Origin of the sequence: Streptomyces sp. T12 (genome assembly GCF_028736035.1) — a bacterium.
In the GTDB taxonomy this organism is placed as follows: domain Bacteria; phylum Actinomycetota; class Actinomycetes; order Streptomycetales; family Streptomycetaceae; genus Streptomyces.
This window is the reverse complement of sequence record NZ_CP117866.1, coordinates 6,049,663-6,104,648: the sequence shown is the minus strand read 5'-3', so window position 1 is coordinate 6,104,648 and position 54,986 is coordinate 6,049,663. Positions and strand designations below refer to the sequence as shown.

55 protein-coding genes and 1 pseudogene (1 of these 56 running past the window's edge) are annotated in these 54,986 nt (G+C 71.1%); 24 read left to right on the top strand and 32 right to left on the bottom strand.

All coding sequences use genetic code 11. The annotated features are described in order from the left end of the window. Positions 1-41: 41 nt before the first annotated feature. The 5 genes from PBV52_RS27540 to PBV52_RS27520 are packed head-to-tail and all read right to left on the bottom strand — an operon-like array spanning position 42 to position 5,449. Positions 42-839, bottom strand: a complete 798-nt coding sequence (locus PBV52_RS27540; RefSeq protein WP_274241773.1) for a type III pantothenate kinase — start codon at positions 837-839, stop codon at positions 42-44. Between the two features lie 8 nt (positions 840-847). After that, complete coding sequence (gene nadC / locus PBV52_RS27535) at positions 848-1,819, bottom strand: carboxylating nicotinate-nucleotide diphosphorylase (protein ID WP_274241771.1); 972 nt, start codon at positions 1,817-1,819, stop codon at positions 848-850. A gap of 5 nt (positions 1,820-1,824) precedes the next feature. After that, positions 1,825-3,534 (bottom strand): L-aspartate oxidase, encoded by a 1,710-nt coding sequence (locus PBV52_RS27530; RefSeq protein ID WP_274241770.1) that lies wholly within the window; start codon positions 3,532-3,534, stop codon positions 1,825-1,827. After that, positions 3,531-4,523 (bottom strand): pantoate--beta-alanine ligase, encoded by a 993-nt coding sequence (panC, locus tag PBV52_RS27525; protein WP_274241768.1) that lies wholly within the window; start codon positions 4,521-4,523, stop codon positions 3,531-3,533. Before panC ends, PBV52_RS27530 begins: the two co-directional genes overlap by 4 nt. Continuing rightward, on the bottom strand, positions 4,520-5,449 hold the full coding sequence (locus PBV52_RS27520) for a Rossmann-like and DUF2520 domain-containing protein (protein WP_274241767.1): 930 nt from the start codon (positions 5,447-5,449) through the stop codon (positions 4,520-4,522). Before PBV52_RS27520 ends, panC begins: the two co-directional genes overlap by 4 nt. A gap of 235 nt (positions 5,450-5,684) precedes the next feature. Between PBV52_RS27520 and PBV52_RS27515 the strand changes: the two genes are divergently transcribed. Continuing rightward, positions 5,685-6,905, top strand: a complete 1,221-nt coding sequence (locus PBV52_RS27515) for a low specificity L-threonine aldolase (RefSeq protein WP_274241766.1) — start codon at positions 5,685-5,687, stop codon at positions 6,903-6,905. Here PBV52_RS27515 and PBV52_RS27510 read toward each other — a convergent pair. Next, on the bottom strand, positions 6,895-7,110 hold the full coding sequence (locus PBV52_RS27510) for a hypothetical protein (protein ID WP_274241764.1): 216 nt from the start codon (positions 7,108-7,110) through the stop codon (positions 6,895-6,897). The two genes, PBV52_RS27515 and PBV52_RS27510, sit on opposite strands and share 11 nt — an antisense overlap. Positions 7,111-7,309: 199 nt before the next feature. On the opposite strand from PBV52_RS27510, the gene PBV52_RS27505 reads away from it, so the two are divergent. Further along, positions 7,310-8,413, top strand: coding sequence for a DUF5937 family protein (locus PBV52_RS27505; protein ID WP_274241763.1), 1,104 nt, complete (start codon positions 7,310-7,312; stop codon positions 8,411-8,413). A gap of 47 nt (positions 8,414-8,460) precedes the next feature. Here PBV52_RS27505 and PBV52_RS27500 read toward each other — a convergent pair whose 3' ends face one another. The 3 genes from PBV52_RS27500 to PBV52_RS27490 form a co-directional block, all read right to left on the bottom strand. Further along, on the bottom strand, positions 8,461-9,093 hold the full coding sequence (locus PBV52_RS27500) for an AAA family ATPase (protein WP_274241762.1): 633 nt from the start codon (positions 9,091-9,093) through the stop codon (positions 8,461-8,463). A 70-nt stretch (positions 9,094-9,163) separates the two neighbouring features. Continuing rightward, positions 9,164-9,835 (bottom strand): response regulator transcription factor, encoded by a 672-nt coding sequence (locus PBV52_RS27495; RefSeq protein ID WP_274241761.1) that lies wholly within the window; start codon positions 9,833-9,835, stop codon positions 9,164-9,166. Positions 9,836-9,944: 109 nt separating this feature from the next. Further along, the gene (locus PBV52_RS27490; RefSeq protein WP_274241760.1) at positions 9,945-11,156 is read right to left on the bottom strand and encodes a sensor histidine kinase; all 1,212 of its coding nucleotides are present in this window, start codon (positions 11,154-11,156) and stop codon (positions 9,945-9,947) included. 118 nt (positions 11,157-11,274) lie between these two features. Here PBV52_RS27490 and PBV52_RS27485 point away from each other — a divergent pair, with 118 nt between their 5' ends. Beyond that, on the top strand, positions 11,275-12,333 hold the full coding sequence (locus tag PBV52_RS27485) for an SAM-dependent methyltransferase (RefSeq protein WP_274241759.1): 1,059 nt from the start codon (positions 11,275-11,277) through the stop codon (positions 12,331-12,333). Positions 12,334-12,443: 110 nt separating this feature from the next. On the opposite strand, the gene PBV52_RS27480 is transcribed toward PBV52_RS27485, so the two are convergent. Beyond that, positions 12,444-13,595, bottom strand: a complete 1,152-nt coding sequence (locus PBV52_RS27480) for an NADH-quinone oxidoreductase subunit D (protein ID WP_274241758.1) — start codon at positions 13,593-13,595, stop codon at positions 12,444-12,446. Between the two features lie 31 nt (positions 13,596-13,626). Here PBV52_RS27480 and PBV52_RS27475 point away from each other — a divergent pair, with 31 nt between their 5' ends. Then, positions 13,627-14,175 (top strand): PH domain-containing protein, encoded by a 549-nt coding sequence (locus tag PBV52_RS27475; protein ID WP_274241757.1) that lies wholly within the window; start codon positions 13,627-13,629, stop codon positions 14,173-14,175. Further along, entirely contained in the window at positions 14,172-15,506 is a 1,335-nt protein-coding gene (locus tag PBV52_RS27470) for a PH domain-containing protein (RefSeq protein WP_274241755.1), read from the top strand. The genes PBV52_RS27475 and PBV52_RS27470 overlap by 4 nt, the downstream gene beginning before the upstream one ends. Before the next feature lie 34 nt (positions 15,507-15,540). On the opposite strand, the gene PBV52_RS27465 is transcribed toward PBV52_RS27470, so the two are convergent. Further along, complete coding sequence (locus PBV52_RS27465; protein ID WP_373921911.1) at positions 15,541-16,932, bottom strand: hypothetical protein; 1,392 nt, start codon at positions 16,930-16,932, stop codon at positions 15,541-15,543. 145 nt (positions 16,933-17,077) lie between these two features. After that, positions 17,078-18,196, bottom strand: coding sequence for an esterase family protein (locus PBV52_RS27460; protein ID WP_274241753.1), 1,119 nt, complete (start codon positions 18,194-18,196; stop codon positions 17,078-17,080). Positions 18,197-18,441: 245 nt separating this feature from the next. On the opposite strand from PBV52_RS27460, the gene PBV52_RS27455 reads away from it, so the two are divergent. The 6 genes from PBV52_RS27455 (at position 18,442) to PBV52_RS27430 (ending at position 23,665) form a co-directional block, all read left to right on the top strand. Next, complete coding sequence (locus tag PBV52_RS27455) at positions 18,442-20,274, top strand: phosphatidylglycerol lysyltransferase domain-containing protein (RefSeq protein WP_274249616.1); 1,833 nt, start codon at positions 18,442-18,444, stop codon at positions 20,272-20,274. Between the two features lie 108 nt (positions 20,275-20,382). Then, positions 20,383-21,288, top strand: coding sequence for a dihydropteroate synthase (gene folP, locus PBV52_RS27450; RefSeq protein ID WP_274241751.1), 906 nt, complete (start codon positions 20,383-20,385; stop codon positions 21,286-21,288). Next, positions 21,285-21,788 carry a nuclear transport factor 2 family protein gene (locus tag PBV52_RS27445; RefSeq protein ID WP_274241750.1) on the top strand — a complete coding sequence of 168 codons (504 nt, stop codon included), beginning with the start codon at positions 21,285-21,287 and terminating at the stop codon, positions 21,786-21,788. Before folP ends, PBV52_RS27445 begins: the two co-directional genes overlap by 4 nt. A 359-nt stretch (positions 21,789-22,147) precedes the next feature. Beyond that, complete coding sequence (gene folB, locus PBV52_RS27440; RefSeq protein ID WP_274241749.1) at positions 22,148-22,507, top strand: dihydroneopterin aldolase; 360 nt, start codon at positions 22,148-22,150, stop codon at positions 22,505-22,507. After that, the gene (gene folK, locus PBV52_RS27435; protein ID WP_274241747.1) at positions 22,504-23,115 is read left to right on the top strand and encodes a 2-amino-4-hydroxy-6-hydroxymethyldihydropteridine diphosphokinase; all 612 of its coding nucleotides are present in this window, start codon (positions 22,504-22,506) and stop codon (positions 23,113-23,115) included. The genes folB and folK overlap by 4 nt, the downstream gene beginning before the upstream one ends. A gap of 61 nt (positions 23,116-23,176) precedes the next feature. After that, positions 23,177-23,665, top strand: a complete 489-nt coding sequence (locus PBV52_RS27430) for a DUF3180 domain-containing protein (protein ID WP_274241746.1) — start codon at positions 23,177-23,179, stop codon at positions 23,663-23,665. 37 nt (positions 23,666-23,702) lie between these two features. Here PBV52_RS27430 and folE read toward each other — a convergent pair whose 3' ends face one another. From folE to dacB, 6 genes are all read right to left on the bottom strand, one after another. Beyond that, entirely contained in the window at positions 23,703-24,308 is a 606-nt protein-coding gene (gene folE / locus PBV52_RS27425) for a GTP cyclohydrolase I FolE (protein ID WP_274241745.1), read from the bottom strand. 143 nt (positions 24,309-24,451) lie between these two features. Further along, positions 24,452-26,491 (bottom strand): ATP-dependent zinc metalloprotease FtsH, encoded by a 2,040-nt coding sequence (ftsH, locus tag PBV52_RS27420; protein ID WP_274241744.1) that lies wholly within the window; start codon positions 26,489-26,491, stop codon positions 24,452-24,454. A 207-nt stretch (positions 26,492-26,698) separates the two neighbouring features. Beyond that, the gene (gene hpt, locus PBV52_RS27415; protein ID WP_274249614.1) at positions 26,699-27,259 is read right to left on the bottom strand and encodes a hypoxanthine phosphoribosyltransferase; all 561 of its coding nucleotides are present in this window, start codon (positions 27,257-27,259) and stop codon (positions 26,699-26,701) included. Between the two features lie 74 nt (positions 27,260-27,333). Further along, entirely contained in the window at positions 27,334-28,524 is a 1,191-nt protein-coding gene (gene tilS / locus PBV52_RS27410; protein ID WP_274241743.1) for a tRNA lysidine(34) synthetase TilS, read from the bottom strand. 212 nt (positions 28,525-28,736) lie between these two features. Next, the gene (locus tag PBV52_RS27405) at positions 28,737-29,876 is read right to left on the bottom strand and encodes a zinc-dependent metalloprotease (protein WP_274241742.1); all 1,140 of its coding nucleotides are present in this window, start codon (positions 29,874-29,876) and stop codon (positions 28,737-28,739) included. A 413-nt stretch (positions 29,877-30,289) separates the two neighbouring features. Further along, the gene (gene dacB, locus PBV52_RS27400) at positions 30,290-31,921 is read right to left on the bottom strand and encodes a D-alanyl-D-alanine carboxypeptidase/D-alanyl-D-alanine-endopeptidase (protein ID WP_274241741.1); all 1,632 of its coding nucleotides are present in this window, start codon (positions 31,919-31,921) and stop codon (positions 30,290-30,292) included. A 79-nt stretch (positions 31,922-32,000) separates the two neighbouring features. On the opposite strand from dacB, the gene PBV52_RS27395 reads away from it, so the two are divergent. Together PBV52_RS27395 and PBV52_RS27390 are read left to right on the top strand one after the other, a co-directional pair. Next, positions 32,001-32,492 (top strand): inorganic diphosphatase, encoded by a 492-nt coding sequence (locus PBV52_RS27395; RefSeq protein WP_015658794.1) that lies wholly within the window; start codon positions 32,001-32,003, stop codon positions 32,490-32,492. 118 nt (positions 32,493-32,610) lie between these two features. Continuing rightward, positions 32,611-34,242, top strand: coding sequence for a threonine/serine exporter ThrE family protein (locus PBV52_RS27390; RefSeq protein WP_274241740.1), 1,632 nt, complete (start codon positions 32,611-32,613; stop codon positions 34,240-34,242). Between the two features lie 121 nt (positions 34,243-34,363). Here the strand turns inward: PBV52_RS27390 and PBV52_RS27385 are convergent, their stop codons facing one another. Continuing rightward, the gene (locus PBV52_RS27385) at positions 34,364-35,380 is read right to left on the bottom strand and encodes a DedA family protein (protein ID WP_274241738.1); all 1,017 of its coding nucleotides are present in this window, start codon (positions 35,378-35,380) and stop codon (positions 34,364-34,366) included. Between the two features lie 146 nt (positions 35,381-35,526). On the opposite strand from PBV52_RS27385, the gene PBV52_RS27380 reads away from it, so the two are divergent. Beyond that, positions 35,527-35,892, top strand: coding sequence for a YbjQ family protein (locus PBV52_RS27380; protein ID WP_274241737.1), 366 nt, complete (start codon positions 35,527-35,529; stop codon positions 35,890-35,892). Between the two features lie 32 nt (positions 35,893-35,924). Here the strand turns inward: PBV52_RS27380 and PBV52_RS27375 are convergent, their stop codons facing one another. Next, entirely contained in the window at positions 35,925-36,686 is a 762-nt protein-coding gene (locus PBV52_RS27375; protein WP_274241736.1) for a MerR family transcriptional regulator, read from the bottom strand. A gap of 110 nt (positions 36,687-36,796) precedes the next feature. Here PBV52_RS27375 and PBV52_RS27370 point away from each other — a divergent pair. Both PBV52_RS27370 and PBV52_RS27365 read left to right on the top strand, forming a co-directional pair. Next, a pseudogene (locus PBV52_RS27370) lies at positions 36,797-37,906 on the top strand (ion channel protein); the annotation flags it as partial. Positions 37,907-37,967: 61 nt separating this feature from the next. Then, positions 37,968-39,380 (top strand): glutamate decarboxylase, encoded by a 1,413-nt coding sequence (locus PBV52_RS27365; protein WP_274241735.1) that lies wholly within the window; start codon positions 37,968-37,970, stop codon positions 39,378-39,380. Positions 39,381-39,405: 25 nt separating this feature from the next. Here PBV52_RS27365 and PBV52_RS27360 read toward each other — a convergent pair whose 3' ends face one another. From PBV52_RS27360 to PBV52_RS27340, 5 genes are all read right to left on the bottom strand, one after another. Further along, positions 39,406-40,161, bottom strand: a complete 756-nt coding sequence (locus tag PBV52_RS27360; RefSeq protein WP_274249612.1) for an ABC transporter permease — start codon at positions 40,159-40,161, stop codon at positions 39,406-39,408. Positions 40,162-40,163: 2 nt separating this feature from the next. Continuing rightward, positions 40,164-41,129, bottom strand: a complete 966-nt coding sequence (locus PBV52_RS27355; RefSeq protein WP_274241733.1) for an ATP-binding cassette domain-containing protein — start codon at positions 41,127-41,129, stop codon at positions 40,164-40,166. A 73-nt stretch (positions 41,130-41,202) separates the two neighbouring features. Next, entirely contained in the window at positions 41,203-41,844 is a 642-nt protein-coding gene (locus PBV52_RS27350) for a PadR family transcriptional regulator (protein WP_167517978.1), read from the bottom strand. 138 nt (positions 41,845-41,982) lie between these two features. Next, positions 41,983-43,443: an aldehyde dehydrogenase family protein gene (locus PBV52_RS27345; RefSeq protein WP_274241732.1), complete on the bottom strand. Its 1,461-nt coding sequence runs from the start codon at positions 43,441-43,443 to the stop codon at positions 41,983-41,985. 101 nt (positions 43,444-43,544) lie between these two features. After that, positions 43,545-44,369 carry a helix-turn-helix transcriptional regulator gene (locus PBV52_RS27340; protein ID WP_274249610.1) on the bottom strand — a complete coding sequence of 275 codons (825 nt, stop codon included), beginning with the start codon at positions 44,367-44,369 and terminating at the stop codon, positions 43,545-43,547. Between the two features lie 333 nt (positions 44,370-44,702). Here PBV52_RS27340 and PBV52_RS27335 point away from each other — a divergent pair, with 333 nt between their 5' ends. Beyond that, entirely contained in the window at positions 44,703-45,248 is a 546-nt protein-coding gene (locus tag PBV52_RS27335; protein WP_373921910.1) for an ATP-binding protein, read from the top strand. 127 nt (positions 45,249-45,375) lie between these two features. Here PBV52_RS27335 and PBV52_RS27330 read toward each other — a convergent pair whose 3' ends face one another. From PBV52_RS27330 to rpmG, 5 genes are all read right to left on the bottom strand, one after another. Then, complete coding sequence (locus PBV52_RS27330) at positions 45,376-45,654, bottom strand: DUF397 domain-containing protein (protein ID WP_274241730.1); 279 nt, start codon at positions 45,652-45,654, stop codon at positions 45,376-45,378. A gap of 713 nt (positions 45,655-46,367) precedes the next feature. After that, the gene (rpsR, locus tag PBV52_RS27325) at positions 46,368-46,601 is read right to left on the bottom strand and encodes a 30S ribosomal protein S18 (protein ID WP_274241729.1); all 234 of its coding nucleotides are present in this window, start codon (positions 46,599-46,601) and stop codon (positions 46,368-46,370) included. A gap of 6 nt (positions 46,602-46,607) precedes the next feature. Continuing rightward, positions 46,608-47,822 (bottom strand): GTP-binding protein, encoded by a 1,215-nt coding sequence (locus PBV52_RS27320; RefSeq protein WP_274249608.1) that lies wholly within the window; start codon positions 47,820-47,822, stop codon positions 46,608-46,610. 13 nt (positions 47,823-47,835) lie between these two features. Next, on the bottom strand, positions 47,836-48,093 hold the full coding sequence (locus tag PBV52_RS27315) for a type B 50S ribosomal protein L31 (RefSeq protein WP_274241727.1): 258 nt from the start codon (positions 48,091-48,093) through the stop codon (positions 47,836-47,838). An 8-nt stretch (positions 48,094-48,101) separates the two neighbouring features. Then, positions 48,102-48,266, bottom strand: a complete 165-nt coding sequence (gene rpmG, locus PBV52_RS27310; protein ID WP_030573688.1) for a 50S ribosomal protein L33 — start codon at positions 48,264-48,266, stop codon at positions 48,102-48,104. 62 nt (positions 48,267-48,328) lie between these two features. Between rpmG and rpmB the strand changes: the two genes are divergently transcribed. The 4 genes from rpmB to PBV52_RS27290 all read left to right on the top strand — a co-directional run bounded on the left by rpmB (position 48,329) and on the right by PBV52_RS27290 (position 50,110). Then, entirely contained in the window at positions 48,329-48,565 is a 237-nt protein-coding gene (rpmB, locus tag PBV52_RS27305; RefSeq protein ID WP_031482567.1) for a 50S ribosomal protein L28, read from the top strand. After that, positions 48,565-48,870: a 30S ribosomal protein S14 gene (gene rpsN, locus PBV52_RS27300; protein ID WP_062700616.1), complete on the top strand. Its 306-nt coding sequence runs from the start codon at positions 48,565-48,567 to the stop codon at positions 48,868-48,870. Before rpmB ends, rpsN begins: the two co-directional genes overlap by 1 nt. A 148-nt stretch (positions 48,871-49,018) precedes the next feature. Beyond that, positions 49,019-49,495, top strand: a complete 477-nt coding sequence (locus PBV52_RS27295; RefSeq protein WP_274249606.1) for a hypothetical protein — start codon at positions 49,019-49,021, stop codon at positions 49,493-49,495. A gap of 75 nt (positions 49,496-49,570) precedes the next feature. Continuing rightward, positions 49,571-50,110 carry a DUF4232 domain-containing protein gene (locus PBV52_RS27290; RefSeq protein ID WP_274241720.1) on the top strand — a complete coding sequence of 180 codons (540 nt, stop codon included), beginning with the start codon at positions 49,571-49,573 and terminating at the stop codon, positions 50,108-50,110. Between the two features lie 31 nt (positions 50,111-50,141). On the opposite strand, the gene PBV52_RS27285 is transcribed toward PBV52_RS27290, so the two are convergent. Next, positions 50,142-51,275, bottom strand: coding sequence for a DUF2786 domain-containing protein (locus PBV52_RS27285; protein ID WP_274241719.1), 1,134 nt, complete (start codon positions 51,273-51,275; stop codon positions 50,142-50,144). Positions 51,276-51,368: 93 nt separating this feature from the next. On the opposite strand from PBV52_RS27285, the gene PBV52_RS27280 reads away from it, so the two are divergent. The 3 genes from PBV52_RS27280 to PBV52_RS27270 are packed head-to-tail and all read left to right on the top strand — an operon-like array spanning position 51,369 to position 54,414. Next, positions 51,369-51,842: a GNAT family N-acetyltransferase gene (locus PBV52_RS27280; protein ID WP_274241718.1), complete on the top strand. Its 474-nt coding sequence runs from the start codon at positions 51,369-51,371 to the stop codon at positions 51,840-51,842. A gap of 57 nt (positions 51,843-51,899) precedes the next feature. Beyond that, positions 51,900-52,667: a Clp protease N-terminal domain-containing protein gene (locus PBV52_RS27275; protein WP_274241717.1), complete on the top strand. Its 768-nt coding sequence runs from the start codon at positions 51,900-51,902 to the stop codon at positions 52,665-52,667. 34 nt (positions 52,668-52,701) lie between these two features. After that, positions 52,702-54,414, top strand: coding sequence for a bifunctional 3'-5' exonuclease/DNA polymerase (locus PBV52_RS27270; RefSeq protein WP_274241716.1), 1,713 nt, complete (start codon positions 52,702-52,704; stop codon positions 54,412-54,414). Here PBV52_RS27270 and PBV52_RS27265 read toward each other — a convergent pair whose 3' ends face one another. Then, positions 54,415-54,986 carry the final stretch of a BTAD domain-containing putative transcriptional regulator gene (locus PBV52_RS27265; RefSeq protein WP_274249604.1) on the bottom strand. 3,688 nt of this gene lie beyond the right edge of the window, so 572 of the gene's 4,260 nt are visible here — the last part of the coding sequence; its start codon lies off the right edge, out of view — the gene reads right to left on this strand; its stop codon occupies positions 54,415-54,417.

Below are 54,986 nucleotides of genomic sequence, written 5' to 3'. Positions count from 1 at the left end.
GCGCCGGGCCGCGCGACCCACGCCCGGCCCGGCCGACGGAGTCACATGCGGGAGACGTTGCGTTCGTACACCAGGCGTAGGCCGATCAGGGTCAGCCACGGCTCGTGTTCGTCGATGACTGAGGACTCGCCCAGGACCATCGGCGCCAGGCCGCCCGTGGCGATGACCGTGACGTCTTCGGGGTCGTCCGCCAGTTCGCGGGCCATGCGGCTGACCACGCCGTCCACCTGGCCGGCGAAGCCGTAGATGATGCCGGCCTGCATCGCCTCGACCGTGTTCTTGCCGATCACGCTGCGCGGGCGGGCCACCTCGATCTTGCGGAGTTGGGCGCCCTTGACGCCGAGTGCCTCGACCGAGATCTCGATGCCGGGGGCGATGACACCGCCGACGTACTCGCCGCGCGCGCTCACCGCGTCGAACGTCGTCGCCGTACCGAAGTCGACGACGATCGCGGGGCCGCCGTAGAGCTCCACGGCCGCGACCGCGTTGATGATGCGGTCCGCGCCGACCTCCTTCGGGTTGTCCGTCAGGATCGGTACGCCCGTCTTGACGCCCGGTTCGACCAGCACCGCCGGGACGTCGCCGTAGTAGCGGCGAGTCACTTCGCGCAGCTCGTGGAGGACTGAGGGGACCGTGGCGCAGATGGCGATTCCGTCGATGCCGTCGCCCAGTTCCTCGCCGAGGAGCGGGTGCATGCCCATCAGGCCCTGGAGGAGGACCGCCAGTTCGTCGGCCGTGCGGCGGGAGTCCGTCGAGATGCGCCAGTGTTCGACGATGTCCTCGCCGTCGAAGAGGCCGAGGACGGTGTGGGTGTTGCCTACGTCGATGGTGAGGAGCATGCCCGTTCCTACTCCGCCGCTCGCAGGTCCAGGCCGATGTCCAGGATCGGCGAGGAGTGGGTGAGGGCCCCTACGGCCAGGTAGTCGACGCCGGTCTCGGCGTACGCCTTGGCGTTGGCGAGGGTCAGGCGGCCCGATGCCTCGAGTGCTGCCCGGCCGTTCACGATCGCCACCGCCTCCTCGCACTCGCCCGGCGTGAAGTTGTCCAGGAGGATCAGGTCCGCGCCTGCGTCGACCACCTCGCGGAGCTGGTGGAGGGTGTCCACCTCGACCTCGATCGGGACCTCCGGGAAGGTCTCGCGGACCGCCTTGAAGGCCTGTGCCACGCCGCCTGCGGCCACTACGTGGTTGTCCTTCACCAGGGCCGCGTCCGACAGGGACATGCGGTGGTTCACTCCGCCGCCGCAGCGCACCGCGTACTTCTCCAGCGCGCGCAGGCCCGGTGTCGTCTTGCGGGTGTCGCGGACCCGCGCCTTCGTGCCTTCCAGTACGTCCGCCCACGCGCGCGTGGCCGTCGCGATGCCGGACAGGCGGCAGAGGATGTTCAGGGCGCTGCGCTCGGCGGTCAGGAGGTCCCGGGTGCGGGTGGTGATCGACAGGAGCTTCTGGCCTGCCGCCACCTTGTCGCCGTCCTCCACGTGGCGCTCCACCTCGAACTCGTCCTCGCAGACGATCGAGACGACCGCTTCGGCGACCCTGAGGCCGGCCACCACGCCCGCCTCGCGGGCGACGAAGTCGGCGGTGGCGGTCGCCTCTTCGGGGATCGTGGCGACCGTCGTCACGTCCACGCCGTGTGCCAGGTCCTCCTGGATGGCGACGTTGGCGATGTCCTCGATCTCGACCGGGTCGAGGCCCGCGTCGGCCAGCAGCTGGGCGAGCGCGGGGTCGAGGCCGCACTCCAGGTACTCCTCGTCGGCACCGCAGGCGCAGTCGTCGCCGCAGCCGCCGTTCGAGGCGAGGGGAAGGTCGGGGGTGGTCACTTCTGTCACTGCTCCTGGGGCCGGGTCGGGGGGAAGTCTGCGGTGTCGGTGGTGTGCACGGCCAGTGTGCGGTCGGGGTTCAGGCGTACGACGATGTGGCGGCGCCAGGTCGTGTCGTCGCGGTCGGGCTCGTCCTCACGCCAGTGGCAGCCTCGCGTCTCCTCGCGCAGGCGTGCGGCGGCGACCAGGACTCGGGCCACGCACATGAGGTTGGTGGCCTCCCAGGTGTCGACGCCGGGCTCGGCGGTCTTGCCGTTCTCCGCGAGGGCGTCCCGGGCGTCGGTGTGCAGTTGCTGGATCTGCTCGGCGGCCTTGACGAGGGACTCGGCGGAGCGCAGGACGCCCGCGCCGTCCGACATGATCCGCTGGATCGCGAAGCGGGCCTCGGGTGCGAGCAGGGGGTGCTCGGGGGTTTCGGGGTACGGCACGGGGTGCGGCACGCGTGCGTGGAGGCCGTTGGCCGCCCGGGCCGCCGCGATGTCCGCCGCGATGCGTTCGGCGTACACCAGGCCTTCGAGGAGCGAGTTGGAGGCCAGGCGGTTGGCGCCGTGCACGCCCGTGCAGGCCACCTCGCCGCACGCGTACAGGCCGGCGACGGTCGTACGGCCCTGGGAGTCGGTGCGGACGCCGCCGGAGGCGTAGTGGGCGGCCGGGGCGATCGGGATGGGGTCGTGCACCGGGTCGATGCCGTGGGCGCGGCAGGCGGCGAGGATCGTCGGGAAGCGGTGCTCCCACATGTCGGCGCCGAAGTGGCGGGCGTCGAGGAACATGTGCTCCGCGTCCTGCTCCTGCATGCGGCGCATGATGCCCTTGGCGACGATGTCCCGGGGGGCGAGCTCGGCCAGTTCGTGCCGGCCCAGCATGAAGCGCACGCCGCCTGCGTCGACCAGGTGGGCGCCTTCGCCGCGTACGGCCTCGGAGACCAGGGGCTGCTGGCCCTCCGCGTCCGGGCCGAGGAAGAGGACGGTGGGGTGGAACTGGACGAATTCCAGGTCGCTCACCTCGGCGCCCGCGCGCAGGGCGAGAGCGACTCCGTCGCCCGTCGAGACGGACGGGTTCGTCGTCGCCGAGAAGACCTGGCCCATGCCGCCGGTCGCCAGGACCACCGCGGGCGCGTGGACCGCTCCTACGCCGTCGTGCTGGCCCTCGCCCATGACGTGCAGGGTGACGCCCGCCGTACGGCCCTCGGCGTCCGTCAGCAGGTCGAGGACGAGCGCGTTCTCGATGGTGCGCAGTCCACGCGCACGCACCGCCTCGACGAGGGCGCGGGAGATCTCCGCGCCGGTCGCGTCGCCGCCGGCGTGGGCGATACGGCGGCGGTGGTGGCCGCCCTCACGGGTGAGTTCCAGGCCGCCTTCCTCGGACTCGTCGAAGTGGGCGCCGGTCTCGATGAGGCGGCGTACGGCGTCGGGGCCCTCGGTGACGAGGATGCGGACCGCGTCCTCGTCGCACAGGCCCGCGCCCGCGACGAGGGTGTCGTCGAGGTGCTGTTCGGGGGTGTCGCCCTCGCCGAGGGCCGCGGCGATGCCGCCCTGGGCCCAGCGGGTGGAGCCGTCGTCGAGGCGGGCCTTGGTGACGACGACGGTCGTCAGGCCGGCGGCCTCGCAGCGCAGGGCCGCGGTGAGGCCTGCGACGCCGGAGCCGACGACCACGACGTCAGCGGAGATCGACCACCCGGGCGCGGGCGCGTGCAGTCGTATGCCTGTGCTGGTCACGAGGCGGCTCCGAAGGTGAGGGGGATGTTGTCGATCAGCCGGGTCGTCCCGACCCGGGCGGCGACGGCGAGGACGGCCTCGCCGGTGAAGTCGTCCTCGATCTCCGTGAAGTCGGACGGGTCCACGAGCGCGAGGTAGTCCAGTTCGAGCGGCGGGTCGAGGCGGGCGGCCTCGTCGAGCACCAGGCGTGCGGCGGCGCGGACGGCCGCCGCGGCGCCGGGGACGGCCTTGGCGACGGCGTGCGCGTCGGCCGCCGCGCGGGACTCCCCTATGGCGCTGAGCGCCTCGGCACGCGCACGCGTGGCGGGCACTTCACGTGCACGCGCGCGCAGCGCCTCCTGGGCCGCGTGCCGGTCGCGGCCGGCGAACAGCGCCTGGGACAGCGCGAGTGCCGTGTGCCGTTCCTTGGGCGAGAGGTAGCGGTTGCGGCTGGAGAGCGCGAGGCCGTCCTCCTCGCGCACGGTCGGGACGCCCACGATCTCGACGCCGAAGTTCAGGTCGCGCACCATGCGGCGGATCAGGGCGAGCTGCTGGGCGTCCTTCTGGCCGTACAGGGCGACGTCGGGGCGGGTGAGGTGGAGCAGCTTGGCGACGACGGTGAGCATGCCGTCGAAGTGGCCGGGGCGCGAGGCGCCCTCCAGGCTCTCCCCCATGGGTCCGGCGCCGATGCGGACCTGGGGCTCGCCGCCCGGGTAGACCTCGTCGACCGAGGGGGCGAACACGGCGTCCGCGCCCGACTGTTCGGCGATCTTGAGGTCGGCCTCCAGGGTGCGCGGGTAGCGGTCGAGGTCCTCGCCCTTGCCGAACTGCAGGGGATTCACGAAGACGGTGACGACGACCTCGCCGTCCGGCCCGGCGATCCCGCGCGCGGTGCGGATCAGGGTGGCGTGGCCCTCGTGCAGGGCGCCCATGGTCATCACGACGGCGCGGCGGCCGCTGCGCACGCGCGCGTGCAGTTCGCCGGCGGTGCGCAGCAGGGTGGTGGTCATCGGGCCTCTCCCTCGGCGCCGTTGGTCCCGGTGGCGAGTACCCCGAGGAGGTCCTCTGCGAGCTCCGGCTTGAGCAGTCCGTGGGCGAGCGCCCGGTCGGCGGTCGCGCGCGCCATCGCGAGATAGCCGGCGACGGTCTGCGGGGCGTAGCGCCGCAGCTCCGTCACGTGCGCGGCGACGGTGCCCGCGTCCCCGCGCGCGACGGGGCCGGTCAGGGCCGCGTCGCCAGAACGCAGCGCGTTGTCGAGGGCGGCGCCGAGCAGCGGGCCGAGCATGCGGTCGGGGGCGGCCACGCCCGCCTCGCGCAGCAGCTCCATGGACTGGGCGACCAGCGTCACCAGGTGGTTGGCGCCCAGCGCGAGCGCCGCGTGGTAGAGCGGGCGCATGTCCTCGGCGATCCACTCGGGTTCGCCGCCCATCTCGATGACGAGGGCCTCGGCGGCCAGCCGCAGCTCCTCGGGCGCGGTGACGCCGAAGGAGCAGCCGGCCAGGCGCTGGACGTCCACGGGAGTGCCGGTGAAGGTCATCGCCGGGTGCAGGGCCAGCGGGAGCGCGCCCGCGCGCAGGGCGGGGTCCAGGACCTTCGCGCCGTACCGCCCGGAGGTGTGCACCAGCAGCTGGCCCGGCCGTACGGCCCCGGTCTCGGCGAGGCCCTCGACCAGCCCGGGCAGCGCGTCGTCCGGGACGGTGAGCAGCACCAGTTCCGCACGGGCGAGGACTTCGGCGGGCGGCACGAGCGGCACGTCGGGGAGCAGCTGCGAGGCCCGTCGCCGGGAGGCGTCGGAGACCCCGGAGACGGCCACCGGGCGGTGTCCGGCGAGTTGGAGGGACGCGGCGAGCGCGGGGCCCACGCGGCCGGCGCCGACGACACCGACGGTGAGCCGCGCGGGGCGGTCCTTGGGATCTGGCTGTTGGCTTGTACTCACGCGACGGAGGCCTTCCCGTTCCAGTCCGCTCTGGGTACCGGACGATTTCTCGTCATGTTAACGCGATCGGTTCCACGGGGGTCCGGTTGTCCACAGGCTGTGGGTTATCGCACGCCGCGCACACGGGGGCGGGCGCGGTCTCCCCAGTGCGTGCGGACGGACGTGCGGCGGCGGGACGTGCGGCGGACGGAAATGCAGGTGCTCGCGCGCGTGGGCGCACGGCATGATCCCGCGCATGAGCGATACGGCGGAACAGAGCGGGCGGCACGTCGAGCGGTCCGAGGAGTCCGAGCCCTTGTCGGACGCCGAGCAGCGCAAGCGACGCCGGGATCGGCGCATCGCTGCCTATCGCGGCGCGCGACGGGTTCTCGCGCGCCCCGGGTTCCTGGGCACCCTCCGCGAGCGCCTGGCGCTGCTGGGCGAGGCGCGTGCGCTGGATCTGCACGACCTGGACGAGTCGGCGGACCTCTACGGCGACGGCATCGTCGGCGCCCTGGAGGAGAAGGTCGCGGGGCTGCTCGGCAAGGAGGCGGCCGCGTTCTTCCCGACGGGCACCATGGCCCAGCAGGTCGCCCTGCGCTGCTGGGCGGGCCGCACCGGCAATCCGACCGTCGCCCTGCACGCCCTGGCCCACCCCGAGGTGCACGAACGCGACGCCTTCAGCCAGGTCAGCGGTCTGCGTCCGGTCCAGGTGACGAGCGAGCCCCGGCTGCCGACCGCCGACGAGGTGCGCGGCTTCGACGAGCCGTTCGGGGCGCTGATGCTCGAACTGCCCCTCAGGGACGCCGGTTTCGTGCTGCCCTCCTGGGAGGAGCTCACCGAGGTCGTGGAAGCGGCACGGGAGCGCGACGCGGTGGTGCACTTCGACGGCGCGCGCCTGTGGGAGTCCACCGTCCACTTCGGCCGCCCGCTGGAGGAGATCGCGGGTCTGGCAGACAGTGTGTACGTGTCGTTCTACAAGTCCCTCGACGGCTTCGGCGGCGCGGTACTCGCCGGACCGCAGACGCTGGTGGACGAGGCGAGGGCCTGGCGGCACCGCTACGGCGGCATGATCTTCCAGCAGTTCCCCACCGTGCTGTCGGCGCTGGCCGGTCTGGAGCGGGAGCTGCCCCGGCTGCCCGAGTACGTGGCCCACGCGCGCGTGGTGGCCGCCGCGCTGCGGGAGGGCTTCGCGGCGGCCGGGGTGCCGTGGACGCGGGTGCACCCCGAACCGCCGCACACGAACGAGTTCCAGGTCTGGCTGCCGTACGACGCCGACGTCGTCACGGAGGCCGCGCTCCGCCAGGCCGAGGAGACGAAGACCGTCCTGTTCGGCCATCCCTGGGACGCCAAGGGTCCGGGCCTGGCCTGCACCGAGGTCTACGTGCGCGCCGCCGGCCTGGAGTGGACGGCCGACGATGTGAAGACGGCGGTCGCGGAGTTCGTGGCCCGGCTGACCGAGGAGGTCAGCAAGTAGATCGCGACCGCGGATGCAGCCACCGGCCCAGGGCCCGCCGTATCCGCCCATGGGCCGGACGGTCCGCCAGGGCGGCGCGGAACTCCCGGTGGTCGCGCCACTCGCGCACGACCTGCCAGTCGTTGACGCCGGGCGCGGGCGGGGCGGGCTCCCCGAGCCGATGGGCGCGGTAGGTGTCGAGGAGGTGGTGCTGCGTGATGCTCATGGCGGGTCGCCTTCTCGTACGTGGGAGACATCGCAGACCTCGGGCACAGGAGAGATCAGAGACGTCGAAGATCTGGGTTCGGGCTCCGCGGCTGCCCCGGTGATCCCAGGTTGCGCCGAACCGGCCGCCACGTCGCGTCGATTGACGGCGGCCGTCAATCGAGGGGGGTGTTGTCAGTGGCGGGGTGCACCATGAGGGCATGAGCGTGAGCATCGACATCGCGGGGCTGCGGCCGGAGAGGGTCGTCGTCGTGCCCTCGCCCCTGGCCGAGCTCGGCATGGCGCTGCACGCGCTGTCGGAGTCGGGGCATCATCCGGGCCTGCAGGGCTGGGCGACGAGCGTGACCGCCCGGCTCGATCCGCACCTGGCCGACCGGATGTGCGAGGCCGACTTCCTGTGGCGGACGACGTTCTCGGATCTGTTCCTGCCCTGCGCGGGCGTGCCGGGCGGAGCGCTGCCCGGCGCGACGCTCGCCGAGGAGCTGGACCTGCTGGACAAGCTGACGGACGAGCAGTTCGTGGACGCGGCCCTGGAGTTCACCTGCGCTCTCCCTTACGCCACGCCGAGCCAGGACGTGCTGGCCGACGAGGAGCTGCGCCGCCGCGCCCTGGACCTGGCGGCGGCGCGCGGGCCGCAGCAGCTGCGGTTCAGCCAGCGGCTGCTCGACGATCCACCGCGGATCCGGGCCTGGCTGCGGCAGTTCCTGGAGGACTGCGACGAGGCGTTCTTCGCCGACACCTGGTCCCGGCTGCGCCACCAGCTCGCGGCGGACGCCCGCCACAGGACCGACCTCCTCCGGCACAAGGGGCTGGCCGAGGCGCTGACCTCGATCTCCGCGGCGGTGGTGCTCGACGAGGCCGCCGGGCGGATCACCATCGACAAGCTCCGCCAGGGCCACAGCCTGATCAGGAACGGCAGTCTGCTGCTCGTGCCGACGAGCCTGGGCTGGCCGCATCTGATGGTGCTCCACCGACACGGCTGGCAGCCGGTGCTGCACTACCCCGTCGGCTCCCCCGAGCTCGCGTCACCGCCCTCGGTCGAGCAGCTGACCCTACGGATGACCGCGCTGTCCCACCCGGTGCGGATGCAGCTCTGCCGCAACCTGGCCCGCAGCACGTACACCACGAGCGAGCTCGTGCAGATCCACGGCATGACGGCCCCGCAGATATCCCGGCATCTGGGCGTCCTCAAGAAGGCGGGCCTGATCACCACCCGCCGCCGCGGACGTTATGTCCTGCATCAGCTGGACGTCACGGCGGTGGCCCGGCTCGGCAGCGACTTCCTGGAGGCGTTGCTCCGCTAGGGCCTGTCCGGCCGCATCATGCCGGCGTCGCGGGGTCCGGAGGGCCGTCAGTCGAACCGGATGTGCCGGATGCCCACCCCCACCTGCCGCAGCCGCGTCCGCAACGCCCCCTCGTTGTTCGGCCGGAGCTTCACCCCGGCCAGGACGGCGATGCGGTCCGCCGTCTTCGGCACGGTCGAGTGGTCCGTCCACAGGTGCTCGGCGAACTCCGGCTCGCGCAGCCGCTCCAGACAGTGGTCGAGCTGCTGGACGGCCCACGTCTCGCGACGCAGTCCCGCGTTCTTGCCGCCGACGTATCCAAGGAGGTGCCCGAAACCGCGCTCACGCAGCCGCTTCATGACCGTTTCACGCTCGGCGAGGAGCGTGAAGTGCCGGACGTCGTGGCCGAGTTCGCGCAGCCGGCCGACCGTCTCGGCGAAGTAGGCGGGATTGGTGACCGTCATGGGGGCGATCACCACGCCGTCGTGCTTGGTGAGGGCGAGGTCGAGGACCTCGACGACGCCCTGCCGCCAGGACGTCAAGTCCTGGAAATCGCCGCGCAGTTCCGGCGGAAGCATGCGGCGCAGGCCGAACCCGGGGTGTTCGGGGTCGCAGATGACGCTGCCGGGCAGGCGGCGCTGGATCTCGTGTGCGGTCTGTGTCTTGCCACCCCCGAAGGGGCCGTTGATCCACAGGAGCATGCGCAGACCCTAGTGGGCGCCGGTCACGCCCGCATGAAGCCCCGGTCTCGGCCACACCTGCGGGCCGTACTCAGCCGTGCCCGCCCGCTCGGACCAGACCCGTCTCGTAGGCCAGGACCACCACCTGCACGCGGTCGCGCAGCCCCAGCTTGGTCAGGATGCGGCCGACATGGGTCTTCACCGTCGCCTCGGACAGGACCAGCCGGGCCGCGATCTCGCCGTTGGACAGGCCCTGCGCGACCAGCACCATGACCTCGCGCTCACGGTCGGTGAGCCGCTCCAGCTCCTTGTGCTGGGGCTCCTTGCCAGTGGACGGCAGCATGGGGGCGAACCGGTCCAGGAGCCGTCGGGTCGTCGACGGGGCCACCACCGCGTCGCCGCTGTGCACGGAGCGGATGGCCCCGAGGAGTTCGCCGGGCGGCACGTCCTTGAGCATGAAGCCGGAGGCGCCCGCCTTCAGCCCGGAGAAGGCGTACTCGTCGAGGTCGAAGGTGGTCAGGATCAGCACCTTGGGCGGTTCGGGCTCCGAGCAGATGCGGCGGGTGGTCTCCACACCGTCCAGCTTCGGCATGCGCACGTCCATCAGCACGACGTCGACGGGGGTCGAGCGCAGCACCTGGAGGGCCTCGACGCCGTCGCCCGCCTCCGCGACGACCTCCATGTCCGGCTGGGCGGCGAGCACCATCCGGAACCCGGTGCGCAGCAGCACCTGGTCGTCGACGAGCATCACGCGGATCGTCATCGGGGTCCTCTTCCGTGTCTTCCGTATCCGTCTACAGGGGGGTTCTACAGGCGCGTTACAGGGGTTCTACAGGCGCGTTACAGGTGTCAACAAAGGACATGCCCAGGCGTCAGTGTGCTGGTTTGAGCGGCAGCAGCGCACTGATCCGGAATCCTCCGCCCGGTCGCGGCCCCGCGTCCAGAGTGCCGCCGACCATGCCGACCCGCTCGCGCATACCGATCAGGCCGTGCCCCTGGCCGTCGGCGCCGCCCTCCTCGTACAGCTCGTGCGGGGCACCCTTGCCGTCGTCCTCGACGAGCAGGCCGAGACCGTCGTCGAAGTAGACCAGGCGCACGCTCGCGCCGGCGTTCGGCCCGCCGTGCTTGCGGGTGTTGGTGAGCGCCTCCTGCACGATGCGGTACGCCGTCAGCTCGACGCCGCTGGGCAGCGGGCGCGGGGTGCCCTCGACCTTGAAGTCGACCGGCAGGCCGGACGTGCGGCAGTGCTGGATGAGCTCGTCGATCTGCTCGACGTCGGGCTGCGGGACGTACTCGCCGCCCTCCTGGTGCTCGCCGGTGCGCAGCACGCCGAGCAGGCGGCGCATCTCGGCGAGGGCCTGGCGGCCGGTGGAGGAGATGGTCTCCAGGGCCTTCTTGGCCTGGTCCGGGGCGGCGTCGAGGACGTAGGCGGCGCCGTCGGCCTGCACCACCATCACGGAGACGTTGTGCGCGACGACGTCGTGCAGCTCGCGCGCGATCCGGGCGCGTTCGGCGGCGACCGCGACCTTGGCCTGCGCCTCGCGCTCCTTTTCGAGCCGGGTCGCGCGCTCCTCGAGCTGCTCGTAGTAGGCGCGGCGGGTGCGGATCGAGTCTCCGAGCACCCAGGCGAGCACGAACGGCACCGTCATGAAGATCATCAGGGCCACCGTGCCCAGGATGCTCGAGTCCCTCTCCGGCCAGCGCACCTGCGCCAGGGGCGCCGCGAACAGGGACACGGCCAGCGAGAGCCGGGAGGCCCAGCGGGCGCCGGTCACGGCCACGGTGTAGGTGATCACCAGGAAGGCGAAGTTGGCGGGCGTCGTCGCCACGTCCAGCGCCAGCTGCGCCAGTCCCACGCCGATGGCCAGCAGCAGCATCTTCTCCGGCATGCGCCGACGCAACGCGACCACCAGGCACAGCAGGATCACGACCGGGGCGATGACCCCCGGGGAGTCGGTGCCCGGAGCCTCCTGTGGCTCCATCCGGACGGCCTCGACCATCCCGGAGATCCCGAGGAGGAGGACGGCCCAGAAGCTGTCGACCCATGTCGGGTGCCTGCGGAGGAAGTCATAGAGGCGCTGCACGTAACCCAGCGTAGGGAAGCGAGATGCGTGCAGGGGTCAACCGGAGGGCCGATCCGCATCACGCGCGCGTACTCCGCAAGGTGGAGGCTGCGTTCCCCTGTGCGCTTAGCCTGGGCCGGTGACAGCAGAGGCGACGGACGAATGGCTCGGGTGGCGCGCGGCAGCGGAAGCCGCCCTCTACGGTCCGGACGGCTTCTATCGCCGCCCCGAGGGACCGGCCGGCCACTTCCGTACGTCCGTCCACGCGTCGCCGCTCTTCGCCGGTGCCGTGGCCCGGCTGCTGTGCCGGGTCGACGAGGCCCTGGGCCGGCCCGCCTCGCTCGGCTTCGTCGACATGGGTGCGGGGCGGGGCGAGCTGGTCACCCGTGTGCTGGCCGCGCTCCCCGCCGAGGTGGCGGCACGCACGCGTGCGTACGCCGTCGAGGTAGCCGACCGCCCGGAAACCCTGGATCACCGGATCGAGTGGCTGCCCCGGCCGCCCCAGCGGATCTCGGGCCTGCTGTTCGCCAACGAGTGGCTGGACAACGTCCCCGTGGACGTCGCGGAGGTGGACCCCACGGGCGTACCGCGCCTGGTTCTCGTACGACGGGACGGGACCGAGCGCCTGGGGGAACGGGTCACCGGAGCGGACGCGGAATGGCTCGCGCGGTGGTGGCCGCTGGGGCGCGCGGAGGGGGCGCGGACCGTGGAGGCCGCGCGGGATGCACAGGGAGCGCGGGCCACGGAAGGGCTGCGGGCCGAGATCGGGCTGCCGCGGGACGAGGCCTGGGCTGCCGCCGTGGCGACACTGAACCAGGGGCTCGCCGTCGCCGTGGACTACGCGCACACGGCGCACGCCCGGCCGCCCTTCGGGACGCTCACCGGCTTCCGCGAGGGGCGGGAGACGGCTCCCGTGCCGGACGGCTCGTGCGACATCACGGCGCATGTCGCACTGGACGCCTGCGCGACGGCGTGTGCGCGGCCCGGCGCGCGCCTGTTGTCCCAGCGCGAGGCGTTGCACACCTTGGGCATCACGGGCGCACGCCCCCCGCTTGAGCTGGCCTCCACGCGGCCGGCCGACTACGTGCGAGCCCTCGCGAGCGCGGGCGAAGCCGCCGAGCTCACCGCGACGGGCGGACTCGGGGACTTCGGGTGGCTGGTGCAGCCGGTTGGAATTCCGGACGTACTGGCGGGCTGAGCGATCGAGTCGGTTGGAATTCCGGACGAACTCCTACGCCGGGCCCCTGCGACGGACCCCTCACACCGAAACCCCACGACTGACCCCAGAGCTGACCCCAGAGCTAACCCCTACTTGTCGATGTCCCCCACCACGAAGAACATCGACCCCAAAATCGCCACCATGTCCGCGACCAGCGTCCCCGGCAGCAGCTCCACCAGCGTCTGGATGTTGTTGTACGACGCCGAGCGCAGCTTGAGCCGGTACGGGGTCTTCTCGCCCTTGCTGACGAGGTAGTAGCCGTTGATGCCGAGCGGGTTCTCGGTCCACGCGTACGTGTGGCCCTCGGGTGCCTTGAGGACCTTGGGGAGCCGCTGGTTGATCGGCCCGGGCGGCAGCTCGGCGAGCCGGTCGAGGCAGGCGTCGGCGAGGTCGAGGGCGTTGTGGGTCTGCTCCAGCAGGCACTCGAACCGGGCGAGGCAGTCGCCCTCCTCGCGGGTCACCACCTTCAGGACGTCCTGCAGCTCGCCGTAGGCGAGATAGGGCTCGTCGCGGCGCAGGTCGAAGTCGACGCCCGAGGCGCGTGCGATCGGCCCGCTCGCGCCGTACGCGTGCACGGCCTCCGGCGCGAGAACGCCCACGCCCCGCGTGCGCCCGCGGAAGATCTCGTTGCCGAGGACCAGGTCGTCGAACCGGTCCATGCGCGAGCGCACGTCGGCGACGGCGCCGCGCGCACGCGTGGTCCAGCCGGCCGGCAGGTCCTCCTTCAGGCCGCCCACCCGGTTGAACATGTAGTGCATACGCCCGCCGGAGACCTCCTCCATGACGTGCTGGAGTTCCTCGCGCTCCGTGAAGGCGTAGAAGATCGGCGTGATCCCGCCCAGCTCCAGCGGGTACGACCCCAGGAACATCAGGTGGTTGAGCACCCGGTTCAGCTCCGCGAGCAGGGTCCGCGTCCACACCGCCCGCTCGGGCACCTCCATGCCGAGCATGCGCTCCACGGCGAGGACGACACCGAGCTCGTTGGAGAAGGCCGACAGCCAGTCGTGGCGGTTGGCGAGCATGATGATCTGGCGGTAGTCGCGAGCCTCGAACAGCTTCTCCGCGCCGCGGTGCATATAGCCGATCACCGGCTCCGCGCGCGTGATGCGCTCGCCGTCCAGAACGAGCTTGAGGCGCAGCACGCCGTGCGTGGACGGGTGCTGTGGCCCGATGTTGAGCACCATGTCGGTGCTCTCCGCGGCGCCGCCGATACCGACCATGGTCTCCGTCGTAGGAGTCATGGACACAGTCTCCCCTACGTACGCTGGCCCCATGGAGACGGGGAGCCCGGAGCACACGGGGACGGCGGGGGACGAGCGGATGGGCGACGAACGAGTGGGGGACGAACGAGTGGAGGTCGAGCCGGGGTGGACCGGGCTGCCGCCGGGGCTGCTGAAGATGCGGCGGCTGTTGCTGGTGGTGTGGCTGGGGCTGCTGACGGTCGGCCTGGCCCTGCTTCTCGGGCTGCTCGCCGGGCCCGGCTGGGCCGCCTTCGCGCTGCTGCCGCTGGCCCTGATGGCGTGGGGCTGGGTGATGCTCGGCCGCAACTGGCGTTCGTGGCGATACGCCGAGCGCGCGGACGACCTGCTGATCAGCCGGGGCGTGCTGTGGCGTGAGGAGACAGTCGTGCCGTACGGGCGGATGCAGCTGGTCGAGGTCACCTCCGGCCCCGTGGAGCGGCACTTCGGCCTGGCCAGCGTGCAGCTGCACACGGCCGCCGCGGCCACCGATGCGACCATCCCCGGCCTCGACCCGGCGGAGGCGGAACGGCTGCGCGACCGGCTCACCGAGCTGGGCGAGGCCCGTTCGGCGGGGCTGTGACGACGCCCGGCGTCGACGACGCCGTACGCGAGAGGCCACCCGTGACCGACCGGCGGCTGCACCCCGTGACGCCGCTCAGGCGCGCGTGGGCGCCGGTCGCCGTGCTCATCGGCTGGGCGGTGCACGACCCCGACCAGGCGCAGCGCCAGCTGACCAGGCTGACGACCACCACGATTCTGCTCGCGCTCGCCGTGCTCGTCCCCGCGGCCGCCCTGTACGGCTTCCTCACCTGGTGGTTCACGCACTTCGCGGTGACCGACACCGAACTGCGCATCCGCACCGGCCTGGTGTTCCGGCGCACCGCGCACATCCGGCTGGAACGCATCCAGGCCGTCGACATCACCCAGCCGCTGCTCGCGCGCGTAGCGGGCGTCGCGAAGCTCAAACTCGACGTCATAGGCACGGACAAGAAGGACGAACTCGCCTTCCTGGGCGCGGAGGAGGCGCGTGCGCTCCGCGCGGAACTCCTCGCGCGCGCCGCCGGTTTCGCGCCCGAGACGGCGCACGAGGTCGGCGAGGCGCCGTCCCAGGAGCTGCTGCGCGTGCCGCCGGGCGTCCTGGCCGTCTCGCTCGTGCTGACCGGCGCCACCTGGGCGACGCTGGCCGCCGCGATCGTCGTACCGACCATCCTCTGGCTGGCCACGGAAAGCGCATGGACGGTCCTCGCGACCGCGGTTCCGCTGTTCGGCGCGGCGGGGGCGAGCAGCGTGGGGCGGTTCGTCACCGAGTACGACTGGACGGTGGGCGAGTCACCGGACGGGCTGCGTCTCGACCACGGCCTGCTCGACCGGGCGCACGAGACGGTGCCGCCAGGCCGCGTGCAGACCGTACGGATCGTCGAACCGCTGCTGTGGCGGCGGCGCGGCTGGGTGCGGGTGGAGCTGGACGTGGCGGGCTCGTCCAACTCGGTCCTGCTTCCGGTCGCCCCGCGCGAGGTCGCCGAATCGGTCGTCGCGCGCGTGCTGCCCGGGGTGACCGTCCCGTCGCGCGCGTCGCTGTCACGTCCGCCGCGGCGGGCGGGCCGGTGCGTGCCGGTGTGGTGGCGCGGGTACGGCCTGGCCGTCACGGACGCGGTGTTCGCCGCCCGGACCGGCCTCTTGCGGCGGAGCCTGGCGCTCGTACCGCACGCGAAGGTCCAGAGCGTACGGCTGGCTCAGGGCCCGTGGGAGCGGCTGTGGGGCGTGGCCGACGTACGCGTGGACACCGGGGCGAACAAGACGGTGACCGCCCGGCTGCGGGACGCCGGGGAGGCCGCGGAGCTGCTGCGGGGGCAGGCGGAGCGGTCGCGCACGGGGCGGAGGGACGCGCGGCCGGATCGGTGGATGGCCTGAGCGTCCGTCCGCCGCGTGCGCGACCGGGCAATCGTCAGGAAACCGCGCTCCGCAAGCCCTGCACATCGATCTGTTCCGTCTCGTCATGAGCCGTCAGGTCGATGACCTGCCCGATACCCCGGGACTCCTCGTCGGCCGGCTTGAACTCGGCCTCGGACTCGGCCTTGTGGAGGGCGAGGGCCTCCTGGCCGACGACGTCGGCGAGGTCCTCGTTCTGGACGGACTCCAACGCGGAGGGCGCCGCCCCCTGCTTCGTACCGAAGAAGTCGAAGCCGCCTTCGATCGCCGCACGCCGGACGGGCGTCGCCGGTACGACGGCCACCGCGGTCGGTGCGATGAAGTGCCCCGAGGGCTGCTGGGCCGCAGGCAGGGCCGGCTGGGCCTCGGCGACGGCGCCTGCCGTGGGGATGGCGGCCGCGCGCTCGTGCCCGTCGACCGCCTCGGGCTTCCCCTGGGCCTCGTCCTCCAGTGCGGGTTCCGTCTCGGACCCGCCGGTGACCGCCGCCTCGACGGCACCCGAACCGGCCTCCGCCGACTCGTCGTCGGAGGAGTGACCGTCCCCCTTCGGGGGGTCGTTCTTCGGCGGCTCGTTCTTCGGAAACTCGTTCTTCGAGGCCCCGCTCTTCGAGGACTCGTCCTTCGAGGACTCGTTCTTCGAGGACTCGTTCTTCGAGGACTCGTTCTTCGAGGACTCGCCGTCGTTCACCGAGCCGTCCGCGGCCTTCCCCGGACCGTCCCCCTCCGGCGTCCCCTGCCCCTCGTCCCCGTCGAGCCGCGCCAACGCCGCGCTGGCCCGCAGGAACAGCCGGGAGCCCTCCGGCGAGAAGACGGCCGGAGTCTGCGGCGTCTCCTCGGCGGCCTCGGTGTCCACGTCCTCCGGCTCGGCCGGGGCAGCCACAGCCCCCTCCGCAGCGGCGGAAACCGCGCCGTCGACCGGCGCCGACGCCGGCGGCAACGCACGCACGGGCGTGGCCGCCTCTATCTCCAGAACCCGGCGTTCCTCCAGGACGCTCGCCCGCTCGGTCTCCGCCGTGGCGTACCGGCGCAGCAGCGCCGCGTGCTCGTTGCGCAGCCCCGCGAGCTCCGTGCGCTTGGCCCGCAGCCGCTGCTCCAGCTTGACGCGCAGCTCGCGCGACTCCTCGAGGTCGGTCTCCAGCTCGGCGACCCGTTCCTCGTACCGCCACTCGTCGCTCGCACGCGCGCGCGTGAGGTCGGCGACCCGTTTGCCCGCCTGCGTGTCCCAGCGGCGCATGACGACCGCGCCGATGACCGCCGTGGCCGCGGCGGCCGCGGCAAGGCCGCGCAGCACCATGGGCTCGGTGAACACCCAGGGGGCGAGCGCACAGACGACGGAGACGCCTGCGATCGCCGACGGGGGCAGCAGCCTGTGCAAGGGAGGGGAATGACGGTGACGTCCACGTGGCATGGCCAGAAACTTACCGCGCGTAGGCGAATCTTGTTGCCCCGCCCCGTAAAAACACAGCCATCCCGAGTCGTTCACGCGGCATCAGGAATCAGATCCCTCACCGAATTGGCCAAGAACCAAGATCAAAAAGCCCCGACAGCCACCGTCACCTGCCGCTCAGCCGCCCGCTCATCCACTCCAGCGTCCCCGGAATCTCCCGCCGCCAGGTGTTGAAGTTGTGCCCTCCGCTTTCCAGGATGATCGACGAGATCCGCGTCAGCTTCGTGGCCTTCACGCGCTCAATGAACTTCAGCGTGCCCTTGTAGTTGGATTCTCCAACTTTGCTGCTGCTGACGAGCAGTGAAGTGTCCGGCGCGGGCATGTGCTTGAGGTACCACCACAGGTTCGAGCGATTGCGCAGTTCCTCGTCGCCGTGGAAGAGATCGCCCGTCGTCGGGTCGATCGGCGCCTTGTAGTAGGCGGAAAGTCCCGCCCCGGCGGCGTACACCCGGGGATGGTGCATGGCGAGCTTCAACGCGCAGTAGCCGCCCGTGGAGTCACCGATGATGCCCCAGCTGCCCGGTTTCCTGCCCACTCTGTAGTGGCCGCTCACGGCGTCGATCAGATCTTTGGCGAAGAACGTCTCCGTCTGCGGGCCGCCCGGGATGTCCACGCATTCCGTGTCCCGCGGCGGCGCCACGGTCGGCCGCATCATCACCAGGATCATCGGCTGCATACGACCGTCCTCGGCAAGCCTCGCGGCCGTACGCGGATAGTCGAGCTTGTCCACCAGCGCCTGGGCCGTACCCGGATAACCGGTGAGGACGACGGCCGCGGGGAACGTGCGCGTGCGGTACTGCGGCTGAAAATACTCCGGCGGCAGATAGACGAACGCGGGCGTCGCGATGTGCGTCGTACGGCCCACGATGCCGATCTTCTGGATCTGCCCGCCCATGTACGGCCGGGAACTGGCCGCCCCGGGCACGCGCCGCGTGTCGACGACCTCCAGCGGCCCGCCGGTCGGCGTGTGGTCCACGACGACGCCCTGTTCGGTCTCCTGCCCGAACAGGTCGGCCCAGCTGGCGTAGAACCCGAATGCCTGGTTGGCGACGAGACCGACCGCCGCGAAGAGCATCACCTGTGTGGAGAGCAGCAGACCGACGCGTCCGCTCACGTTCCGCCAGCCGCGCCGCGCCAGCCGTGGCCACAGCCACACCGTGCCGACGAACAGCCCTACGGCGGCCGCAACCGCCAGCGCCAGCACCTTGTCGCTCGTGAGACCCATCGATGGTTACCTGCCCGCACTTTCCGCCCGGTTCGCGCTTCTTCCGCGCTGCCTCCCCCGCTCCTTCGCAAGGGCTTGCCCCGGACTTTCCTTGGCCTTTGAAACGGTTTTGGGGAGCTGAGTGAACCTCTCCCCTCAAGACACCGTCCTAGAGGGCGCAATGTCGCCGGATGCCCGAATCGGCACCGGATCCAAGGTCTCTCGCAGAACTATGGGATGCGATGTCTGTCAGGACAGATGTGGAAATGTCGGGCGAGGTTCCCCAACGATCGAGCCAGGTACGGCACCTGCCGAGCCGAGTACGGCATCTGCTCCGTGGCCCACGCCCGGAGGCGGTTCCCGTTTTCGTCGGCAGGGCCTGCGCCCTGGTGGGCCTGCTGGACGTCGCCGCGGGCGTGTTCCCGCGCTTCCGGCACAGCCGTATGCACGCCATCGCCGAAGTGCTGCCGGGCTCGACGGGCCCGTTCGCGGCCGCGCTGTCGCTCAGCGCGGGCGTGCTGCTGCTCCTGCTCGCCCACGGCCTCAAGCGCGGCAAGCGGCGGGCGTGGCGCGCCGCGGTCGTCCTGCTGCCGGCCGGAGCGGTCGCGCAGTTCACGTACCGCCACTCCCTGGTGGGCGTCCTCATCTCGGTTGCGCTGCTCGTAGCCCTGCTGCGCCACCGCGACCAGTTCGCGGCGCTGCCCGACCCGCGCAGCAGGTGGCGGGCGCTGGCCAACTTCGTCCTCATGAGTGCCGGTTCCCTCGCCCTCGGGCTGGTCATCGTCAGCGCTCATCCGGAGACCATGGTCGGCGACCCGAGCCTGGCCGACCGCATCACGCACGTCATCTACGGCCTGTTCGGCTTCGAGGGCCCGGTCGACTACCAGGGCAACACCTCGTGGACGGTCGCCTTCTCCCTGGGCGCCCTCGGCTGGATCACGGCGGTCACCACGATCTACCTGGCCTTCCGCCCCGAACACCCCGCCGCACGCCTCACCGAGGACGACGAGGCACGCCTGCGCGCCCTGCTGGTCAAGCACGGCCGCCGCGACTCCCTCGGCCACTTCGCGCTGCGCCGCGACAAGGCCGTCGTCTTCTCCCCCAGCGGCAAGGCGGCGGTGACCTACCGCGTCGTCTCCGGCGTGATGCTCGCCAGCGGCGACCCCATCGGCGACGTCGAGGCCTGGCCCGGCGCCATCGAGCGCTTCATGGACGAGGCCAAGGCCCACTCCTGGACCCCGGCCGTCATGGGCTGCTCCGAGACCGGCGCCGAGGTGTGGACCCGCGAGACCGGGCTCGACGCCCTCGAACTGGGCGACGAGGCGGTGGTGGACGTCCCGGATTTCTCGCTCGCCGGCCGCGCGATGCGCAACGTACGCCAGATGGTCAAGCGCATCGAGCGCGCCGGTTACGAAACCCGGGTACGGCGCGTCCGTGACCTCGGCGAGGCCGAGCTGGACCGTATCCGCCGCGCCGCCGAGGACTGGCGCGGCACCGACACCGAGCGCGGCTTCTCGATGGCGCTCGGCCGCGTCGGCGACCCGGCCGACGGCGACTGCCTCATCGCCACCGCCCACAAGGCCGACGAAGAGCCCGGCCCGTACGGCGACCTCAAGGCGATCCTGCACTTCGTGCCGTGGGGCACGGACGGGGCCTCCCTGGACCTGATGCGCCGCGACCGCGCGGCCGACCCCGGCATGAACGAACTGCTCATCGTGGCCGCACTCCAGGCCGCCCCGAAATTCGGCATCGCGCGCGTGTCCCTCAACTTCGCCATGTTCCGCTCGGCCCTGGCCCGCGGCGAGAAGATCGGCGCGGGACCGGTACTGCGCGCCTGGCGCGGGCTGCTGGTGTTCCTCTCCCGCTGGTTCCAGATCGAGTCGCTGTACAAGTTCAACGCCAAGTTCCAGCCCCGCTGGGAGCCCCGCTTCGTCGTCTACCGCGCCTCCGGCGACCTGCCCCGCCTCGGCTTCGCCGCCATGCAGGCCGAAGGCTTCGTCAACCTCGCCCTGCCGCTGCCGCGCTTCCTGCGCCGCCGCACGACCGCTCCGCGCCCGTGCGCACACGCGGTGGCGGAACGGGACGTCCGCGCGGCGTGACGCGGCCCTCCAGGACAGGCCCGAGCGGCAGCCCACCCCACCCCCACCCCAGGGCTCCCGCTCGGGCCACCGCACGTCCAGGCACTCCCTTGGGCCTACGCTGAACATATGAGCAAGCAGAGCGGACGCGGGCGCGTCACGGGCCTTCCGCAGTGGGACCGCTGCGCGGTCATGGGAGTCGTGAACGTCACTCCCGACTCCTTCTCCGACGGCGGCCGCTGGTTCGACACGACGGCCGCCGTCAAACACGGCCTCGCCCTGGTCGAGGAGGGCGCCGACCTGGTCGACGTCGGCGGCGAGTCCACCCGCCCCGGCGCCACCCGGGTCGACGAGGCCGAGGAGCTGCGCCGCGTCATCCCCGTGGTCCGCGACCTCGCCTCCGAGGGCGTCACGATCTCCGTCGACACGATGCGCGCCTCCGTCGCCGAACAGGCCCTCGCCGCCGGCGCCGCCCTCGTCAACGACGTCAGCGGCGGCCTCGCCGACCCCGCGATGATCCCGGTCGTCGCGGACGCCGGCGCCCCCTTCGTCGTCATGCACTGGCGGGGCTTCCTCGAGGGCGGAAACGTCAAGGGCGTGTACGACGACGTCGTCGCCGAAGTCGTCGACGAGCTCCACGCGCGCGTGGAGGCCGTTCTGGCCGGCGGCATCGCCCCCGACCGCATCGTCGTCGACCCCGGCCTCGGCTTCTCCAAGGACGCCGAGCACGACCTCGTCCTCCTCGCCCACCTCGACCGACTCCTCGCCCTCGGCCACCCCCTGCTCGTCGCCGCCTCCCGCAAGCGGTTCCTCGGCCGCGTCCTCGCAGGACCCGAGGGCGCGCCACCGCCCGCCCGTGAGCGCGACGCCGCCACGGCGGCCGTCTCGGCGCTCGCCGCGCAGGCCGGCGCGTGGGCGGTGCGCGTGCACGAGGTGCGCGCCACGGCGGACGCGGTACGCGTCGCGCGCGCGATCGAAGAGGCGCGTGACGCCCAGAACGCGCCCGGCGCGCACGGCACTGAAGGAGCCCGGTGAGCGCCCCCCATACCGACGTCGAGCAAGTGGAGGCCGCCAACACCGCCTTCTACGAGGCGTTGGAGAGCGGCGACTTCGAAAAGCTGTCCTCGCTCTGGCTCACCCCGTCCGACCTGGGCATCGACGAGACGTACCACGACCCGGCCGACGCCGGCGTGGTCTCCTGCGTGCACCCCGGCTGGCCGGTGCTCACCGGACGCGGCGAGGTCCTCAGGTCGTACGCGCTGATCATGGCCAACACCGACTACATCCAGTTCTTCCTCACCGACGTGCACGTCTCCGTCACCGGCGACACCGCCCTGGTGACCTGCACCGAGAACATCCTCAGCGGCGGTCCCGCCCCCGAGGGCAGCGAGGAACTCGGCCCGCTCGTGGGCCAGCTGGTGGTCGCCACCAACGTGTTCCGCCGCACACCCGACGGCTGGAAGATCTGGTCGCACCACGCGTCGCCCGTTCTGGCCGAAACCGACGAGGAAGAGAGCGACGACACCCCCTCCTGAGTGGGTAGGCGCCCTCCAGGGGTCACTACGCGGGGCCAGCCACTACAGGGACCACTACAGGAACCCCTCAGGGACCACCCGGGGCCGACTCGCGGGAGCCACCCGCAAGGGGGCCTGCGTGGCCCCGCCGAGACCAAGGAGTGGTTGGAATCACGCACCTGCGGGTAGGCGCGGCTACCAAGCCGTGAGCCGTCGGGTTCCCCAGGGGAAACACTCGATGAATCCTCCAGGCCCCGGACCGGGCCCACGCCCCCGTGGCCCGGCCCTGTCAGTGCCCGCAGGTAGATTCGTTCGAGGCCGGTGTGCCGCCCGCACGCGACACGGACCGGCCGTCACCGACGATTGCAGGAGTGATTCGCGTGGATCGTGTCGCGCTGCGCGGCCTCAAGGCCCGCGGGTACCACGGTGTGTTCCCCGAGGAGCGCAGGGAGGGCCAGACCTTCGTGGTGGACCTCGTCCTCGGCCTGGACACCCGGCCGGCCGCCGCCGACGACGACCTGGCGAAGACCGTGCACTACGGCATCGTGGCGGAGGAGGTCGTGGCCGTCGTCGAGGGCGAGCCGGTCAACCTCATCGAGACGCTCGCCGCGCGCATCGCCCAGGCCTGCCTGAAGCACGAAGGGGTCCAGGAGGTCGAGGTCACCGTCCACAAACCGGACGCGCCGATCACGGTCCCCTTCGACGACGTGACCGTCACCATCACCCGGAGCCGAGTATGACCGCGTTCTTCACCGAGGGTCACAGCGACCCGACCGTACAGCCGGTACCCGCCTCCGTCGTCGAGAAGGTCGACGCCGCCGACACCACTCTCCAGAACCCGAAACGCGCCGTGATCTCCCTCGGCTCCAACCTCGGCAACCGCCTGGAGACCCTCCAGGGCGCCATCGACGCGCTGGAGGACACCCCCGGCGTCCGCGTCAAGGCGGTCTCCCCGGTGTACGAGACAGAGCCGTGGGGCGTGGAGCCGGGAAGCCAGCCGTCCTACTTCAACGCGGTCGTGGTCCTCAAGACCACGCTCCCCCCGTCCTCCCTCCTGGAGCGCGCACACGCGGTCGAGGAGGCCTTCCACCGGGTACGGGACGAGCGCTGGGGCGCACGCACCCTCGACGTCGACATCGTCGCGTACGCCGACGTCGTCTCCGACGACCCGACCCTCACCCTCCCCCACCCGCGCGCCCACGAACGCGCCTTCGTCCTCGCCCCCTGGCACGACGTCGAGCCGCAGGCACAGCTTCCGGGCCGCGGCTCGGTGGCCGACCTCCTGGCCGGCATCACACGCCACGGCGTCGAACCGCGCAGGGACCTGGAACTCCAGCTGCCCGAGTAGTCGTTAAGGTCAAGACGATCGACCACAGTCCGTGGGGATCCGGGGGAGCTGAAGGGACACCGTGAGAGAGCTGCGCATCAGGATGCTGGCCGGCATCTTCCTCGTCGCCGGAGTCCTGTCCTGGGCGGGCGCCCGCCTCTGGAACTCGATCGGGACCCTTCCGAGCGTCCCCCTGGCCGCCCCCATCGTCCTCGCCGTGATCGCCGTAGTCCTGCTCGCCACGGCGCTCTCCATCCGCGCCCGCCTCAGGGCCCAACGCGAACGCCGGCCCGAAGCCAAGGGCGTCGACCCCCTGATGGCCGCCCGCGCGGTCGTCTTCGGCCAGGCCAGCGCCCTGGTCGCCGCCCTCGTCGCCGGCATGTACGGCGGCACGGGCGTCTTCCTCCTGGAGCTCCTCGACACCCCCGCCCGCCGCGACCAGGCCATCTACGCCGGCTTCTCGGTCGTGACGGGCGTCGGCGTCATAGCGGCGGCCATCTTCCTGGAACGCGTCTGCAAGCTCCCGGAGGACGACGAGCACAACGGCGCGGGGGCGGCGCCGACGGTGTAGCGGGGGATCAGCGCACCAGATATCAGCGCACCGGGTATCAGCGGGCCATGATGAGGCTCATCGCCTCGTTGCGCGTCGCCGCGTCCCTCAGCTGACCACGCACCGCCGACGTTATGGTCATCGCGCCGGGCTTACGGATGCCCCGCATCGACATGCACATGTGCTCGCACTCCACCACGACGATCACGCCACGCGGCTCGAGAATCTCCATCAGGGAGTCGGCGATCTGCGTAGTGAGACGTTCCTGCACCTGAGGACGGCGGGCGAAGACGTCGACCAGCCGAGCCAGCTTGGACAAGCCGGTGATCTTGCCGCTGGTGGCCGGGATGTATCCGACGTGGGCAACACCCCTGAACGGCACCAGATGATGCTCACAGGTCGAGTACACCTCGATGTCCTTCACGAGGACCATCTCGTCGTGCCCGATGTCGAACGTCGTCGTCAACACGTCCTCGGGCTTCTGCCACAGCCCCGCGAAGATCTCCCGGTACGCCCGCGCCACCCGCCCCGGAGTCTCCCTGAGCCCCTCACGGTCCGGGTCCTCGCCGACCGCGATCAGCAGCTCGCGTACGGCGTTCTCGGCTCGCTTCTCGTCGAACTCGCCGATGGAGCCCTCGCCGTCCAGCGTCACCGGGTCGGTCATTGTGGTGCCTCGTTCCTTCGCGGGTGGCGCGTGTGGGTCACGCGTCTGAACTGCGGGCATACGAAAATGCCGCGCCCCCCAGGCTAGAACCAGGGGGGCGCGGCATCCATTCCGGGCCGGTGGGGGTCACCGGGGCCGGGGCGTCAGCTCTCCGGACGCTCCTCGGTAGCCGGCTCGGTCGCCGGTGCGGGCTCCGCCGCCGTCGACTTCGCGGTGCTGATCGCCGGCGTCGCGCCGTTGGCGCCGTTCGTCAGTGCGAGCTCCTTCGGGGAGAGCACCGGCGGGCGGGTGGACGGCGTGCGCCGCGAGGAGCCGGTCCAGGCGGGCCGGGGCGGACGCTTGACGATGGGGGCGAAGATCTCGGCGATCTCCTCCTTGCCCAGCGTCTCCCTCTCCAGCAGCTGAAGCACCAGGTTGTCGAGGACGTCGCGGTTCTCGACCAGGATCTCCCAGGCTTCGTTGTGCGCGTTCTCGATGAGCTTCTTGACTTCCTCGTCCACCAGCGCGGCGACCTCTTCCGAGTAGTCGCGCTGGTGAGCCATCTCACGTCCGAGGAACGGCTCGGTGTTGTCGCCGCCGAACTTGATCGCGCCGAGACGCTCGGTCATGCCGTACTGCGTGACCATCGCGCGGGCGGTGGCCGTGGCCTTCTCGATGTCGTTCGCGGCGCCCGTGGTCGGGTCGTGGAAGACCAGTTCCTCGGCCGCGCGGCCGCCCAGCATGTAGGCCAGCTGGTCCAGCATTTCGTTGCGCGTGGTCGAGTACTTGTCCTCGTCCGGGAGCACCATCGTGTAGCCCAGCGCGCGGCCTCTCGACAGGATCGTGATCTTGTGGACCGGGTCGGAGTTGGGAGAAGCCGCCGCGACCAGGGCGTGGCCGCCCTCGTGGTACGCGGTGATCTTCTTTTCCTTGTCCGACATGATCCGGGTCCGCTTCTGCGGGCCCGCCACGACGCGGTCGATGGCCTCGTCCAGCATGTGGTTGTCGATCAGCTTCTTGTCCGAGCGGGCCGTGAGCAGCGCTGCCTCGTTGAGGACGTTGCTCAGGTCCGCGCCGGTGAAGCCGGGCGTGCGGCGGGCGACCGCCGACAGGTCGACGTCCGGGGCGACCGGCTTGCCCTTCTGGTGGACCTTGAGGATCTCCAGACGGCCCTGCATGTCCGGGCGGTCGACCGCGATCTGGCGGTCGAAGCGGCCGGGGCGCAGGAGGGCCGGGTCGAGGATGTCGGGCCGGTTCGTCGCGGCGATGAGGATCACGCCGCCCTTGACGTCGAAGCCGTCCATCTCGACGAGCAGCTGGTTCAGGGTCTGCTCGCGCTCGTCGTGACCGCCGCCGAGGCCGGCGCCGCGGTGGCGGCCGACCGCGTCGATCTCGTCGACGAAGACGATCGCCGGGGCGTTCGCCTTGGCCTGCTCGAACAGGTCACGGACTCGGGAGGCACCGACGCCGACGAACATCTCGACGAAGTCGGAACCGGAGATCGAGTAGAAGGGGACGCCCGCCTCGCCGGCGACGGCGCGCGCGAGGAGCGTCTTACCGGTACCAGGAGGCCCGTAGAGCAGGACGCCCTTGGGGATCTTGGCGCCGACGGCCTGGAACTTCGCCGGTTCCTGGAGGAACTCCTTGATCTCCTGGAGCTCCTCGACGGCCTCGTCCGAGCCCGCGACGTCCGAGAACGTCGTCTTCGGGGTGTCCTTGGTGATGAGCTTCGCCTTGGACTTGCCGAAGTTCATGACCCGGGAGCCGCCACCCTGCATCTGATTCATCAGGAACAGGAAGACGACCACGATGAGGACGAAGGGAAGCAGGGAGAGCAGGATCCCGACGAACGGGTTCTGCTTGGACGGCGAGACTGTGTAGCCGTCCGGGATCTGCTTGTCCTGGTACTTGTTCTGCAGCGTGCTGGCGATGGTCACGCCTTGATCGCCGATATAGCTCGCCTGGATCTTGTCGGAGCCCTCGACCTTTACGCCGTCCTTGAGCTGGACCTTGATGATCTGCTCGTCGCCGGTGGTCAGTTTGGCCGACTCGACCTTGTTGTCATTGATCGCCTGGACGACCTGGCCGGTGTCCACCGTCTTGTAGCCGCCGGACGAGCCGACGACCTGCATCAACACGACCACGGCAAGGACGGCCAGCACGATCCACATGACCGGCCCACGGAAGTATCGCTTCACGTCCATCCATACGGAGCGGTGCCGCCCCGTCCCTCCTGCCATAGTGAGTTTGATAAGACAGTTCTTCTGACGGTACCCCAGCTTCGACGACCGTAGCCGCACGGGACGGCTGGCAAGCCCGTCTGCATGCTCCAACGGCGCGAGGCCCGCTGGGGTTCCCGATCTTCGTACGGCTCTTGGGCCCTTCGGGTCCGGCGCTGCGGACCGTCGGACTCAGCCGCCGTAGACGTGGGGCGCGAGCGTACCGACGAACGGGAGGTTGCGGTACTTCTCGGCGTAGTCGAGGCCGTAGCCGACGACGAACTCGTTGGGGATGTCGAAGCCGACCCACTCCACGTCGATGGCGACCTTCGCGGCCTCGGGCTTGCGCAGCAGGGTGCACACCTTGAGGGAGGCGGGCTCGCGCGAGCCGAGGTTGGAGATCAGCCAGGACAGGGTCAGGCCGGAGTCGATGATGTCCTCGACGATCAGGACGTGCTTGCCCTTGATGTCGGTGTCGAGGTCCTTGAGGATCCGCACGACACCGGAGGACTGGGTGCCGGCGCCGTACGACGACACGGCCATCCAGTCCATGGTGACGGGGGTGGACAGCGCTCGGGCGAGGTCGGCCATGACCATCACCGCGCCCTTGAGGACGCCGACGATGAGCAGATCCTTGCCCGCGTACTCCGCGTCGATCTTCGCGGCCAGCTCGGCCAGCTTCGCGTCGATCTCTTCCTTGGTGATGAGCACCTGCTGGAGCTCGGCACCCATGTCTTTCGCGTCCACCCGCATCACTTTCGGTCGTCCCACCGGCTGGTCCGTGCCGCTCTCACGACCCGCTCGAGGGCCGGTGGGAGGGTCCGGTTTCAGCCTTGCCGAATCACCAGTCTGCCACCCTGGCGCTGTGCGACGACTTTGCCGGGGAGATTGATGGCTCCCTGGCCGCGCCAGCCGGTGATCAGGCGGTCGACTTCCTCGATGTGGCGGGCGAACAGCGCACCGGCGGGCGCCCCGGCCTCGATGGCGGCGCGGCGCAGGATCCGGCGGCGTACGGCGGGCGGCAGCGCGTACAGCTTGGCGCACTCCAGGAGGCCGGCCGAGTCGCGTACGGCGGCCTCGGCCTGGCCGGCCCAGGCGTCGAGGGCGTCGGCGTCGTCGCGGGAGAGCTGGGCGGTGCGGGCGAGGGCCTCCACGACTCCCTTGCCGAGTGCCTTCTCCAGGGCGGGCAGGCCCTCTTGGCGCAGTCGCGACCTCGTGTACGCGGGATCGGAGTTGTGGGGGTCGTCCCAGACCGGCAGGGACTGGACCATGCACGCCTTGCGGGCGGTCTGCCGGTCGAGCTGGAGGAAGGGGCGCCGGTAGCGGCCGCCGGCCCCCGAGACCGCGGCCATTCCGGACAGGGAGCGGATACCGGAGCCGCGGGCGAGGCCGAGCAGGACGGTTTCGGCCTGGTCGTCCCGGGTGTGGCCGAGCAGGACGGCGACGGCGCCGTGGCGGACGGCCGCGGCGTCGAGGGCGGCATAGCGGGCGTCCCGGGCGGCGGCCTCGGGTCCGCCTTGGCGGCCGACGGTCACGGCGATGGACTCGACCGGGTCGAGGCCGAGTTCGCGCATGCGCAGGACGACTTCCTCGGCGCGCAGGTCGGAGCCGGGCTGCAGACCGTGGTCGACGGTGACGGCGCCGGCGCGGATGCCGAGTTTGGGGGCTTCGAAGGCGAGCGCGGAGGCGAGGGCCATGGAGTCGGCGCCGCCGGAGCATGCCACGAGCACGAGCGGGGAGGGGGGTCGCTCGTGCGGGGCAGCGCGCGGGGGCTCCTGCGGGGCCTGGCCGGGGAGCTCGTACGACGGCTCGCGCGCCGTGTCGTACGCGGCGGGCGTGGGGCCGGTCGATGTCGCGGGGGGCGCCACGGGCGGTGTCATGTGCAGGATCTCGTACGAGATCGCGCGTGATGTGCTGGGCGCGAGGGTGTCGGTGGAGCGGCTGTGGTCGGTGAGGATGTCGTGGAGGACGCGGCGGACCGCCAGGCGTATCGCCGCGACCGCAGGATGGGGACCCATTGTCCGGTTCCCTTCATGAAATTGTCGGGGGGTGAGCCCGAGCTCGGTCACTCAGAGTGTGTAGATGGTGACAGAACCGGGCCGTTCCCCGAGCATTGCACGCCTACCCATGACTCACGGTCCCTCGGACGGGTGATTGAAGGGGCGTTCGCCTGCCGTCGGCCGGATTCGGTTCACGACCTTCGTATGAGATGCACAACGCGGCGCGTGATTCACGACTCGGCCTTGCGGTGCACCCGCGCGATCCAATCCGCCGGTTTGGCGATCTCCGCCTTGGTCGGAAGAGTATTCGGGGAGGTCCACACGCGGTTGAAGCCGTCCATGCCGACCTGGTCCACGACGGCCCGTACGAAGCGTTCGCCGTCGCGGTACTGCCTGAGTTTGGCATCCAGACCGAGCAGCTTGCGCAGGGCCATGTCCAGTCGGGAGGCACCCTTGGCGCGCCGCTGCTGGAACTTCTCGCGGATCTCGGCGACGGTCGGGACGACCTCGGGGCCGACCCCGTCCATCACGAAGTCGGCGTGGCCCTCCAGGAGCGACATCACGGCGGTGAGGCGGCCGAGGATCTCCCGCTGGGCCGGGGTCTGCACCAGTTCGACGAACGACCGTCCGCCGTCGTCCTCCTCGGCCTCGGGCCGGCCGCCGGCGAGTGACTGCGCGGCCTCGCGGATGCGTTCCAGGACGGTCATGGGGTCGACGTCCGTCTCCCCCAAGAACGACTGGATTTCGCCCTCCAGGTGGTCCCGCAGCCAGGGCACCGCGCTGAACTGGGTGCGGTGCGTCTCCTCGTGCAGGCACACCCACAGGCGGAAGTCGTGGGGCTGTACGTCGAGTTCGCGCTCCACGTGCACGATGTTCGGGGCGACGAGCAGGAGTCGGCCGCCGCCACTCGGTGAATCAGGGGGGCCGCCCGCGGGGAGTTCGCGGGTGGCCGGGGCGAAGGTCTCGTACTGGCCGAGGACCCGCGAGGCCAGGAAGGACAGCAGCATCCCGAGTTCGACGCCGGTGACCTTGCCGCCGACGGCGCCGAGGACCGCGCCGCCGGTGCTGCCGCTGCGGCGCTCCTGCATCTTTTCGAGCAGGGGCTTGAGGATCTCGCGGAACCCGGCGACGTTCGCCCGGACCCAGCCGGGGCGGTCGACGACGAGGACGGGGGTGTCGTGGGTGTCCTCCGTGCCCATACGAGTGAAGCCCCGGACGTGTTCCTCCGAGGCCTTGGCATGTCGGCGCAGCTCGGCGACGACGGCCCGGGCCTCGTCGCGGCTCACCTCGGGGCCCGGCCGTACGAGCCGGGTCGCGGTCGCCACCGCGAGATTCCAGTCGACCATCTCGGCACCACCGATGCTCGTCATGTGTCAACCGTACGTGAGCGCTCCCACTTGGGGCAGGCCGTGAGAGGTCGGCTCGGTTGGCGGTGACTCGTGTGGGGCCCGGCGCCGCAGGCCGCGTGTCGGGCTGGCTGAAGTCGGCGCCGGTACGGGCGACGCCCGGCACTGCAGGCCGTGCCCACCCGTTCCGCCCTGCGGAGCGACGCCCACGGCGGGAGCGGATGGCTGCCGCACAGCTGGAGCGGATGGTTGCGGCGGAGCGGGAGCGGACGGCCGCGGCACCGCGGGAGCAGACAGCCCCGGCACGACGGGAACCGACAGCCCCGGCACCGCGGGAGCAGACAGCCGCGGCACCGCGGGAGCAGACAGCCGCGGCACCGCGGGAGCGGGCGGCTGCGGCGGGGTGGTGGTGGGCCGACTGCAGCTCAGTTCGGTGGTTAGCCGCAGCCGCAGGACGCCAGCGCCGTCGCCGTCCGGTCCAGCGCCGCCCGGGCCGCCTCCGTGTTCGCGCCCGTCGACAGGAACGCGAAGGCGAGCAGGCGGCCGTCCTGGTCCACGACCGTGCCGGCCAGGGAGTTCACGCCGTTCAGGGTGCCGGTCTTCGCTCGGACGAGGCCGGCCGCGCCATCGGTGTAACGGCTGGTCAGGGTGCCGGTGAAGCCGGCCACGGGGAGGCCGGTCAGAACCGGGCGGAGCTCGGGGTGGGCCGGGTCGGCCGCCTTGGCCAACAGGGCCGTGAGCAGGTCGGCCGTGAGTTTGTCTTCGCGGTTGAGGCCGCTGCCGTCCTTGAAGTCGGCGCCCGTCAGCGGCAGCCCGAGCCTCTTCAACTGAGCCCCGATCGCCTCGCCCGCGCCGTCGAAGTCGGCGCGCGCGCCGCTCGCCACGGCGGTCTGGCGGGCGAGGTGCTCGGCGAGGTCGTTGTCGCTGTTGGTGAGCATGCGCTCGACCAGGGAGGACAGCGGCGGTGAGGTGACCTCGGCGAGCGACTCGGCTCGGTTCGTCGCCTTCGAAGGGCCGGGCGCGGTCGTCTTGATGCCGCGGTCCGCGAGGAGGGCCGCGAACTGCGTCGCCGCGTCCTTCGCCGGGTCCTCCACCCGCTTCACCGGCCCGCTGGTGGAGTCGTCCGTGCGGGCCTCGTCGACCATGAGGGCGCTGACCGGGGCGAGGTTGCCGTTCTTTCCGATGGGGTGCAGTTCGGGTCCGGCGTAGAGCGTCTTGTCGTACGAAAGGGTGACCTGGCGTACGTCCCGCTTCTTCAGCGCCGCCGCCGTCTCGTCGGCCAGCTCCCGCAGGCTCGCCCAGCCGTCGGCCTCCTTGCGCGCCGTCAGCGTGGGGTCGCCGCCGCCGACCAGGACCAGCTCCTTCGTGTCGGTTTCGAGGGCGGTACGGGTGGTGAGGCGGTGGTCGGGGCCCATTGCGGCGAGGGCGGCCGCGGCAGTGGCGATCTTCGTCGTGGAGGCAGGGGTGAGGGGCTCGGAGGCTCCGTCGTCGTAGAGGCGCTTGCCGGTGGCCACGTCGACGATCGCCGCCGTGCGGGCGCCGAGTTCCGGGGCGTCCAGGAGCGGGCCCAGGAGGCCGGCGAGAGCCTTGCCGTTCGGGGCCGGCTTCACGGTGCTGATTCCGCCGCCCAGGCCGGTGAGGACGGAGGCCGCGCTGGGGGCGGGACGGGGTGCGTCCGCCGCCGCATCAGCGGAACCGGACGTATCGGCATTACGGCCGTGATCTGCGCCACCCGTGCGCTCCTGGGCGACCGCCCAGTCGCGCTCGGCCGTACGCTGACCGGTGGAGTCCCAGGGGCCGGCGGTGGTCACCACACCGGCGGCCAGCGCCAGTCCGGCGGTGGCGGCGCCCGCGGTGTACTGCCAGGTCTTCGGCCTGCGTGTCCGCGCGGCCTGCGGGGAGACGGCTCGCGCGAGCTGTGCGACCCGTGGTTTCGCGGCCGTCGCGGCGCGTGCGAGACGTGGGCGTACGGCCTCCGCGGCCCGTGCCAGACGTGGTCGTACGGCGCCCGCGACCCGCGTCACATGCGGTCTCGCGGCTCGCCAAGGCCTCAGCTCTGGCACGACCAACAGCCCCTTTCGCGATCACACACCTGCGTGAGGGACACTTAACCACCAGAACTATGTGTTGATCATGGAGGAGCCACCGGTGGAGTTCGACGTCACGATCGAGATTCCGAAGGGTTCGCGGAACAAGTACGAGGTGGACCACGAGACCGGTCGGATCCGCCTGGACCGTCGCCTCTTCACCTCGACCGCCTACCCGACCGACTACGGCTTCGTCGAGAACACCCTCGGCGAGGACGGCGACCCGCTGGACGCGCTGGTCATCCTGGACGAGCCGACGTTCCCGGGCTGCCTCATCAAGTGCCGCGCGATCGGCATGTTCCGGATGACGGACGAGGCCGGCGGCGACGACAAGCTGCTGTGCGTGCCGGCGACGGACCCGCGCCAGGAGCACCTGCGTGACATCCACCACGTCTCCGAGTTCGACCGCCTGGAGATCCAGCACTTCTTCGAGGTCTACAAGGACCTGGAGCCCGGCAAGTCCGTCGAGGGCGCCGACTGGGTGGGCCGCACCGAGGCCGAGGCCGAGATCGAGCGGTCCTACAAGCGCTTCAAGGACCAGGGCGGCCACTGAGGCACCAGTTGGCTTCCAGCCAAGTGAATGGGCTGCACGCGTGCGCGTGCAGCCCATTCGCGTGTCTGTGCGCATACTGAGTGCGGCAGGAGGGTGTCGTACAGGGAGTGCTACGCACGTGACGGACGTGGAGGACCGCAAGCCGCAGTCGGACGAGGCGAGGATGGCCTTCACGCCACCCGCCGGTGTGGAGGTAGGGGACAGCGAGTCGGAGACGACGTCCGAGTTCGCCCTCCCCAAGGGGCTGGGCGTACCGCAGTCGCCGTCCCCGGAACCGGAGCGCTCGGCGTTCAGCACGCCGAGCCTCTACAGCGTCGAGGACGCCTCACCCGCGTTCACGCCCGCGACCGGCATACCGAAGATCAGCCTGACCAAGGACCTGCCCTGGCAGGACCGGATGCGGACGATGCTGCGCATGCCGGTGGCCGAGCGGCCCGCGCCGGAGCGGATGCCGAAGGCGGAGGAGGAGGGTCCGGCCGTCCCGCGCGTGCTCGACCTGACCCTGCGTATCGGCGAGCTGCTGCTGGCGGGCGGTGAGGGCGCGGAGGACGTCGAGGCGGCGATGTTCGCGGTCTGCCGGTCCTACGGCCTGGACCGCTGCGAGCCGAACGTCACCTTCACCCTGCTGTCGATCTCGTACCAGCCGTCGCTGGTGGACGATCCGGTGTCGGCGTCCCGCACGGTGCGGCGGCGCGGCACCGACTACACGCGCCTGGCCGCCGTGTACCAGCTCGTCGACGACCTCAGCGACCCGGAGAGCCACATCTCCCTGGAGGAGGCCTACGGGCGCCTCGCGGAGATGCGCCGCAACCGGCACCCGTACCCGACCTGGGTGCTGACCGGAGCGAGCGGGCTGCTCGCGGGGGCGGCCTCCGTGCTGGTCGGCGGTGACGTGATCGTCTTCATCGCGGCCATGCTGGGCGCGATGCTCGGCGACCGGCTGGCGTGGCTGTGCGCGGGGCGCGGGCTGCCGGAGTTCTACCAGTTCACGGTGGCCGCGATGCCGCCGGCTGCGATCGGGGTCGCGCTGACGCTGGCGCACGTCGACGTGAAGGCCTCCGCGGTCATCACCGGTGGACTGTTCGCGCTGCTGCCCGGACGGGCGCTCGTCGCGGGCGTGCAGGACGGGCTGACCGGCTTCTACATCACCGCGGCCGCGCGCCTGCTGGAGGTCATGTACTTCTTCGTCGGCATCGTCGTCGGTGTGCTGGTGATCCTGTACCTCGGCGTGAACCTGGGCGCCGGCCCCGACCCCGACGCGCTGCTGAACATCTCCGAGCGGCCGTACTGGCAGATCGGCGCGTCGATGCTGCTGTCGCTGACCTTCGCGGTGCTGCTCCAGCAGGAACGGTCCACCGTGCTGGCCGTGACCCTCAACGGCGGCGTCGCCTGGGTCGTGTACGGCGCGCTGCACTACGCCGGTGAGCTGTCGCCGGTTGCCTCTACGGCCGTTGCGGCGGGGTTGGTGGGGTTGTTCGGGCAGCTGATGGCGCGGTATCGGTTCGCGTCGGCGTTGCCGTACACCACCGCGGCGATCGGGCCCCTGTTGCCAGGGTCCGCCACGTATTTCGGGCTGTTGTCGATCGCTCAGAACAAGGTGGATGCGGGGCTTGTTTCGTTGGCCACGGCGGCTTCTTTGGCCATGGCCATCGCTATTGGGGTGAACCTCGGGTCTGAGATCTCGCGGTTGTTCTTGCGGATCGGGTCGCCCGAGAAGCGGCGGGCTGCCAAGCGGACGCGGGGATTCTGAGCGCCGGGTGCCTAGTAGCTCGGGGGCTTGTGACCGACGGCGGCCGCAGGTTGTGTGTGGCTTGTCGCGCCCACGCGGCGGAGCCGCATATCGATACAGCCCCGCGCCCCTTGAGAGCGCTTCAGTAGCCCTGATTCGGCGGGTACTGCTGGTTCTGCCGGCCGTAGCCCTGGGGGTACTGCTGGGCGTACGGCTGCTGGGGCTGCTGGTCGTAGTACTGCTGGTCGTAGCCGTACTGCTGCTGGCCCTGGTCGCCATACGGCTGCTGGCCCTGGTTGTTGCCGTACTGCTGCTGGCCCTGGTCGCCATACGGCTGCTGGCCCTGGTTGTTGCCGTACTGCTGCTGGCCCTGGTCGCCATACGGCTGCTGGCCCTGGTTGTTGCCGTACTGCTGCTGGCCTTGGTCGCCGTACGGCTGCTGGGGCTGGTCGTCCGACGGGATGCGGCGGAGCTGGGTCGTGGCGTCGTCCATCGGCGGGGCCTGCTGGGTCCGTGCGGCGGGAGCCTGCGCGGCCGCGCGCTTCTTCTTGGAGCGCTCCCGCAGGTACTCGATGATGATCGGGACCACGGAGACGAACACGATGAGGACGAGGATCGCCTCGACGTTCTTGTTGATGAAGTCGATCTGGCCGAGCCAGTAGCCCGCGAGGGTGACGCCGGTGCCCCAGGCGACGCCGCCGATGACGTTGTACGTGAGGAACGTGCGGTACTGCATGCGGCCGGCGCCCGCCACGATGGGGGCGAAGGTGCGCACGATCGGGACGAAGCGGGCGAGGACGATCGCCTTGGGGCCGTACTTCTCCATGAACTCGTGCGCCTTGTCCAGGTTCTCCTGTTTGAAGAGCTTGGAGTTGGGGCGGTTGAAGAGCTTCGGGCCCAGGAACTTGCCGATCATGTAGCCGACTTGGTCGCCGATGACGGCGGCCAGGACGATGAGGGTGCAGACCAGCCACAGGGGCTGGCTGATGTACTGCCCCTGGGCCACGAAGAGGCCCGCCGTGAACAGCAGCGAATCACCGGGCAGGAACGCGAAGAGACCGGACTCGGCGAAGACGATCAGCAGGATGCCGGGGAGGCTGAAGGTCTCGATCAGGTAGTTCGGGTCGAGCCACTCGGGGCCGAGCGCAAGCGTGGTCACGGGATTGTGGCTCCTGCGGGGTGGGGGCGGGCTGGCTGAGGCTGGCTGAGGCTGGCTGCTCAAAGTATCAACGCTGCACTGGCCGCCCAGGTTCCATGGACCCCCTCAGGATGCACTGTGCCCCTGCTGGGACAAAGCTGTGATTCATGGGCATCGAAGAGTACGGCGGCGGGCAGGGACCCCAGCCCGACGTCCTGGTAGTGACCACCAATGACATTCCCGGTTACCGGGTCACCGAGGTTCTCGGCGAGGTCTTCGGACTGACGGTGCGCTCGCGGCACCTCGGCAGTCAGATCGGCGCCGGGCTGAAGTCGTTGGTCGGCGGTGAGCTCAAGGGGCTCACCAAGACCCTCGTGGAGACCCGTAACCAGGCCATGCAGCGGCTCGTCGAGCAGGCACGCGCGCGTGGGGCGAATGCCGTGCTGGCGTTCCGCTTCGATGTCTCGGAGGCCGCGGACGTGGGCACCGAGGTGTGCGCCTACGGGACCGCGGTGGTCCTGGCCCGGGAGTAGGCCGTAGGCCCATAGGGCTCCCGGGCCAGGTATCACGAGGTGTGACGGGCCGCGTTGGCGAGGATCGCGTCCTTCAGGTAGGCCGCGAGACCGGGCTTGGCCTTGTCGATGTTCCGGGTGAACCGCTCGTCCGCGACATACATCTCGCCGAGACAGGCGTGCATCTCGTACCCGCAGTCGTAGTGATTGCGGGAGATCCCCTGGCGGTGCTCCTCGGCGGCGTCCATGGCCGCCTCGGAGTCCGCCGGCTCACCGGCCTCCATAAGCGCCACAAAACGCCGGGTGAGCTCGTCGGCCTCGCGCTGGATCCGCAGCCAGTCCTCCTTGGTGTACGAGGCCGTCCGCTGCTGCGACTGCCGATAGGCATCGGTGTCGCCCCAGCGCTCCTGCACCTCGTCCTCGTACTGGTCCGGGTCGAAGTCCCCGAACACCTCGAACTTCTCCTCCGGCGTCAGATTGATCCCCATCTTGCGTGCCTCCATGGCGTGCTCCACGGCCGCCGCCATCTTCTGCAGCTTCTCGATCCGGGCGGTCAGCAGCTCGTGCTGCCGGCGCAGGTGTGCGCGCGGGTCCGCGTCCGGGTCGTCGAGCAGGGCGGCGACCTCCTCGAGCGGGAAGCCGAGCTCGCGGTAGAACAGGATCTGCTGCAGCCGGTCGAGGTCGGCGTCGCTGTAGCGCCGGTGGCCCGCGTGGCTGCGCTCGCCGGGTGCGAGCAGGCCGATGTCGTCGTAGTGGTGCAGGGTGCGCACCGTCACTCCGGCGAAGCCGGCGACCTGTCCCACGGAGTAGCTCACTTCCGCTCCCTTCTCGGTACGCACTCCACGGTGCGTCCTCACGCGACGTGAGGTGCAAGCCCGTTTTCCCTCCGGGTGTCGCGCCCGTTTTGCCCGTTTATCGTGAGCCCGTGGCCCAGGACACCGTGCAGCAGTTACCCGCCGCCGCCCCGGCGACCCCGGCCCGCGCGCTGCTGCCGTTGATCCTCCCCGCTCTCGTGGCGGGCACGGGCGCGAGTCTGCTCCTCCTCGGGGTGAGCGTGGCGGCCGAGGAGCTCCAGGACGTGCTGTGGGGGAACCTGCCGGAGGCGCTGGGGGTGGGCCGGCACTCCGCGCTGTGGATGCTGGTCATGCTCACGGCGACCGGCGTGGCGGTCGGGCTGGTGGTGTGGAAGGTGCCGGGGCATGCCGGACCCGACCCGGCCACCACCGGCCTTGACGCGCCCGTGCTGCCGCCCGCCGTGCTGCCGGGGCTGGTGCTGGCGACTGCGCTGGTGCTCGCCGGCGGGCCGAGTCTCGGCCCCGAGAACCCGATCATCGCCGTGAACGTGGGGCTCGCCTTCTGGCTGAGCCGGCGGCTGGTTCCCCGGGCGCCGGGCGGCCTGTGGGCGGCGCCGGCGGAGGCGGCGACGATCGGCGCCCTGTTCGGTACGCCGGTGGCGGCGGCGCTGCTCCTGTCCGAGGCCCTGGCCGGGCGGCAGCTGAAGGGGGCGCTGTGGGACAACGTCTTCGCGCCGCTCGTCGCCGCCGCCGCGGGCGCGCTGACGACCACCCTGGTGGCGCATCCGAGCTTCGCTCTGCACCTGCCCGCTTTCGGCCGGCCCGGTTGGGGCGATCTGCTGGCGGCTCTGGTGATCGCGTCCGCCGCCGCGCTGCTCGGCATGTGCGCCGTCCACGCCTTCCCGTACGTCCACGGCGCGTTCGCGCGGCTGGGGCATCCGATGGCGGCGCTGCCGGTGGGCGGGCTGCTGCTGGGCCTGCTCGCCGCGCTGGGCGGCCATCTCACGCTCTTCAAGGGGCTGGACGAGGTGTTCGTCGGCGCCGCCCTCGGGCTGTGCGCCCACGCCCTCGTGCCCGCCGTCCATCCCGCCGTCGGCGTCGCCTGCGGCGTGCTGGGCATGCTCCTCGCCATCACCTCACCGACGATCATCGCCCTGCTGTGCATGGCCTCGCTGCCGGCCTGGCTGCTGGTGACCGGACGCCCCCAGATGCAGCTGCGCGACGACGGAACCCCGGTCCGCTGCCCCCACCGACCCCCGCCGACCCCCATCGACCCCCTTCAGGAGACTCAGGAGAAAGCCCATGCCGCTACACAAAGGCCCCGAGGAGCCCGACGAGCGCCCGCTGTCCGTCAACCCCTTCTACGGGGAGGCGAATCCGGTCGGCGGCATGACGCAGGCCCCGCCCAAGCACCGGCTGCCGGACGCTCCCCTGTCACCCTCGACGGCGTACCAGCTCGTCCACGACGAGCTGATGCTGGACGGCAACTCCCGGCTCAATCTCGCCACCTTCGTCACCACCTGGATGGAGCCGCAGGCCGGGGTCCTGATGGGCGAGTGCCGGGACAAGAACATGATCGACAAGGACGAGTACCCGCGCACCGCCGAGTTGGAGCGGCGCTGTGTGGCGATGCTCGCCGACCTGTGGAACGCCCCCGACCCCTCGGCGGCCATGGGGTGTTCGACGACCGGGTCGAGCGAGGCGTGCATGCTCGCCGGGATGGCTCTCAAGCGGCGCTGGGCGCAGCGCAACGCCGACCGCTACCCCGCCCACGACGTCCGCCCCAATCTGGTCATGGGCGTCAACGTCCAGGTCTGCTGGGACAAGTTCTGCAACTTCTGGGAGGTGGAGGCCCGGCAGGTCCCCATGGAGGGCGACCGCTTCCACCTCGATCCGCAGGCGGCGGCCGCACTGTGCGACGAGAACACCATCGGGGTCGTCGGCATCCTCGGCTCCACCTTCGACGGCTCCTACGAGCCGATCGCCGACCTGTGCGCCGCCCTCGACGAACTCCAGGAACGCACCGGCCTCGACATCCCGGTGCACGTCGACGGCGCGTCCGGCGCCATGGTCGCGCCCTTCCTGGACGAGGACCTGGTCTGGGACTTCCGGCTGCCGAGGGTGGTCTCCATCAACACCTCGGGGCACAAGTACGGGCTGGTCTACCCCGGTGTCGGCTGGGCGCTGTGGCGCGACAAGGCGGCCCTGCCCGAGGAACTCGTCTTCCACGTCAACTACCTGGGCGGCGACATGCCGACCTTCGCGCTCAACTTCTCCCGGCCCGGCGCCCAGGTCGTCGCGCAGTACTACACCTTCCTGCGCCTCGGCCGCGAGGGTTACCGGGCCGTGCAACAGACCACCAGGAACGTCGCCCGAGGCATCGCCGAACGCGTCGAGGCCCTCGACGACTTCCGGCTGCTGACCCGGGGCGACGAGCTCCCGGTGTTCGCCTTCACGACCCGGCCGGACGTGACGGCCTACGACGTCTTCGACGTCTCCCGGCGGCTGCGCGAGAAGGGCTGGCTGGTCCCCGCGTACGCCTTCCCGCCGCACCGCGAGGACCTGTCCGTCCTGCGGGTGGTCTGCCGCAACGGCTTCTCCGCCGACCTCGCCGAGCTGTTCGTGGAGGACCTGAGCCAGCTGCTGCCGGAGCTGCGCCGGCAGCCGCAGCCCCTGACGCGGGACAAGGGCGCGGCAACCGGCTTCCACCACTAAAGCGTGGGGCGGCCCCCGACGGCTGCTAACGGCTCAGGCGCGCGAACCGCCGTACCGCCAACGGGAAGAACACGGCCAGGAGCGCCAACGGCCATACGATCGCCGCCGCCACGTGCTCCGTGCCCGTACCGCCGAACAGGTCCCGCACGGCGGTCGCCGTGTGCGACATCGGGTTCCACTCGACGACCGTGCCCAGCCAGCCGGGCATGGTCCCGGGGAGGGTGAGGGCGTTGGACAGGAAGCCGATCGGCCAGACCAGGATCTGCACCGCCTGCACCATCTCCGGCTTGCCGGCCACCAGCGCCAGGTGGATGCCGATCCACAGCATGGCGAACCGGAAGAACAGGAGAAGCCCTACGGCGCCCAGGAAGGCGCCCAGGCCGCCGTCCGCGCGCCAGCCGAGCGCGTACCCGACGCCCATGAGGACGAACAGGGCCAGCGCCGACTGGAGCATGTCGGCGACCGAACGGCCCACGAGCACCGCCCCGTTGGCCATGGGCATGGACCGGAAGCGGTCGACCACGCCCTTGTTGAGGTCCTGGGTGACGGCGATCATCGTGCCCTCGAGGCCGAAGGCCATGGTGAGCGCGAGCATGCCGGGGACGAGATAGTCGACGTAGGAGCCCTGGACGCCCCGGCCGCCGCCGATGAGGTAGCCGAACATCAGCAGCAGCATCACGGGGAAGACCAGGTTGACCACGACCTGGACGGGTTGCCGCGCCCAGTGGGCGAGTTCGCGGCGGGTCATGGTCCAGGAGTCGGTCAGGGCGTAGGTGCTCATGCTCATGCGGGCTCCTTGACTCGGCGGTCGTCTCCCGTGAGGTGCAGGAACACCTCGTCCAGCGTCGGCCGGCGCAGCGCCACGTCCTCCGCCTCGATTCCGGCCTCCTCCAGAGCCCGTACGACGCCGGAGAGCGCCGCCATCCGGTCGGTGACCGGGGCGCTGAGCAGGCGGCGGTCGGGGTCGACGCAGACGTCGTCCTTCGGTACGGGCAACAGGGCGACGGCCGCGCCCAGGTGGCCGGCGTCGCGCAGGACGACGTCGATGCGGTCTCCGCCGGTCAGCGCCTTGAGCTCGTCCGCCGTGCCGTCGGCGATGACGCGGCCGGCGTCGACGACCGAGATGCGGTCGGCGAGCTGGTCGGCCTCCTCCAGGTACTGGGTGGTGAGCAGGACCGTCGTGCCGCCGCCGACCAGGGAGCGGACCGCGGACCAGACCTCGGCGCGGCCGCGCGGGTCGAGGCCGGTGGTGGGTTCGTCCAGGAAGAGCACCTCCGGGTCGGTGATGAGCGAGGCCGCCAGGTCCAGTCGCCGGCGCATGCCGCCGCTGTACTGCTTCACCGGCTTGCGGCCGGTGTCGGCCAGGCCGAAGCGCTCCAGGAGCTCTGCGGCGCGCACGCGCGCGTGGCGGGCGCCCAGGTGGTAGAGGCGGCCGAACATCTCCAGGTTCTGGTGGCCGCCCAGCTCCTCGTCCAGGGCGGCGTGCTGGCCGAGGAGCCCGATGCGCAGGCGTACGTCATACGCCTGGCGCACGACATCGTGCCCCGCTACTTCCACGCGACCGCTGTCCGGCCGCAGGAGGGTGGACAGGATCCGGACCAGGGTCGTCTTGCCCGCGCCGTTCGGCCCGAGCACTGCGTGCACGGTGCCGCGCGCGACCGTGAGGTCGAGCCCGTCCAGTGCGTATCTGCCGGCTGTGCCGCCGTACTTCTTGCGTGCCTTTTCGACGGTGATCGCCGTGTCGGCCACTGAGACCCCCTTGCTAGTCAAACTTGACTAGCAGCTCGAAGCTAATACCCCGCACTCGATTGGTCAAACTTGATTAGCGGCCATCCTCCGGATGTCGCTCCCCCGTCGCGTACGGGTTCTCCTGATCCTCGGCCAGGACGCCCACGAACGGGTCGCCCTCGCCGGTGAACGTGTAAGCGCCCCGCTCGAGCCGCTCGATCAGCCCGCTGGTCCACTCACCTTCGGAATCCGCCGTGTGGACCCACATGTTCATGATCTCGCCGATGTGGCCGAGTTGCTCGGGCCCGTCCTCGGGCACGTAGTGGGCCACTACGGAGGCCCGCCACTCCTCGATCCGCCGGGTCCGCTCCTTCAGGAGCGTCACCGCTTCGGCCCTCGGCAGGTCGACCATGAAGCCGAGGGCCGCCGTCTTCACGTCTCCCCGCTGGTCGTACGTGACCAGCGCCTCCCGCAGGAGTGCGAAGTACTCCTCGGTGCCCGCGTCCGTGAGTTCGTACTCCACGCGCGGCGGGCCGCCCGCCGTGGACGGCGCGATCTCGTGCGCGTGCAGCAGCCCCTGCTTCGCCATCTGCTTCAGGGCGTGGTAGATCGAGCCGGGCTTGGCGTTGGACCACTCGTGCGCGCCCCAGTACTCCAGGTCATTGCGCACCTGGTACCCATGGGCCCGCCCGTGCTGCCGGACCGCGCCGAGCACGAGGAGACGGATCGCTGACATGCGGTCCAGGTTAGGGCCGCGGCGGGCTGGGGCCGAGGTCAGCCCCGGGCGGCTTCGAGCCGGGCTCGGCGTACAGAGCAGACATGCGCCCAGTGTGCACCTGGAGGCATGTCTGCTCGCGGCACCAAAGCGGCCCGCTCAGAACGGGAACCCGCTCCTGCCGTGCTGCACCGAGATCCACTTGATCGTCGTGAACGAGTCCAGCATCGTCTCGCCGTTCAGGCGGCCGAGGCCGGAGTGCTTCTCGCCGCCGAAGGGGACGATCGGCTCGTCGTGGACCGTGCCGTCGTTCACGTGGAACATGCCGGTGTCGATCTGCTTGGCGAAGTTCACGCCCCGCTCGATGTTCCCGGTGTGGACGGCGCCGCTCAGGCCGTACGGGGTGTCGTTGACGAGGCGTACGGCCTCCTCCTCGCCGTCGAACGGGATGAGGAAGGCGACCGGGCCGAAGACCTCCTGCTGGAGCAGGGCCGAGTCGGCGGGGACGTCGGTCAGGACCGAGGGCTCGACCAGGTTGTCCGTCGTCGTGCCGTGCACCAGGGCCGTCGCGCCCTCGGCGATCGCCTGCGCGACCGTGGCCGAGATCGCTTCCGCCTGGGAGGCGTTGATGACCGGGCCGATGACGGTCTGCGGGTCGCGCGGGTCGCCGGCCTTGAGGGTCTTCACCTTGGCGACGAACTTCTCGGTGAACTCGTCCGCGACCGAGCGGTCCACGAGGACCCGGTTCGCGGCCATGCAGACCTGGCCCTGGTGGACGTACCGGCTGAAGACCGCCGCGTCGACCGCGTAGTCGATGTCGGCGTCGTCGAGGACCACCAGCGCGCTGTTGCCGCCGAGTTCGAGGACCGAGCGCTTGAAGAGCGAGGCGCAGATGGTAGCGACGTGACGGCCGACCTTGTCGGAGCCGGTGAAGGAGATGACCTTCGGGATCGGGTGCTCGATGAAGGCGTCGCCGATCTCCGCGATGTCCGTGATGACGACGTTGAGGAGACCGGCGGGCAGGCCCGCGTCCTCGAAGATCTTCGCGACCAGGGAGCCACCGCAGATCGGGGTGTTCTGGTGCGGCTTGAGGACCACGCCGTTGCCGAGCGCGAGGGCCGGGGCGACCGACTTGATGGAGAGCAGGAGGGGGAAGTTGAAGGGGCTGATGACGCCCACGACGCCCACCGGAACGCGGTAGACGCGGTTCTCCTTGCCGTCCGTCGGCGACGGGATGATCTTGCCCTCGGGGCGCAGCGCCAGGTGGATCGCCTCGCGCAGGAACTCCTTGGCGAGGTGGAGTTCGAAGGCCGCCTTCAGCCGGGTGCCGCCGAGCTCGGCGATGATCGCCTCGGCGATCTCCTGCTCGCGGTCCTCTATCAGGCGCAGCGCCTTCTCGAAGACGGCACGGCGGGCGTAGGGATTGGTCGCGGCCCACTGCTTCTGGGCGCGGGCGGCCGCCTTGTAGGCGTCGTCCACCTCGTCGACCGTGGCTATGGTGATCGACGCCAGCTTCTCGCCGTCGTACGGGTTGAAGTCGATGATGTCCCAGGAGCCTGTACCCGGGCGCCACTCACCGTCGATGTACTGCTGAGCCAGGTCGGTGAAGTAGGACGACATGTGATCCCTCAATCCCTAGCGGACACCCGATCGACTGATCGCGGAAGCTAGATCGCCTTGATCGTCTTCACGGTCTGATCACACGTCATCGTACTTGCGTTTCAAGAGAGTTGAAGGAGTCCCCGGAGAAGGTCACGGCTCTCGTCCGGCCCCGGACTGTCCTGCTGAAGCTCCTTGAGCGCCTTCTCGTACTGGGCGACGTCCTCGTGCTTGTCGAGGTAGAGCGCGCTGGTGAGCTGTTCCACGTAGACGACGTCCGAGAGGTCGGACTCGGGGAAGCTGAGGATGGTGAAGGCACCGGACTCGCCGGAGTGGCCGCCGAAGCTGAACGGCATGATCTGCAGCCGCACGTTCGGGCGCTCGGAGACCTCGATCAGATGCTGGAGCTGGCCGCGCATGACCTCGCGGTCGCCGTAGGGACGGCGCAGGGCGGCCTCGTCCAGGACGATGTGGAACTCGGGAGCGCTCTCGGAGACGAGGTACTTCTGCCGCTCCAGGCGCAGCGCGACCCGCTTCTCGACGTCGGCCTGGCTCGCGCCCTGCATACCGCGCCGCACGACCGCGCGCGCGTACGCCTCGGTCTGCAACAGGCCGTGCACGAACTGCACTTCGTACGCGCGGATGAGGCTGGCCGCGCCCTCCAGGCCGACATAGGTGGGGAACCAGCTGGGCAGCACGTCCGAGTAACTGTGCCACCAGCCCGCGACGTTGGCCTCGCGGGCCAGGGAGAGCAGCGAGTTGCGCTCGACCTCGTCCGTGATGCCGTACAGCGTCAACAGGTCTTCGACGTCTCGCGTCTTGAAGCTCACCCGGCCCAGCTCCATCCGGCTGATCTTCGACTCCGAGGCGCGGATCGAGTAACCCGCCGCCTCGCGCGTGATCCCGCGCGCTTCCCGCAGTCGCCTCAGTTGCGAGCCGAGCAGCATGCGCCGCACCACCGATCCGGGCTCTCCCGCGCTCACGTTCGCCAGCCTCCCCAACCGTCTTCAGGGCCCGCAGTCTGCCACTAAATCACTTCGAGCAGTACTCGTCCGATTACAGAGAAGGAAAGAAGACAAGGATTCCTCTCAGGGAGGAGTAAGCGGAAGGCAAGGAGAGGGAGTGAAGTTGGCGGAAAAAATGGCCAACAAGCGGTACGGGAACGTCCAATTCGGTCACGTGCACGTGCATCTGCCCTTGCATCTGCTCTGCGCATCGGAAACCATGGTCCCGCGCAACCGCTGCATCGCAACGACCGCGAACTCCCGGGAGTGCCTCGCATGGGGACGAATGGATCGACCATGCTCGAGCCGTTACGGCAGGGCCTTCCGCCGCTGGATCCCGCAGCCGTCTCCAACGCCGCCTCCTGCGCTCTGCCCGCCCGCTACGAAGCGGTGCGCGAGGCACGGCAGTTCACGCGCCGCACCCTTGACCAGTGGGAACTGGGCTATCGCTTCGACGACGTCTGCCTCGTGGTCTCCGAGCTGGTGACCAATGCGCTGCGGCATGCGCTGCCGGCGGGTGCACAGCGAATAGCCGAGCAGGCGCCGCCCGTGCGGCTGCATCTGATGCGGTGGACCGAGCGGCTGGTGTGCGCGGTGCGCGATCCCAGCCATGACAGTCCGGTCGCGCGCGATTCCGACGACTTCTCGGCGGAGTCGGGGCGGGGATTGTTCCTTGTCGACTCCTTCAGTGACAGCTGGGGGTGGCATCCGCTGGCGGGGACGCTGAGCGGGAAGGTGGTCTGGGCGTTGTTCCGGCTGCAGGCGGGGCAGGCCGCGGGGGCGGTGTCGGGGGCGGCCTCGGGGGCGGGGCCGGCGGACTGATGAACCGCGGTGCTCGATCCTGTCGCGGTTCTACGCGCGTTGCTGCTGTGCTTGGCGCCGAATGTCCTGAGTTGCACCCGCGATTGCAGCCGGTTGTGCCTGGTTGCGCGGCCTGACCTGCCAGGCGTCAGCCCACGACCAAGTGGTCGAACTCGCCGTCCTTGACGCCGAGGAGCATCGCCTCGATCTCGGCGCGGGTGTAGACGAGGGCCGGGCCGTCCGGGAAGCGCGAGTTGCGTACCGCCACGTCTCCGCCGGGCAGCCGCGCGAACTCCACACAGGAGCCCTGCGAGTTGCTGTGCCTGCTCTTCTGCCAGGCCACCCCGTTCAGATCCGTGGCTGCCATGCCGTTGTACACGTCGTGGTCCACAGGTCGCTCCCCGGTGGTGCGGTGGCTCGAGGCCATTGATGCGAGAGGTGGTGCAGTGATGAGCAGTGATGTGCAGTGGTGGTGCGGAGGTCAACTGCTCCCGGATCATAGCTCTGTTCACGTGCAGCTGCGCGAGCAGATGCACGTGCACGGGGGGTGTTCCTGCGGTTACTCCTGTGACGTACGCGGACCTACATGCGTTCCAGCGCATGCCCCAGGGATCGCATCACATGCGTCTGTCGGCCGCCGCTCATGGTCGTCCTGGGCATCGGCTGAGCGGGGCGTCCGGATCGAATCCCTCGTGTCTTAGGAACAGACGCGTTCCGCGGCCTTCTTGTTCCACATTTCAAGTGGCAGTCCGGGCGGTGGAGTTGGCCGGAGTGCGGGGGCCGCCGGCAGTGGGGGCGGGGATGCCTGCGGCGGCCCGTGCGGACGCCTTCGGCGGTGGGGCGGGAGTGCCTGCGGCGGCCTGTGCGGGTGGGGTGGGGGTGCGCGTAGCGCGTGCGGTTCGGTGGGTGGGTCGGGGCCGTGCCGGAGGGTGTCCGTCCTCGGTCGGGCGGTTGCCGTTGGGCTAGAGGTGCCGTGTCTTGACGCCCGCCGCTGCGGGCGGACACCCCCCGGCACGTCCCCTTCCCGCCGTACGCGGGTGCTGCGCCGCGGGGGTGCGGACGAGAGCGCAGCATCCCTGGCAGGCCTCAACGCCGGTCCGTGCAGTTCAGCCCGTCCGGCGTTTGAGGAGTGGGGCGGTCTCAGCGGCTCGCGTACGGGAGCAGTGCCATTTCCCTTGCGTTCTTGATGGCCCTGGCCAGCTGCTTCTGCTGCTGGGCCGTGATTCGGGTGACGCGGCGGCTGCGGATCTTGCCGCGGTCGGAGATGAACTTCCGCAGGAGGTCGGTGTCCTTGTAGTCGATGTAGGTGATCTTGGCCTGGTCCAGGGGGTTGGGGCGGTTCTTGGCCGGCTTGCGTTCGGGCTTGCGGGGCATGGGGAGTCAGACCTCCAGGAGGGTGTCGAAGGCGGGCGGGAGTTGTTTCCAGGCGTCGCGGCCGGCGGCGTACTCGGCGTCGGTCAGGAGGCAGGATTCGAGGAGTTGCTCCAGGCCGTCGCGGTCCAGGGCGGGGGACGTGAAGACCAGGTGCTGGCAGCAGTCGCCGTGCTCGGGGTGCCAGTCCAGCGCGGCGGCGGCCCGGCGGACCGGCGGGACCATGTCCCAGGCCGCGTCGGGCAGCGAGGCGAGCCAGGGACCCGCGCTCTCCACGCACAGGGCGCCCCCTGCGGCGTCCCAGTGGAGCAGGACGTCGGGCTTGTCGGCGAGCCAGAAGCGGCCCCGGCTGCGGGCGGCTGCGCAGGTCAGGTCCTCCAGCGCCTCGTACAGCCGCTCGGGGTGGAAGGGGCGGCGGCGGTGCCAGACGAGGGTGGCGACCCCGTGCGCGTCGGCCTCGGCGGGGAGCAGGGCGCACGCCGGGTGCTGGGCGGCGGCGGCCGACTCGACGTCGAAGCCGGCCAGGGCCGCCTGAGAGAGAGGGGAGAGCCGGCGGCGGCGAGGGGGCGGAACCGTCAGGTCGTCGGCGGCCGTGGGTGACCCGGGGGCGGGTGCGTCCGCCGGGTCGCTGTGGGCGATCGGGACCTGGCGCGCCGTGGGGTGGAGTTGGGCGAGCAGCTCGCGGTCCTCGTCGTCGGCCTCCTGGGAGTCGGTGATGGCGAGGACGGGGGCGTACTCCAGCTGGCGCGCGAAGGTGTCGGCGACCGTGCGCTGGTCGGTCGGCGCGGCCGCCAGGCCCCGCTCGGCCAGGTCGTCGCCGTTGCCCAGGTAGGGCAGGACCAGCGCCGGGTCGACCGCGGTGATCACGCCGGTGAGCGTGAGCCCGCCCGACGTGACCACCTCGGCCATGGCCTTGGGCTCGACCGAGTCCCACAGTTCGACGATCGCCATACGGGTGCCGCCGGTGTCCCGGAGCCGGATCAGCTCCGGCACCAGGTCCTCGCGCAGGGCGCAGCAGGCGCAGTCGTTGACGAGGGGCGTCTCGCCGGCGGTCACGATTCCGGCGGCGTCGCGGATCGTGCGGACGACCGTGCCGGCGGTGGCCGTCGCCAGGTCGTGGTGGAGTACGACGCTGTCGGGGACGTCGGCGAGCAGTTGCGCCACGGCCGCCCTGCGGGCGTCGGCGTGCAGCCCGCCGACGATCACGACGGAGAGCCCGGACATCACAGCCACGTCGTCAGCCCTGCTTCCCGTACCGGCGCTCGAAGCGCTCCACGCGGCCGGCGGTGTCCAGGACGCGGGCCGTGCCGGTGTAGAAGGGGTGGCTGACGTTCGAGATCTCGACGTCGACGACCGGGTAGGTGTTGCCGTCCTCCCACTCGATCGTCTTGCCGGTGGGCACACCGGCGAGGGTGGAGCGGGTCAGGAAGGCGTGGTTCGCGGCGCGGTCGCGGAAGACGACGGGGCCGTAGGGCGGGTGGATTCCGTTGCGCATGGCGGTGGTCAGCGCTCCTCTCGGAAGTCGACGTGGCGGCCGGCGACCGGGTCGTACTTGCGCAGGGTCATGCGGTCCGGGTCGTTGCGGCGGTTCTTGCGGGTCACGTAGGTGTAGCCGGTGCCGGCGGTGGACCGGAGCTTGATGACCGGGCGGAGTTCGTTGCGTGCCATGCTGGTATCTTACTGAAAATGAATTCCATTAACAGTCGAGTCCGAGGAGAGGTTCGTCACCCGTGTCCGCCCACTGCATGCTGACCGGCGCCCAGCCAGGTTTCGGCAACACCATTTCCCACTCCCATCGGCGGACCTCCCGCCGCTTCGACCCCAACATCCAGACCAAGCGCTACTGGCTGCCGAGCGAGGGCCGGTATGTGCGGCTGCGGCTGAGCGCCAGGGGGATCAAGACGGTCGACGTCATCGGCGTCGAGGCGGCCGTCGCCCGTATCCGCGCGCGGGGAGTGAAGGTCTGATGGCGAAGAAGAGCAAGATCGCTAAGAACGAGCAGCGGCAGGAGGTCGTCGCCCGGTACGCCGAGCGGCGGGCCGAGCTGAAGGAGATCATCCGTCGGCCGTCGTCCACGGATGCCGAACGGCTCGCCGCCCAGCGTGAGCTGCGCAGGCAGCCGCGGGACGCCAGCGCCACCCGGGTGCGCAACCGGGACCAGGTGGACGGGCGGCCGCGCGGGTACTTCCGTGCGTTCGGGCTGTCCCGGGTGTCGCTGCGGGGGCAGGCGCATGCGGGGTATCTGCCGGGGGTACGCAAGGCCTCCTGGTAGGTCCGGCAGGTCCTGGGACTCCCTGGTAGCTTGCTGCGGTCGTTTCGGCCCGGTGGGCCGGCTCGGCCGTATGCCGACCGCTACAGCTTGGGAGCTTCCAGTGACCTCGGCGAATTTCTCGCGTACGCGCACGATGTCGAACCGACGGATGCGGGTCGTGGCCGTGGCCGCGTCCCTGGCGGGTGCGCTCGCGCTGACCGCGTGCAGCGGCGACGGCGATTCCGACGCCAAGGACGACTCCGGCCCCAGTGCTTCCGCGACCACCGGTGCCGGCACCGGCGGCGGGACCGGAGGATCGGCGTCGGCCTCCGGTGACCTGGAGGGCAGCTGGCTGGCCACGACCGACGGCAAGGCGGTCGTGCTGGTCGTCACCGGCACCGAGGCCGGGCTCTTCGCGACCGGCGGGACCGTGTGCAGCGGGACCGCCGGTGAGCAGGACGGGATGCGGATGATCCGCCTCAAGTGCCCCGACGGCAGCAAGGACCGGGCGGTCGGGATGGTCGACTCCGTCGGCAAGTCGCAGCTGAAGGTGGACTGGGAGGGCGGCCTCGGCGCGGAGACGTACACCAGGGCACAGGGCGGGAAGCTGCCTACGGGGCTGCCGACGGCCGGTCTGGGATCGTGATGTTTGATCACTGAACGTCCGCCCGATCAGTTCGGTGCTTGCCGCCCGATCACCGACGTAACTCCAAGAGGACCCATGCGCGCCACTCCCCTCACCGTCGCCGCCCTCGCCGCGGCCCTCCTCCTGACCGCCTGCGACGACGGCGGGAGCGAGGACAACAGCAAGGACAGCAAGGACAGTGCGGCCGGCTCCGCCTGCCGGATCGGCGAGATGGCCGTGCGGGTCGGCCCCGCCAACGCCGCCCCGGCCGCCGGGGACACCGGCAATGTCCCCGTCACTCTCACCAACCGCAGCGGCGCCGAGTGCACCCTGGACGGGCTGCCCGCCGTCGAGTTCTCCGCGGGCGGCACCTCGACCACCGTCGCGCCCGACGAGGCCGCCGAGGCGAAGAAGACGACCCTGGTCAAGGAGGCCTCCACCTCCTTGACCCTCACCTATGTCCGGGGAGGGAAGGGCGGCAGCAAGAGCCTCGCCGTGGACACGGCGAAGATCTATCTGCCCGGGTCCACCGAGCCGCACAGCTTCCCGTGGTCGTACGGCGTTGTCGCGCTGAAGAGCGGCGGCGGGCAGGCCCCGGACGCCTCGGTGAGCGGGTTCCAGCAGTCCGGCGACTGAGGCGACAGGCGGCCGAGGCGACCGACGCGGTTCAGCCGAGCGGCCGGCGGTGGGCCATCTGCGCCCGGTCGGCCGCCTCGGCACCCTCCACCCAGCCCGCCTCGTCGCTGATGCCGCGCAGGCGGGTCGTGGTCGTCTCCGGGAACATGCGGTCCAGCCGGCCGGTGACCGCGACCTCACGGGAGGCGAGGACCGGGAGCAGGTCGTCGCTCACCGGCGCCTCGGCGGCGGCCCGCAGCCGGGTTCCGACGCGGTGGGCGTAGGCCGCCAGGAACGACTGCCGGAAGGTCTTGGTCCGCTTGCGGCCGCCGGCGCGCTGGGCGGCCTCCGCCTTCGCCATCGCCGCCTGGGCCTGCACGAGGAGCGAGGTGTAGAGGAGTTCCACCACCTCCAGGTCGGCCTCGAAACCGACGACCGTGGAGAAGGCGAACGGTTCGTTCCACACGGCACGGCAGTGGTTGACGGTCGCCACCGCGTCCAGCAGGACGGCCTTCGCCTGCTCGTACGGCGGTTCCACACCGATCCGGCAGGCGCCGGGCGCGTCGTGCGACGGCGCCTGCGCGTCCAGCAGCGCCTCGTCGATGCTGTGCCGGGCCATCAGCTCCTGCGCCTTGACGGTGAGCGCCTCCGCCTCCTGCGGGAAACCCGTCGCCTCCGCCTTCGCCAGCAGGGCGCGGATGCGGGTGAGCATGCGGGACTCGGGCTTGGGGTGCCTGGTCGGCGGCTCGGCCCGCTCGTCCAAGGGCTCCAGCGCGGGCAGCCGCAGCAGGAGGCGGTACAGCTCCAGGACGGCCGTGGCGTGCGAGAAGCGGTCGGTGCGGGGCGGGGCTTCGGCGGGCAGGTCGTCGAGCTGTGCCGTCCAGCGGGGGCCACGGGGGCGGTCGTACGGTGTCTGGGAGCGGATCAGCGCCGCGAGCAGTCGTACGTGTACGTCGTCCAGGTCGCGGCGGACCAGCCGTACGACGTCGGTCGGCTGCCAGCCGCGCCGCCAGGCCGCCGCGACGAACTCCACGCCGCGCCGGGTGAGTTCGGCGTCCGCGGCGGGGTCGGCGGCCAGGAGGGAGGCGCCGGTGTCGAGGGCGGTGTCGGTGTCGGCGTAGAGGGCGTGCTCGAAGGCCCGGTCGACGGGGCCGGGCGTACCGCTCGAACTGTTCGTACTGCTCACCCGGCGATGGTGCCACGGGGCGGGCGCGGCCCGGCCGGGGCCGCCGGGGAAATCCCGTTGAGGCGGGCAGCGGCGACGCCTAGCTTCCGGCCCATGGACGACATTCGCCCCGTACGTTTCGATCACTCCGACGCCGTGAAGCTCTCCGCCCTCGTGCAGGCCGAGTACCTGCGGCGCTACGGCTACGACGACATGACCCCGCTGCACCCGACCCACTTCGACCCGCCGGACGGCCTCTTCCTCATCGCCTACCGCGACGACAAGCCCGTGGCCTGCGGCGGCTGGCGTGCCCAGGAGGCGGGCGACGAGGGGTACGCGGACGGGGACGCCGAGATCAAGCGGATGTTCGTGGTGCCCGAGGCGCGGGGACGGGGGCTCGCCCGCGGCATTCTCCGGGCGCTGGAGGTCAGCGCGCGGGACGTCGGACGGAGCCGCATGGTGCTGGAGACGGGGACGCCGCTGCACGAGGCCATGGGGTTGTACGTCGCCTGCGGGTACGCGCCGACGGCCAACTTCGGTCCGTACAGGGGCTATTCCGACAGCCGCTGCTTCGCCAAGCCGCTCTGAGCAGTCAACTGTCAACCACGGGTTGACGACGCTGGAGTGTCAACCTACGGTTGACGCATGTCGACGAACCCGACCATCACGTCATCCGTACGTCTCGACGAACTCATCGCGGCCATCAAGAAGGTCCACGAAGAGCCCCTCGACCAGCTCCAGGACGCGGTGATCGCCGCCGATCACCTCGGTGAGGTGGCCGACCACCTGATCGGCCACTTCGTGGACCAGGCCCGGCGATCGGGCGCCTCCTGGACCGACATCGGCAAGAGCATGGGCGTCACCCGGCAGGCCGCGCAGAAGCGGTTCGTACCGAAGGAGTCGACCGACCTCGACCCCCAGCAGGGCTTCGGCCGCTACACGCCGCGTGCCCGCAACACGGTGATGGCCGCCCACAACGAGGCCATCGCGGCCCGCAACGCCGAGGGCCGCCCCGAGCACCTGGTCCTCGGGCTGCTGGCCGAGCCGGACGGCCTGGCCGCGAAGGCGATCACGGCGCAGGGCATCCTCCTGGACGCCGTACGCCAGGCCGCCGGCGCCGCACTGCCGCCCGCCGCCGACGCGGTCCCCGATCTCGTCCCCTACGGCTCCGACGCCAAGAAGGTGCTGGAGCTCACGTTCCGCGAGGCCCTGCGCCTCGGCCACAACTACATCGGCACCGAGCACATCCTGCTGGCCCTGCTGGAGTTCGAGAACGGCACCGGCGTCCTGTCCGGCCTCGGCCTCACCAAGCAGGCGGTGGAGGAGTACGTCGTCGAGATGCTCTCCCAGTTCCTGAAGAGCGGTGAGCAGACGAGCAGGGCGGCCCGCGAGGAGGGGGAGGCGCAGAGCTGAGGGCGTTGTCAGACCCGGGTGCCACACTCGCTGCATGACCGACCGCTGGGCGCTCGCTCCGGCCGAGGACGGTGGCGTGGAGATCGCCCCCCTCGGTCCGGACGGGCTGCCCGCGGGGCCGGTGCGCCGGGAGGCGGACCTGGGTGAGGCCGTGCGGGGGCGGCCTGAGGTGGCGCGGTGGGTGTGGCGGTCCACCGCCGAGGTCTATCCGCGGCTGCTCGCCACGGGGGTGCGAGTGGAGCGGTGCTACGACATCGAGGATGCCGAAACCCTCCTGCTCGGCCACGAGGGGCGGTACGGCGAACCGAGGTCGGCCGCCGCGGCCCTCGCCCGGCTGAGGGGTGGTCCGGTACCGCCCGATCCGCCCCAGCGGGCGGCCGAGCCGGGCTCGCAGTCCTCGCTCTTCGAGCCGCAGGCCGAGCACGTCCCACTGGCCGACCTCGTCGAGGTGTACGCCGACCAGCAGCGCCGGCACGACGCCACCGCCCACCCGGAGCGGATGCGGCTGCTGACGGCGGCCGAGTCGGCGGGGATGCTCGTCGCCGCCGAGATGAACCGGGCCGGGCTGCCGTGGAGCGCCGAGGTGCACCGCCGGGTGCTGCACGAGCTGCTGGGCGAGCGGTATGCGGGCGGCGGGGAGCCGCGGCGGCTGGCCGAGCTGGCGGACGAGGTGTCGGCCGCATTCGGGCGCCGGGTGCGGCCCGATCTGCCGGCCGATGTGATCAAGGCCTTCGCGCAGGCCGGGATCAAGATCAGATCGACCCGGCGCTGGGAGATCGAGTCCCTCGACCATCCGGCCGTGAAGCCGCTGGTCGAGTACAAGAAGCTGTACCGGATCTGGGTGGCCCACGGCTGGTCCTGGCTGCAGGACTGGGTGCGGGAGGGGCGGTTCAGACCGGAGTTCCTCGCGGGCGGGACGGTCACCGGGCGGTGGGTGACCAACGGCGGGGGCGGGCTGCAGATCCCGAAGGTGATCCGGCGGGCCGTCGTCGCCGACCCCGGGTGGCGGCTCGTGGTGGCCGACGCCGACCAGATGGAGCCGCGGGTGCTGGCGGCGATCTCCCGTGACCCCGGGCTGATGGAGGTGGCCGGGCGGGAGACCGACCTCTACCAGTCCGTCTCCGACCGTGCCTTCTCCGGCGACCGTGCGCAGGCCAAGCTCGCCGTGCTGGGTGCCGTCTACGGCCAGACCTCCGGCGACGGACTCAAGAACCTCGCCGCGCTCAGACGCCGTTTCCCCAGGGCGGTGGCGTACGTCGACGACGCGGCGCGGGCCGGTGAGGAGGGGCGGCTCGTGCGGACGTGGCTGGGGCGGACGTGTCCCCCGGCGGCCGGGGCGGCGGACGACACGGCCGAGGAGGCGGGAATCCCGATCCTGGACGCGGAGGACGAGACGACCGGGCGCTCGGCGGCGCCAGGGGCACGGGAGTGGGTGCCGGGCTACGCCTCCTCCGACGCCCGCGCCCGGGGCCGCTTCGCCCGCAACTTCGTCGTGCAGGGCAGCGCCGCCGACTGGGCCCTGCTGCTGCTCGCCGCGCTGCGGCAGGCCTGCGCGGGCAGGGCGGCGGAGCTGGTCTTCTTCCAGCACGACGAGGTGATCGTGCACTGTCCCGAGGAGGAGGCCGAGGCGGTCGTGACGGCGATCCGGGAGGCGGCGGAGCTGGCGGGGCGGCTGACGTTCGGGGAGACGCCGGTGCGGTTTCCGTTCACTACGGCGGTGGTGGAGTGTTATGCGGACGCCAAGTGATCAACGTCGTTCGGTGTTGGCGGGCGTGGGGTTGATGGGCGTGGGGTTGATGGGCCTGGTGTCGACGGTCTTGGTCTCGGCCGTCTTGGTCTCGGCGGTCTTGGTCTCGGCGGGCACCTCGTCGGCGAGCAGTTCCCTGAGTTCCGCCAGGACCGTCTTCTCGTCCGTGCCGTCCAGGGCCTCCAGGGCCGTGCGCCAAGCGTCGTACGCCTCCTGGATACGTCCGCGTTCGCGCAGCAGGAGGCCGCGCTGGTGGCGGGCGAGGCCGGCCGTGTAGCGGTCGGCGCGGGCGTCGGCGCGGCGGAGCAGCTCGGCGCACTCGCGGTCGGCCCGTTCGGCGCGGCCGAGGAGGCGCAGGGCGCGGACCAGGCCGAGGCGGGTCTGCGACTCGCCGTGCCAGTCGCTGTGGCCGCCGAGGATGCGCAGGCTCTCGTCGAAGTGGGGCACGGCGGCGGCCGGTTCGCCGAGGGTGACGTGGGCGTAACCGATGTTGCAGTGGGCGGAGTGGCGCACGACGACGTTGCCGATCCGGTCACCGATCGCGAGGGAACGCCGGTGCTGCTCGATGGCGG

What these genes read in the sequence shown, in the direction of transcription:
- PBV52_RS27500 (WP_274241762.1), bottom strand. Translation starts at nt 9,093, where the DNA reads ATGCTCCTGTGGATCAACGGCCCCTTCGGGGGTGGCAAGACACAGACC.
- PBV52_RS27295 (WP_274249606.1), top strand. Translation starts at nt 49,019, where the DNA reads ATGCGGGTCGTGGCCGTGGCCGCGTCCCTGGCGGGTGCGCTCGCGCTG.
- PBV52_RS27540 (WP_274241773.1), bottom strand. Translation starts at nt 839, where the DNA reads ATGCTCCTCACCATCGACGTAGGCAACACCCACACCGTCCTCGGCCTC.
- rpsN (WP_062700616.1), top strand. Translation starts at nt 48,565, where the DNA reads ATGGCGAAGAAGAGCAAGATCGCTAAGAACGAGCAGCGGCAGGAGGTC.
- folP (WP_274241751.1), top strand. Translation starts at nt 20,383, where the DNA reads ATGAGCAAGCAGAGCGGACGCGGGCGCGTCACGGGCCTTCCGCAGTGG.
- PBV52_RS27270 (WP_274241716.1), top strand. Translation starts at nt 52,702, where the DNA reads ATGACCGACCGCTGGGCGCTCGCTCCGGCCGAGGACGGTGGCGTGGAG.
- PBV52_RS27360 (WP_274249612.1), bottom strand. Translation starts at nt 40,161, where the DNA reads ATGAGCACCTACGCCCTGACCGACTCCTGGACCATGACCCGCCGCGAA.
- PBV52_RS27365 (WP_274241735.1), top strand. Translation starts at nt 37,968, where the DNA reads ATGCCGCTACACAAAGGCCCCGAGGAGCCCGACGAGCGCCCGCTGTCC.
- PBV52_RS27405 (WP_274241742.1), bottom strand. Translation starts at nt 29,876, where the DNA reads ATGACGAGCATCGGTGGTGCCGAGATGGTCGACTGGAATCTCGCGGTG.
- PBV52_RS27380 (WP_274241737.1), top strand. Translation starts at nt 35,527, where the DNA reads ATGGGCATCGAAGAGTACGGCGGCGGGCAGGGACCCCAGCCCGACGTC.
- PBV52_RS27315 (WP_274241727.1), bottom strand. Translation starts at nt 48,093, where the DNA reads ATGCGCAACGGAATCCACCCGCCCTACGGCCCCGTCGTCTTCCGCGAC.
- PBV52_RS27275 (WP_274241717.1), top strand. Translation starts at nt 51,900, where the DNA reads ATGTCGACGAACCCGACCATCACGTCATCCGTACGTCTCGACGAACTC.
- rpmG (WP_030573688.1), bottom strand. Translation starts at nt 48,266, where the DNA reads ATGGCACGCAACGAACTCCGCCCGGTCATCAAGCTCCGGTCCACCGCC.
- PBV52_RS27320 (WP_274249608.1), bottom strand. Translation starts at nt 47,822, where the DNA reads ATGTCCGGGCTCTCCGTCGTGATCGTCGGCGGGCTGCACGCCGACGCC.
- PBV52_RS27280 (WP_274241718.1), top strand. Translation starts at nt 51,369, where the DNA reads ATGGACGACATTCGCCCCGTACGTTTCGATCACTCCGACGCCGTGAAG.
- PBV52_RS27495 (WP_274241761.1), bottom strand. Translation starts at nt 9,835, where the DNA reads ATGACGATCCGCGTGATGCTCGTCGACGACCAGGTGCTGCTGCGCACC.
- PBV52_RS27480 (WP_274241758.1), bottom strand. Translation starts at nt 13,595, where the DNA reads ATGACTCCTACGACGGAGACCATGGTCGGTATCGGCGGCGCCGCGGAG.
- PBV52_RS27460 (WP_274241753.1), bottom strand. Translation starts at nt 18,196, where the DNA reads ATGGGTCTCACGAGCGACAAGGTGCTGGCGCTGGCGGTTGCGGCCGCC.
- PBV52_RS27345 (WP_274241732.1), bottom strand. Translation starts at nt 43,443, where the DNA reads ATGTCGTCCTACTTCACCGACCTGGCTCAGCAGTACATCGACGGTGAG.
- folK (WP_274241747.1), top strand. Translation starts at nt 22,504, where the DNA reads ATGACCGCGTTCTTCACCGAGGGTCACAGCGACCCGACCGTACAGCCG.
- PBV52_RS27455 (WP_274249616.1), top strand. Translation starts at nt 18,442, where the DNA reads ATGTCGGGCGAGGTTCCCCAACGATCGAGCCAGGTACGGCACCTGCCG.
- tilS (WP_274241743.1), bottom strand. Translation starts at nt 28,524, where the DNA reads ATGGGTCCCCATCCTGCGGTCGCGGCGATACGCCTGGCGGTCCGCCGC.
- PBV52_RS27515 (WP_274241766.1), top strand. Translation starts at nt 5,685, where the DNA reads ATGAGCGATACGGCGGAACAGAGCGGGCGGCACGTCGAGCGGTCCGAG.
- rpsR (WP_274241729.1), bottom strand. Translation starts at nt 46,601, where the DNA reads ATGCCCCGCAAGCCCGAACGCAAGCCGGCCAAGAACCGCCCCAACCCC.
- folE (WP_274241745.1), bottom strand. Translation starts at nt 24,308, where the DNA reads ATGACCGACCCGGTGACGCTGGACGGCGAGGGCTCCATCGGCGAGTTC.
- PBV52_RS27475 (WP_274241757.1), top strand. Translation starts at nt 13,627, where the DNA reads ATGGAGACGGGGAGCCCGGAGCACACGGGGACGGCGGGGGACGAGCGG.
- ftsH (WP_274241744.1), bottom strand. Translation starts at nt 26,491, where the DNA reads ATGGACGTGAAGCGATACTTCCGTGGGCCGGTCATGTGGATCGTGCTG.
- PBV52_RS27465 (WP_373921911.1), bottom strand. Translation starts at nt 16,932, where the DNA reads ATGCCACGTGGACGTCACCGTCATTCCCCTCCCTTGCACAGGCTGCTG.
- PBV52_RS27330 (WP_274241730.1), bottom strand. Translation starts at nt 45,654, where the DNA reads ATGGCCTCGAGCCACCGCACCACCGGGGAGCGACCTGTGGACCACGAC.
- PBV52_RS27350 (WP_167517978.1), bottom strand. Translation starts at nt 41,844, where the DNA reads ATGTCAGCGATCCGTCTCCTCGTGCTCGGCGCGGTCCGGCAGCACGGG.
- PBV52_RS27505 (WP_274241763.1), top strand. Translation starts at nt 7,310, where the DNA reads ATGAGCGTGAGCATCGACATCGCGGGGCTGCGGCCGGAGAGGGTCGTC.
- hpt (WP_274249614.1), bottom strand. Translation starts at nt 27,259, where the DNA reads ATGCGGGTGGACGCGAAAGACATGGGTGCCGAGCTCCAGCAGGTGCTC.
- PBV52_RS27290 (WP_274241720.1), top strand. Translation starts at nt 49,571, where the DNA reads ATGCGCGCCACTCCCCTCACCGTCGCCGCCCTCGCCGCGGCCCTCCTC.
- PBV52_RS27335 (WP_373921910.1), top strand. Translation starts at nt 44,703, where the DNA reads ATGGGGACGAATGGATCGACCATGCTCGAGCCGTTACGGCAGGGCCTT.
- PBV52_RS27340 (WP_274249610.1), bottom strand. Translation starts at nt 44,369, where the DNA reads ATGCTGCTCGGCTCGCAACTGAGGCGACTGCGGGAAGCGCGCGGGATC.
- PBV52_RS27510 (WP_274241764.1), bottom strand. Translation starts at nt 7,110, where the DNA reads ATGAGCATCACGCAGCACCACCTCCTCGACACCTACCGCGCCCATCGG.
- panC (WP_274241768.1), bottom strand. Translation starts at nt 4,523, where the DNA reads ATGACCACCACCCTGCTGCGCACCGCCGGCGAACTGCACGCGCGCGTG.